Origin of the sequence: Phormidium tenue FACHB-1052 (genome assembly GCF_014696675.1) — a bacterium.
Classification (GTDB): domain Bacteria; phylum Cyanobacteriota; class Cyanobacteriia; order Phormidesmidales; family Phormidesmidaceae; genus Nodosilinea; species Nodosilinea tenuis_A.
The window spans coordinates 56720-113430 of the sequence record NZ_JACJQN010000008.1 but is presented as its reverse complement, the minus strand read 5'-3'; the positions used below and the strand labels follow the sequence as shown (position 1 = coordinate 113430).

Annotated in this window: 52 protein-coding genes, 1 tRNA gene and 1 pseudogene (1 of these 54 cut by a window edge); 29 read left to right on the top strand and 25 right to left on the bottom strand. The window is 57.5% G+C overall.

All coding sequences use genetic code 11. The features are described 5' to 3' along the window. The 3 genes from H6G07_RS12725 to petB form a co-directional block, all read right to left on the bottom strand. On the bottom strand, positions 1 to 201 hold the beginning of the coding sequence (locus tag H6G07_RS12725) for an ATP-binding protein (protein WP_073608530.1). It extends 258 nt beyond the left edge of the window; the window shows 201 of its 459 coding nt (coding positions 1–201); it begins with the start codon at positions 199 to 201; the stop codon falls past the left edge of the window. Between the two features lie 132 nt (positions 202 to 333). Further along, entirely contained in the window at positions 334 to 816 is a 483-nt protein-coding gene (petD, locus tag H6G07_RS12720; RefSeq protein WP_073608626.1) for a cytochrome b6-f complex subunit IV, read from the bottom strand. Positions 817 to 969: 153 nt separating this feature from the next. Continuing rightward, a complete protein-coding gene (gene petB, locus H6G07_RS12715) occupies positions 970 to 1638 on the bottom strand; it encodes a cytochrome b6 (RefSeq protein ID WP_073608531.1) in 669 nt (222 codons plus the stop codon). A 469-nt stretch (positions 1639 to 2107) separates the two neighbouring features. Here petB and ctpA point away from each other — a divergent pair, with 469 nt between their 5' ends. Together ctpA and H6G07_RS12705 are read left to right on the top strand one after the other, a co-directional pair. Continuing rightward, positions 2108 to 3349: a carboxyl-terminal processing protease CtpA gene (gene ctpA, locus H6G07_RS12710; protein ID WP_073608532.1), complete on the top strand. Its 1242-nt coding sequence runs from the start codon at positions 2108 to 2110 to the stop codon at positions 3347 to 3349. Further along, positions 3339 to 4649: an HD domain-containing protein gene (locus H6G07_RS12705; RefSeq protein ID WP_073608533.1), complete on the top strand. Its 1311-nt coding sequence runs from the start codon at positions 3339 to 3341 to the stop codon at positions 4647 to 4649. Before ctpA ends, H6G07_RS12705 begins: the two co-directional genes overlap by 11 nt. A gap of 8 nt (positions 4650 to 4657) precedes the next feature. Here the strand turns inward: H6G07_RS12705 and H6G07_RS12700 are convergent, their stop codons facing one another. Next, complete coding sequence (locus H6G07_RS12700; RefSeq protein WP_199312060.1) at positions 4658 to 5638, bottom strand: putative hexosyltransferase; 981 nt, start codon at positions 5636 to 5638, stop codon at positions 4658 to 4660. Between the two features lie 445 nt (positions 5639 to 6083). Here H6G07_RS12700 and H6G07_RS12695 point away from each other — a divergent pair, with 445 nt between their 5' ends. Beyond that, complete coding sequence (locus H6G07_RS12695) at positions 6084 to 9602, top strand: DNA polymerase III subunit alpha (RefSeq protein WP_073608535.1); 3519 nt, start codon at positions 6084 to 6086, stop codon at positions 9600 to 9602. A 93-nt stretch (positions 9603 to 9695) separates the two neighbouring features. Here the strand turns inward: H6G07_RS12695 and H6G07_RS12690 are convergent, their stop codons facing one another. Continuing rightward, positions 9696 to 10028, bottom strand: coding sequence for a TMEM14 family protein (locus tag H6G07_RS12690; protein ID WP_073608536.1), 333 nt, complete (start codon positions 10026 to 10028; stop codon positions 9696 to 9698). 39 nt (positions 10029 to 10067) lie between these two features. Further along, a complete protein-coding gene (locus H6G07_RS12685) occupies positions 10068 to 11420 on the bottom strand; it encodes an AmpG family muropeptide MFS transporter (protein WP_073608537.1) in 1353 nt (450 codons plus the stop codon). Between the two features lie 584 nt (positions 11421 to 12004). On the opposite strand from H6G07_RS12685, the gene H6G07_RS12680 reads away from it, so the two are divergent. From H6G07_RS12680 to H6G07_RS12665, 4 genes are all read left to right on the top strand, one after another. After that, positions 12005 to 12946 carry a hypothetical protein gene (locus H6G07_RS12680; RefSeq protein WP_073608538.1) on the top strand — a complete coding sequence of 314 codons (942 nt, stop codon included), beginning with the start codon at positions 12005 to 12007 and terminating at the stop codon, positions 12944 to 12946. A gap of 70 nt (positions 12947 to 13016) precedes the next feature. Further along, the gene (locus H6G07_RS12675; protein WP_073608539.1) at positions 13017 to 13583 is read left to right on the top strand and encodes an OsmC family protein; all 567 of its coding nucleotides are present in this window, start codon (positions 13017 to 13019) and stop codon (positions 13581 to 13583) included. Positions 13584 to 13679: 96 nt separating this feature from the next. Continuing rightward, the gene (locus tag H6G07_RS12670; RefSeq protein ID WP_139297033.1) at positions 13680 to 13952 is read left to right on the top strand and encodes a hypothetical protein; all 273 of its coding nucleotides are present in this window, start codon (positions 13680 to 13682) and stop codon (positions 13950 to 13952) included. Positions 13953 to 14089: 137 nt separating this feature from the next. Then, entirely contained in the window at positions 14090 to 14437 is a 348-nt protein-coding gene (locus H6G07_RS12665) for a hypothetical protein (RefSeq protein WP_139297034.1), read from the top strand. Here H6G07_RS12665 and H6G07_RS12660 read toward each other — a convergent pair. Next, positions 14427 to 15215, bottom strand: coding sequence for a pentapeptide repeat-containing protein (locus tag H6G07_RS12660; RefSeq protein ID WP_084173132.1), 789 nt, complete (start codon positions 15213 to 15215; stop codon positions 14427 to 14429). The two genes, H6G07_RS12665 and H6G07_RS12660, sit on opposite strands and share 11 nt — an antisense overlap. A gap of 173 nt (positions 15216 to 15388) precedes the next feature. On the opposite strand from H6G07_RS12660, the gene H6G07_RS12655 reads away from it, so the two are divergent. From H6G07_RS12655 to H6G07_RS12640, 4 genes are all read left to right on the top strand, one after another. Continuing rightward, positions 15389 to 17212, top strand: coding sequence for a hypothetical protein (locus tag H6G07_RS12655; protein ID WP_139297035.1), 1824 nt, complete (start codon positions 15389 to 15391; stop codon positions 17210 to 17212). After that, positions 17209 to 19182: a DUF3685 domain-containing protein gene (locus tag H6G07_RS12650; RefSeq protein ID WP_073608542.1), complete on the top strand. Its 1974-nt coding sequence runs from the start codon at positions 17209 to 17211 to the stop codon at positions 19180 to 19182. Before H6G07_RS12655 ends, H6G07_RS12650 begins: the two co-directional genes overlap by 4 nt. A gap of 262 nt (positions 19183 to 19444) precedes the next feature. Beyond that, complete coding sequence (locus H6G07_RS12645; RefSeq protein ID WP_073608543.1) at positions 19445 to 20965, top strand: glycosyltransferase family 2 protein; 1521 nt, start codon at positions 19445 to 19447, stop codon at positions 20963 to 20965. 363 nt (positions 20966 to 21328) lie between these two features. Then, positions 21329 to 22114, top strand: coding sequence for an alpha/beta fold hydrolase (locus H6G07_RS12640; protein ID WP_084173134.1), 786 nt, complete (start codon positions 21329 to 21331; stop codon positions 22112 to 22114). A 100-nt stretch (positions 22115 to 22214) separates the two neighbouring features. On the opposite strand, the gene H6G07_RS12635 is transcribed toward H6G07_RS12640, so the two are convergent. From H6G07_RS12635 to H6G07_RS12620, 5 genes and pseudogenes are all read right to left on the bottom strand, one after another. Next, positions 22215 to 22379, bottom strand: coding sequence for a DUF1328 domain-containing protein (locus tag H6G07_RS12635; protein ID WP_073608627.1), 165 nt, complete (start codon positions 22377 to 22379; stop codon positions 22215 to 22217). A gap of 365 nt (positions 22380 to 22744) precedes the next feature. After that, the gene (locus H6G07_RS12630) at positions 22745 to 23740 is read right to left on the bottom strand and encodes an aldo/keto reductase (protein WP_084173136.1); all 996 of its coding nucleotides are present in this window, start codon (positions 23738 to 23740) and stop codon (positions 22745 to 22747) included. Positions 23741 to 23801: 61 nt separating this feature from the next. Then, positions 23802 to 24083, bottom strand: a pseudogene (locus H6G07_RS26070) (methylated-DNA--[protein]-cysteine S-methyltransferase); the annotation flags it as partial. Between the two features lie 87 nt (positions 24084 to 24170). After that, complete coding sequence (locus tag H6G07_RS26065) at positions 24171 to 24449, bottom strand: hypothetical protein (protein ID WP_199312058.1); 279 nt, start codon at positions 24447 to 24449, stop codon at positions 24171 to 24173. A 209-nt stretch (positions 24450 to 24658) separates the two neighbouring features. After that, a tRNA-Ser gene (locus H6G07_RS12620) sits at positions 24659 to 24741 on the bottom strand. 275 nt (positions 24742 to 25016) lie between these two features. On the opposite strand from H6G07_RS12620, the gene H6G07_RS12615 reads away from it, so the two are divergent. Continuing rightward, positions 25017 to 25670 carry a sigma-70 family RNA polymerase sigma factor gene (locus H6G07_RS12615; RefSeq protein ID WP_073608545.1) on the top strand — a complete coding sequence of 218 codons (654 nt, stop codon included), beginning with the start codon at positions 25017 to 25019 and terminating at the stop codon, positions 25668 to 25670. 297 nt (positions 25671 to 25967) lie between these two features. Further along, positions 25968 to 26540: an anti-sigma factor family protein gene (locus H6G07_RS12610; protein ID WP_139297036.1), complete on the top strand. Its 573-nt coding sequence runs from the start codon at positions 25968 to 25970 to the stop codon at positions 26538 to 26540. Positions 26541 to 26666: 126 nt separating this feature from the next. Here the strand turns inward: H6G07_RS12610 and H6G07_RS12605 are convergent, their stop codons facing one another. The 3 genes from H6G07_RS12605 to H6G07_RS12595 all read right to left on the bottom strand — a co-directional run bounded on the left by H6G07_RS12605 (position 26667) and on the right by H6G07_RS12595 (position 28232). Beyond that, the gene (locus tag H6G07_RS12605) at positions 26667 to 26885 is read right to left on the bottom strand and encodes an NAD(P)H-quinone oxidoreductase subunit O (protein WP_073608547.1); all 219 of its coding nucleotides are present in this window, start codon (positions 26883 to 26885) and stop codon (positions 26667 to 26669) included. A 70-nt stretch (positions 26886 to 26955) separates the two neighbouring features. After that, entirely contained in the window at positions 26956 to 27807 is an 852-nt protein-coding gene (locus tag H6G07_RS12600) for a DNA-formamidopyrimidine glycosylase (protein WP_073608548.1), read from the bottom strand. 206 nt (positions 27808 to 28013) lie between these two features. Further along, positions 28014 to 28232, bottom strand: coding sequence for a photosystem I reaction center subunit IV (locus H6G07_RS12595; RefSeq protein WP_073608549.1), 219 nt, complete (start codon positions 28230 to 28232; stop codon positions 28014 to 28016). Positions 28233 to 28601: 369 nt separating this feature from the next. Between H6G07_RS12595 and H6G07_RS12590 the strand changes: the two genes are divergently transcribed. From H6G07_RS12590 to H6G07_RS12560, 7 genes are all read left to right on the top strand, one after another. After that, on the top strand, positions 28602 to 29078 hold the full coding sequence (locus H6G07_RS12590) for a bilin-binding protein (RefSeq protein ID WP_084173138.1): 477 nt from the start codon (positions 28602 to 28604) through the stop codon (positions 29076 to 29078). Between the two features lie 332 nt (positions 29079 to 29410). Next, positions 29411 to 30094 (top strand): V4R domain-containing protein, encoded by a 684-nt coding sequence (locus H6G07_RS12585; RefSeq protein WP_073608551.1) that lies wholly within the window; start codon positions 29411 to 29413, stop codon positions 30092 to 30094. Beyond that, complete coding sequence (locus H6G07_RS12580) at positions 30091 to 30390, top strand: hypothetical protein (protein ID WP_073608552.1); 300 nt, start codon at positions 30091 to 30093, stop codon at positions 30388 to 30390. The genes H6G07_RS12585 and H6G07_RS12580 overlap by 4 nt, the downstream gene beginning before the upstream one ends. Before the next feature lie 85 nt (positions 30391 to 30475). After that, complete coding sequence (locus tag H6G07_RS12575; RefSeq protein WP_073608553.1) at positions 30476 to 30964, top strand: bilin-binding protein; 489 nt, start codon at positions 30476 to 30478, stop codon at positions 30962 to 30964. 88 nt (positions 30965 to 31052) lie between these two features. Then, entirely contained in the window at positions 31053 to 31715 is a 663-nt protein-coding gene (locus H6G07_RS12570; protein WP_073608554.1) for a V4R domain-containing protein, read from the top strand. A gap of 7 nt (positions 31716 to 31722) precedes the next feature. Further along, the gene (locus tag H6G07_RS12565) at positions 31723 to 33549 is read left to right on the top strand and encodes a serine/threonine-protein kinase (protein WP_073608555.1); all 1827 of its coding nucleotides are present in this window, start codon (positions 31723 to 31725) and stop codon (positions 33547 to 33549) included. A gap of 914 nt (positions 33550 to 34463) precedes the next feature. Further along, positions 34464 to 34955 (top strand): hypothetical protein, encoded by a 492-nt coding sequence (locus tag H6G07_RS12560; protein ID WP_073608556.1) that lies wholly within the window; start codon positions 34464 to 34466, stop codon positions 34953 to 34955. Positions 34956 to 35257: 302 nt separating this feature from the next. Here the strand turns inward: H6G07_RS12560 and H6G07_RS12555 are convergent, their stop codons facing one another. Next, entirely contained in the window at positions 35258 to 36403 is a 1146-nt protein-coding gene (locus H6G07_RS12555) for a sensor histidine kinase (protein ID WP_073608557.1), read from the bottom strand. A 212-nt stretch (positions 36404 to 36615) separates the two neighbouring features. Beyond that, the gene (locus H6G07_RS12550; protein WP_073608558.1) at positions 36616 to 37317 is read right to left on the bottom strand and encodes a 2,3-bisphosphoglycerate-dependent phosphoglycerate mutase; all 702 of its coding nucleotides are present in this window, start codon (positions 37315 to 37317) and stop codon (positions 36616 to 36618) included. Positions 37318 to 37522: 205 nt separating this feature from the next. On the opposite strand from H6G07_RS12550, the gene H6G07_RS12545 reads away from it, so the two are divergent. From H6G07_RS12545 to H6G07_RS12530, 4 genes are all read left to right on the top strand, one after another. Continuing rightward, positions 37523 to 38971, top strand: a complete 1449-nt coding sequence (locus tag H6G07_RS12545) for a protein adenylyltransferase SelO (protein ID WP_073608559.1) — start codon at positions 37523 to 37525, stop codon at positions 38969 to 38971. 134 nt (positions 38972 to 39105) lie between these two features. Further along, on the top strand, positions 39106 to 39432 hold the full coding sequence (locus H6G07_RS12540) for a DUF3082 domain-containing protein (protein WP_073608560.1): 327 nt from the start codon (positions 39106 to 39108) through the stop codon (positions 39430 to 39432). A gap of 71 nt (positions 39433 to 39503) precedes the next feature. Next, entirely contained in the window at positions 39504 to 41003 is a 1500-nt protein-coding gene (locus H6G07_RS12535) for a cryptochrome/photolyase family protein (protein ID WP_073608561.1), read from the top strand. Positions 41004 to 41213: 210 nt separating this feature from the next. Then, complete coding sequence (locus H6G07_RS12530; RefSeq protein ID WP_073608562.1) at positions 41214 to 41669, top strand: hypothetical protein; 456 nt, start codon at positions 41214 to 41216, stop codon at positions 41667 to 41669. Positions 41670 to 41734: 65 nt separating this feature from the next. Here H6G07_RS12530 and H6G07_RS12525 read toward each other — a convergent pair whose 3' ends face one another. The 5 genes from H6G07_RS12525 to H6G07_RS12505 all read right to left on the bottom strand — a co-directional run bounded on the left by H6G07_RS12525 (position 41735) and on the right by H6G07_RS12505 (position 47134). Beyond that, positions 41735 to 42190, bottom strand: coding sequence for a Fur family transcriptional regulator (locus tag H6G07_RS12525; protein ID WP_073608563.1), 456 nt, complete (start codon positions 42188 to 42190; stop codon positions 41735 to 41737). Positions 42191 to 42304: 114 nt separating this feature from the next. Next, complete coding sequence (locus H6G07_RS12520) at positions 42305 to 43033, bottom strand: 16S rRNA (uracil(1498)-N(3))-methyltransferase (RefSeq protein WP_280522651.1); 729 nt, start codon at positions 43031 to 43033, stop codon at positions 42305 to 42307. Positions 43034 to 43305: 272 nt separating this feature from the next. Beyond that, complete coding sequence (locus H6G07_RS12515) at positions 43306 to 44733, bottom strand: dihydrolipoyl dehydrogenase family protein (RefSeq protein WP_073608565.1); 1428 nt, start codon at positions 44731 to 44733, stop codon at positions 43306 to 43308. Between the two features lie 170 nt (positions 44734 to 44903). Next, entirely contained in the window at positions 44904 to 45635 is a 732-nt protein-coding gene (locus tag H6G07_RS12510; RefSeq protein WP_073608566.1) for a 2-phosphosulfolactate phosphatase family protein, read from the bottom strand. 155 nt (positions 45636 to 45790) lie between these two features. Beyond that, complete coding sequence (locus H6G07_RS12505; RefSeq protein ID WP_073608567.1) at positions 45791 to 47134, bottom strand: DUF4912 domain-containing protein; 1344 nt, start codon at positions 47132 to 47134, stop codon at positions 45791 to 45793. A 487-nt stretch (positions 47135 to 47621) separates the two neighbouring features. Here H6G07_RS12505 and H6G07_RS12500 point away from each other — a divergent pair, with 487 nt between their 5' ends. Further along, positions 47622 to 48386 carry an LmeA family phospholipid-binding protein gene (locus H6G07_RS12500; protein ID WP_073608568.1) on the top strand — a complete coding sequence of 255 codons (765 nt, stop codon included), beginning with the start codon at positions 47622 to 47624 and terminating at the stop codon, positions 48384 to 48386. Between the two features lie 61 nt (positions 48387 to 48447). Here H6G07_RS12500 and H6G07_RS12495 read toward each other — a convergent pair whose 3' ends face one another. Beyond that, positions 48448 to 49887, bottom strand: a complete 1440-nt coding sequence (locus H6G07_RS12495; protein ID WP_073608569.1) for an aromatic ring-hydroxylating dioxygenase subunit alpha — start codon at positions 49885 to 49887, stop codon at positions 48448 to 48450. Positions 49888 to 50378: 491 nt separating this feature from the next. On the opposite strand from H6G07_RS12495, the gene H6G07_RS12490 reads away from it, so the two are divergent. Continuing rightward, a complete protein-coding gene (locus H6G07_RS12490) occupies positions 50379 to 52418 on the top strand; it encodes a diguanylate cyclase domain-containing protein (protein WP_073608570.1) in 2040 nt (679 codons plus the stop codon). Here H6G07_RS12490 and H6G07_RS12485 read toward each other — a convergent pair. Beyond that, on the bottom strand, positions 52415 to 52999 hold the full coding sequence (locus H6G07_RS12485) for a hypothetical protein (RefSeq protein ID WP_073608571.1): 585 nt from the start codon (positions 52997 to 52999) through the stop codon (positions 52415 to 52417). The genes H6G07_RS12490 and H6G07_RS12485 overlap by 4 nt on opposite strands. 7 nt (positions 53000 to 53006) lie before the next feature. Here H6G07_RS12485 and H6G07_RS12480 point away from each other — a divergent pair, with 7 nt between their 5' ends. The 3 genes from H6G07_RS12480 to H6G07_RS12470 all read left to right on the top strand — a co-directional run bounded on the left by H6G07_RS12480 (position 53007) and on the right by H6G07_RS12470 (position 56105). After that, positions 53007 to 54164: a cysteine desulfurase family protein gene (locus H6G07_RS12480; protein ID WP_073608572.1), complete on the top strand. Its 1158-nt coding sequence runs from the start codon at positions 53007 to 53009 to the stop codon at positions 54162 to 54164. Positions 54165 to 54285: 121 nt separating this feature from the next. Further along, positions 54286 to 55593, top strand: a complete 1308-nt coding sequence (locus H6G07_RS12475) for a tetratricopeptide repeat protein (RefSeq protein ID WP_073608573.1) — start codon at positions 54286 to 54288, stop codon at positions 55591 to 55593. 32 nt (positions 55594 to 55625) lie between these two features. Next, on the top strand, positions 55626 to 56105 hold the full coding sequence (locus H6G07_RS12470; protein WP_073608574.1) for a hypothetical protein: 480 nt from the start codon (positions 55626 to 55628) through the stop codon (positions 56103 to 56105). A gap of 50 nt (positions 56106 to 56155) precedes the next feature. Here H6G07_RS12470 and H6G07_RS26900 read toward each other — a convergent pair whose 3' ends face one another. After that, positions 56156 to 56449 (bottom strand): hypothetical protein, encoded by a 294-nt coding sequence (locus tag H6G07_RS26900; RefSeq protein ID WP_171973012.1) that lies wholly within the window; start codon positions 56447 to 56449, stop codon positions 56156 to 56158. Positions 56450 to 56711 lie beyond the last annotated feature (262 nt).

Here is a 56711-nt window from a genome sequence, read left to right as displayed (position 1 = left end):
GGCATGGCGCACCGCATTGGTAAAGCCTTCGGTGAGGGCTAGGGCGAGGCGATCGCAGTGGTTGCTCACCCAAGCTGACTCCCCCTCTAGCGATCGACAGGTATCGTGAAACCAACGCTGCACCTGGGCCACTACATCCAGCTTGCTAGCCACCTGCAAATGTTCTTGTCTGGGTTCTTGTCTGGTGCCCACCCGTGCCATAGCCACTCCTGTATCAACGCCTACCAGAGTTCCCTAAACGTAGCTTAGCGAAAGAGTACACCCCCAGCAAAAAGACCTGCGTAAAACGATACAGTTCTACGCAGGTCTTGCATGGTGGCTAGAGTTAGCCGTCTAGAACAGGCCTAAAGTCAGCGATTCCTGAATGGGGAAGGTGGCCCCAATGCCCAACCATAGGGTTACCGCTGTGCCAAGCATAAATAGCGTGGTAGCTAGCGGACGACGGAAGGGGTTTTGGAACTTGTTGACGCTCTCGATAAAGGGGATCAGCATCAGCCCCAGGGGAATGGCGGTCATCGCGCCAATACCCAGCAGCTTGCTAGGCACAATCCGCAGAATCTGGAAGGTGGGGTACAGATACCACTCAGGCAGAATTTCTAGGGGAGTAGCGAAGGGGTCAGCGGGCTCACCTACTAGGGCAGGGTCTAGCACAGCCAGCCCAACACAGCAGGCAATGGTGCCCAAAATCACCACGGGGAAAATGTACAGCAGGTCGTTGGGCCAGGCGGGTTCGCCATAGTAGTTGTGACCCATGCCCTGCTTGAGCAAGTCTCTTAACTTAGGATCGCTTAGATCCGGTTTTTTAATGGTCGCCATTGAAAAAACTTCTCCTGTTACAGCCAGTTGGGCCAGGCCCAAAGTCTAAACCATTCAGCCAGGGCAATCGGTATAGCCGAAACCAAACGTCATCCCCTCAAAACATTTGCCCAGGAGCCTGCCTTAGCAACGGCTCCACCCGTCTCTCAGACCCTAGAGAGGGCCAGAAATACCCTGCTTGCGAATCATCAGGAAGTGCAGCAGCATGAACACCGCGATCGCCCAGGGCAGAACGAAGGTGTGCAGGCTGTAGAAGCGGGTCAGCGTCGATTGACCAACGGCCTCGCCGCCGCGCATCAGCTCAACCACCGTAGAGCCCACCACAGGAATGGCACCGGGCACCCCAGACACAATCTTCACCGCCCAGTAGCCCACCTGATCCCAGGGCAGGGAATAGCCAGTAACGCCAAAGGTCACAGTGATGACGGCCAGCACCACGCCAGTTACCCAGGTCAGCTCACGGGGCTTCTTGAAGCCGCCGGTGAGGTACACCCGAAACACGTGGAGAATCATCATCAGCACCATCATGCTGGCGGACCAGCGGTGGATGGACCGAATCAGCCAACCGAAGTTGACGTCGGTCATCAGGTACTGCACAGAACTGAATGCTTCAGTGACCGTGGGTTTGTAGTAAAAGGTCATCGCAAACCCAGTGGCAAACTGGATCAGGAAGCAGGTCAGGGTAATGCCACCCAGGCAATAGAAAATATTGACGTGGGGCGGCACATACTTGCTAGAGATGTCATCGGCCAGGGCCTGAATCTCTAGCCGCTCGTTAAACCATTGGAAGGCCTTAGAGTCGGTAACTTGCTTAGTAAACATGAAGCGGGTAACTCTATATATTCAATAATTGCCGTCAATGAAAAATGTAACATAGCCGTAATGGCAACGCTAAATTCTCTGCCTTAAATTCTAAGGCCTAGGGCGCTTCCTGCCATCCCCGGAATAGGCAACTCGGGCGAAAGGCTCACCCCAGGCCCACGCCAGCTTTGGAAGATAAATTAGACCCCTGCCATAATTTCGCAACATTCCGTTACATTGCCTTGATAGTGACGTAGAGCCAACTGAGCAACTGGCCACTACGAGGCTCGACAACCCGGTAGGGAAACGCTATCTCTGCCAGTTGGGCGCAATTAGTTAAAAAAATGATCAGAATAAACTAATGTGAAGCGCTGACTGAATGGCTAGGGAGATCGTCGATCCTTAACCCAGGCTCTCTATGAACTAGAAACGCCGGTCAACACCACAGTTCGTTCATCTGCAATCTATTGCCTGCCTCTGCCCTGCGTTTATGATTAAACCCCTGTTGCGTCTCTCTATTCTTAGCCTTTGCCTGATGGGGCTAGTGGTCGGTGGGGTGTCAGCAGGCCCTGCCTTTGCCCTGACTGAGGAGCAAAATCTGGTGGCAGAGGTGTGGCGCATTGTGAACCGAGCCTACGTAGACGACACCTTCAACCATCAAAACTGGTGGTTTACTCGCCAGCGAGCCCTCGATCGCGCCCTAGCCAATCGAAACGACACCTACCAAGCCATTCAAGATATGCTGGCTGGGCTAGAAGACCCCTATACTCGGCTGCTGCCCCCTGAGCAGTACCGCAGTCTGCAAACCAGCACCGCTGGCGCGTTGACTGGAGTAGGGCTGCAAATTTCTAAGGATGAGCAACCTGGCTGGCTGCGAGTGATTGCCCCGATTGAAGGGTCTCCGGCGGAGCAGGCGGGCATTCAACCCCAGGATGTGGTGCTGGAGATTGATGGTGTGGCCACGACAGAGCTGACGCTGGATGAAGCTGCCGCCCGAATGCGGGGTCAGCGCGGTACTACCGTTACCCTGCAACTGCGTCGCCCCGATGAGACCCAGGTCCGTCAGGTTTCTCTGACCCGCGATGTGATTACCCTCAACCCTGTGGTAGCAGCGCTGAAGACAACGCCTGCAGGGCAGCAGGTGGGCTACCTGCGGCTGAGCCAGTTCAACGGCAATGCGTCTGAAAAGGTGGCCGCTGCCATTCGCACATTGGCCGACCAAGGGGCAGAGGGTTATCTACTCGATTTGCGCAACAACCCCGGCGGGTTATTGCAATCAGGCATTGAAATTGCAAGGCTGTGGCTGCCCCAGGGCACGATTGTCTACACGGTTAACCGTCAAGGCATCTTAGACAGCTTTGAGGCCTTTGGCCAAGCAATTACTGACGCGCCCCTGGTGGTGTTGGTCAACGAGGGCACCGCCAGCGCCAGCGAAATTTTGGCCGGGGCGTTGCAGGACAATGGCCGGGCGACTCTGGTGGGCAGCACCACCTTTGGCAAGGGGCTGATTCAGTCGCTGTTTGACCTGTCAGACGGGGCGGGGCTAGCAGTGACGGTGGCCAAGTACGAAACCCCAGACCACCACGACATCAACAAATTGGGTATTCAGCCCGATCGCATCGTCGCCAGCGTGCCCCTCAGCCGCGACACCGTAGCTACTGACGCCGATCCCCAGTACCAGGCCGCGCTAGAAATGCTAAGTCAAGCCACGGTCCTAGCCAGTGCGTCCTGAATCCTTACCCCAGGAAGGGCCACTTAAGGCTAGCCGCTCGTACCACGACCCGCTCCACGGCGCGATTACGCTGCATGCTAGCGACCTCGACGAGGCGCTGCTGACTCAGCTTATAGACACTCCCGCGTTTCAACGGCTGCGGCGAATTCGCCAGCTTGGCCCGGCCAGCCTCACCTTCCACGGGGCCGAAAGCTCGCGCTTTACCCATTCCTTGGGGGTGATGGCGATCGCCCGTCGCGCCTTTGACCAGATCCAGCGCCGCTACCCTGAGTTGGCTCCCTACCGGGCCACGGTGCTGGTGGCGGCCCTGCTCCACGACATTGGCCATGGCCCCTTCAGCCACACCGCCGAAGAGGTGTTTGGCCTTCAGCACGAGCACTGGACCCGGCGCATGATTGGCGAGCTGCCGGAGATTCACGATGCTTTAGAGGCGCATTCAGAGGGACTGGCAGCGGCAGTGGATCAGGTTTACACCCACGAGCACCCGATCGCGCTGGTATGGCAGCTAGTGTCGAGTCAGTTGGATTGCGATCGCCTCGACTACCTGCTGCGCGACAGCTACTTCACCGGAGCCAGCTACGGCCAGCTCGATCTCGATCGCATTCTCATGGCCCTGCGGTTTGAGCCCCAGAGCGGTCGTCTAGTGGTGGCCCACAAGGGCTTGTCTGCGATCGAGCACTACCTGGTGGTGCGCCACTTTATGTATGTGCAGGTATACAACCACCCCAAAAATATCTCCGTCACCTGGCTGCTAGAGCGGGCCTTTGAGCGGGCCAGAGCCGATTTGCTCGTTGGCAAGCTAGAGGCCGATCCGACGGTGACCGCCTGGCTACTCACTCCCGATCGCCCCCTTTCCCTAGACACCTACCTGGCTGGGGACGACATTGTCTTCACCTACCACCTCCAGCGGTGGCGGCACAGCCCTGACCCACTGCTAGCTGACTTGTGCCGCCGCTACCTCGATCGCGACCTGCTCAAGACATTAGAAGTCACTCGACTCTCGCTAGAGCAGCAGAATGACTTTCTCCAGGCCGTGCGTACCTATCTAGATCAGCAGGGCTATAGCGGCGAAAACTATAGCGGCCTGCGCCGCAGTTGGAGCCGAGGTTACACCACCTATAACGAAGGCATTTGCTTATATAGCGACAACGCCTTTACCGACATCAAAGATCTCTCGCCCCTGGTGCAAGCCCTTAGCCAACCCTATGAACGCACCTGGCTACTCTACCCACGAGAAATTCACCCCTGGTTGCGCCAAACCTGGGCTAGCTACAGCCCCGCCGCCTCAGAGGTGGAGTAGGCCCAAGGCTATGGCTGCAATGGGTCAATGGGCTGACGGTGCGGCATTGGCGGCACTGATTCAACCAGCGCTAAGAGTGTCAGGCTCAAAGGCCACAAAAAATACTGCAAAAACAGCACCGAGTTGAAATAGAGAAACACCATCATCACCAGGGCAGAGCAAGCCAAAATGCTGACCTTTTCCGTCAAAAAGCTCAGGTAGATCAGCCCCATCAGCATCAGCATAGGTAGCTTGGCTTTGAGTCCCACCAGCCAGGGCAAATTCTGCGAAAATATCACATCCAGGGAAGGGGCACCTTCGACATGGGAACTGCCTGCCCGAGTCGCTGAAAAAAGAATAGATTTGACAAAGCCTTCCGCATTCCAAGCCAAAAAAGGCAGCGACGTTACAACTGGAATGCTCAGAATAATTAAAAGGCCCAGACCGACCTCAATTATCCGCTTGGTTTTAGACGCTGTCTTCCAAAGATAGACGAGATAAAGCGGCAGCAAAAAGATGGCAATCTGCTTGATTCCCAGAGATAGGCTAAAGGCAAGCAATGCCCATCTGGTTCGGTCTTTTAGCAGCAGCAGGGAAAGCAAAAGGAAGAAAATGGCGGCAAACTCAAGGTGATGAACCCGCGTAATATAGATGCTCCAACGACCCAATAAAAGAATGGCAGCGACGGCAAAGCCAAAAAGCCACAGGCCTCGAACGTAGAAAAATCTCAGCACCAGGGCAACTATCCCCATGTGACATAAGAACGACAGGGGACGCCATAGGTAGAGCCAGTCTAGGAATTCTGGAAAGCCAAGTTTTTGAAGCAGAGCAGAGCAAAGATAGACTAGCGGAAAGTAAGTTGCATACTTATCGTTGGCCCGCATGTCACTGGCCAAAACCCTGGAGTAAGGGTTTTCTCCAACAATAATTCTTTTGCCTTCTAGCCAAATGTAGTAGATGTCTTGACCCATCAAATCACTGGCGGGTGTAAACCAAACGCTAATATGCATCAGCAAACCCGCGACCATCAACAGCAGGAACGCGAGCCAATATCGTTTATCCCATCCGCACAATCCTGGCATGGCAAATGATTTCTTTCTAACGATGGCAATTTGACAATCTTTCCTAACAGACAGCTAGCGTCTCGCCCCCAAGAAGATCGGGCTTTGAGCAGGACAAAAGAGCCCCTGAATCATGAGAGTGCCCCTGGAGAGTGCTTCTAGACTACGCAAACTACAGCGTTGCGCGGAAGCATACAATACCGTTGCCTTGGTTTTGAAGCAAAGTATGCTGCCCCCACATGTAGGGGTGTCGATTTCTATCTTTCTCCCAGATCGCTAGATGTAGGCCGGCAGATCCGCTAACCTAAGGAGCAGCTCAGGCGTTCTAGGGTGAAATCTACCCAGCGCGAAGGATGCTTAAGCAGTAAAATTGTACTAACTGAGCCATTGCGCCATGTCCTTTGTTGGTCTCCACATCCACAGTGCCTACAGCCTGCTCGACGGGGCCAGTCAGCTGCCCCAGCTGGTGGCGCGGGCCAAGGAACTGGACATGCCCGCGATCGCCCTCACCGACCACGGGGTGATGTACGGCGCGATCGAGCTGATCAAAGTCTGCAAAGCCGCCGGTATCAAGCCGATCATCGGCAACGAGATGTACCTGATCAATGGGGATATTTCTCAGCAGCAGCGCCGCCCCCGCTATCATCAAGTCGTTTTGGCCAAAAATACCCAGGGCTACAAAAACCTGGTTAAGCTCACCACCATCTCTCACCTCCAGGGTGTCCAGGGCAAGGGCATTTTTTCGCGCCCCTGCATCAACAAAGATTTACTAGAGCAGTACCACGAAGGGCTGATCGTCACCAGCGCCTGCCTCGGTGGCGAAGTGCCCCAGGCAATTTTGCAGAAGCGGCCCGATGTGGCCCGCAAGGTGGCCCAGTGGTACAAAGACCTGTTTGGCGAAGACTACTACCTCGAAATTCAGGATCACGGCTCTCCCGAGGACCGGGTGGTAAACGTGGAGCTGCTGAAGATCGCTCGCGAGATGGACATAAAAGTCATCTGCACCAACGACTCCCACTACATCTCCTGCAACGATGTGGAGGCCCACGACGCGCTGTTGTGCATTCAGACTGGCAAGCTGCTAACCGAAGACAAGCGCCTGCGCTACAGCGGCACAGAATACCTGAAGTCTGCCGACGAGATGCGCCTGCTGTTCCGCGATCACATTGAGCCGGAGGTGATCGAAGAATCAATCGCTAACACTTTGGAAGTCGCCGACAAAATCGAAGACTACACCGGCATCCTTGGCCAGTCGCGCATTCCCGATTTCCCCATCCCCCCTGAGTTCAATGAAGATGCTGGGGCCTACATGGGCCACGTGGCGCGGGAGGGGCTGGTCAAGCGTATGAAAGCGGCCAGCTATGGGGAGATTGAGCAGGAGTATTGCGATCGCCTCGAATACGAAATCGAGATGATGATCCAGATGGGCTTCCCCACCTACTTCCTCGTAGTGTGGGACTACATTCGCTTCGCCCGCGATAACAACATTCCGGTCGGCCCAGGGCGGGGCTCAGCGGCAGGCTCCTTGGTGGCCTACGCCATGGAAATCACCAACATCGACCCCATCCACCACGGCCTGCTGTTCGAGCGCTTCTTGAACCCCGAGCGCAAGTCGATGCCGGATATTGACACCGACTTCTGCATCGATCGCCGCGACGAGGTGATCAAATACGTCACCCGCCGCTACGGCGAAGAGCGAGTGGCGCAGATCATCACCTTCAACCGCATGACCTCCAAGGCGGTGCTCAAGGATGTGGCGCGAGTGCTGGATATTCCCTACGCCGAGTCGGATCGGATGGCGAAGCTAATTCCGGTGGCGCGGGGCAAGCCCACCAAGCTGAAGGTGATGATCTCCGACGACACCCCGGCCCCAGAGTTCAAGGAAAAGTACGACAACGACCCCCAAACCCGCCGCTGGATCGACATGGCCCTGCGCATCGAGGGCACCAACAAAACCTTCGGCATGCACGCCGCCGGGGTGGTGATTTCCAAAGATCCCCTCGACGAGATCGTGCCTCTACAGCGCAACAACGACGGCCAGGTGATCACCCAGTACTACATGGAAGATGTGGAAGCCCTGGGCCTCCTAAAAATGGACTTTTTGGGTCTGAGAAACCTGACTATGATCCAAAAAACCCTGGAGCTGATCGAGGCCACCCACGGCACCAAGATCGACCCCGACGATCTGCCCATGGATGACCCGGCTACCTACAAACTGCTGGAGCGCGGCGATCTGGGCGGCGTCTTTCAGCTTGAGTCTTCCGGCATGCGCCAGATCGTGAAGGATCTCAAGCCCTCCGGTTTGGAGGATATTTCTTCGGTCCTGGCCCTCTACCGACCGGGGCCGTTGGATGCGGGGCTGATTCCCAAATTCATCAACCGCAAGCACGGGCGGGAGAAAATCGACTTTGCCGACGAAATTCTCAAGCCGATTTTGAGCGAGACCTACGGCATCATGGTCTACCAGGAGCAGATCATGAAAATTGCCCAGGATATGGGCGGCTACTCCCTCGGCCAGGCTGACCTGCTGCGGCGGGCCATGGGTAAAAAGAAAATGTCGGAAATGCTCAAGCACCAGGAGAACTTCGTCAACGGCGCGATGCAGAAAGGCGTCGCCAAGAAGGTGGCGACAGAACTCTGGGACCAGATGGTGAAGTTTGCCGAATACTGCTTTAACAAGTCGCACTCTACGGCCTACGGGTTTGTCACCTTTCAGACCGCCTACCTGAAAGCCAACTACCCCGTGGAGTACATGGCGGCGCTGCTGACCTCCAACAGCGGCGACCAGGACAAGGTGCAGATGCACATCGGCAACTGCATCGCCATGGGCATTGAGGTGCTGCCGCCGGATATCAACCGATCGCTGGTTGACTTCACCCCCGAGGGCAAGAGCATTTTGTTTGGCCTCTCGGCGGTGCGCAACGTGGGGCTGGGGGCGATCGAGTGCATTCTCAAGCACCGTGAGGCAGACGGGCCGTTTGGGTCGCTGGCGGAACTGTGCGATCGCGTCGATCTGCACTCCGTCAACCGCCGCGCCCTAGAATCGCTGATTTTAGCGGGGGCGCTGGATAAGCTGGACGCCAACCGCAACCAGCTGATGCAGGATCTGGAACTGGTGATCGACTGGGCGCAAGGCCGCGCCAAGGATCGCGAGATTGGCCAGGGCAACCTGTTCGACATGATGATGGGCGGTGGTGATACCCAGGCCGCAGCCCCAACCAACGGCTACGAAACTGCCCCTAAAGCGCCCCTGGTGGCCGACTTTGAAGCGCAAGAAAAGCTGCGGCAGGAGAAAGAGCTGCTGGGCTTCTACATTTCTGACCACCCGCTCAAGTCGGTGCAGCGATCGGCGCGGGTGCTGGCCCCGATTAACCTGGCGGAGCTGCACGAGCAGCCGGATAACGTGACGTTGAGTGCGATCGTGATTCTCGCCAGCGTCAAGCCGGTGGTGACGAAGAAAGGAGACAGAATGGCGATCGTCCAGCTCGAAGATCTCACCGGGCAGTCGGAGGCCGTCGTCTTTCCCAAATCTTTTGAGCGCATTGGGCAGCACATTGTTGCCGACAAGCGGCTGATGATCTGGGGCAAGGTCGATCGCCGCGACGATCGCGTGCAGTTCATCATTGACGATGCCGAGTCGATCGAAGACGTGCGCATGGTGATGGTGGAGCTAGACCCACGCCTGGCGGGCGACATTGAGCAGCAGCACCGCCTGCGCAACGTGATTCGCAACAACCAGGGCGACGACCCCAAGTATGCGCGGGTGCCGGTGATTGCGGTGATTGGCGGCAATCAGCAGCGGCAGTTTGTGCGGCTGGGGGCACAGTTTCGTGTCAAAGACCCTGAGGCTGCAGTGAATGCGCTGGTGAAGGCTGACTTTAAGGCCAAAGCGACGCCGCTGATTAGCGCGTGATCTCGGTGAGAGACCAGGTTCCTTCTGTGCGATGCCAAGCTCATCGGCTATCCCCCAAGGAACTGGTCTCTTAAGCCAATCGCAAGTTCAGGGCTATACGGCCAGCGCAATGCCAAACAGAACCGCACAAAAAAGACTCACGATCGCCATCAGTCCAGCGGGCATGAATTTGTTGGTTTTGCGGAAGCGCAGGCCAAAGATGATGAGAAGCGCGATCGCCAGGCAGACGGCCAATCCTATCCCAGCGCTGTAGCTGTTGCTCAAGGCGATCCACCAGGCGATCAGCAAAGCCGCACCGCTGATCAGCCCCGAAATGAGGGAGGGTTTACTGCGGGCTTTTACATAGCCCATCACCCCGCCAGCTATCGCCAGCACGGCGTAGAGCAAGAGCACCCAGGGGGCGATCGCCACGATCAAAAAGAGCATATTCGCACTTCAGCAACGTCTTGCTTCAAGCGTACTGCCTTAGTCGGCTTCCTCGCGATCGTGCCAGGGGGCAAACACAGGCAGCAGCATTAACCCTGGCAGAGCGGCGAGCAGGGTAATGCCAAAGAATAGAGGCCAGCCCTGCTGAGTGGCCCCTGCCAAAGCGGGTATGGCAGCAATGTTGGGGTTGCTCTGCACAAACTGCTGTAAGCGCTGGGCAATTTCGCCACTGGCGGGGCCAGCGATCAGATCGCGCCCGACCGCCATCAGGCTAGAGAGCAGGGCAAACTGGGTGGCCGAAAACCGGGCGTTGCACAGGCTCATCAGAAAGCCCACAAAGCCCGCCGTCCCCAGACCGGCGCAAAAGTTTTCGACGTTGATGGCCAACACCATGACCAGGTAATTTTTGCCGACGATCGCCAGAATTAAATAGCCCAGATTGCTCAAGGCCTGAAGTCCGCCAAAAATCCACAGAGAGCGGTTGATGCCTAGCTGACTGAGGGCCGCCCCGCCTGCCAGGGTGCCGACAATGGTGGCCACCAGCCCCAGCCCCTGACGAATGGTGCCAATGTCAGTATCCGAAAAACCCAATCCCTGGTCGCCCAGAAAGGGAATGGCCATTTTCGCCGTCAGGTTGTCGCCCAGCTTGTAGAGCAGAATGAACAGCACCACGGCGATCGTCCGCTGTACCCCCAGACGGCTAAAAAACTCGCCAAAGGGCTGCACTACCGCCTGCTTTAGCGAGTCGGGCGGGTGCACGGTGCGTACTGGCTCCGGTGCCCACAGCGAGACCAGCACCCCCAGCCCCATCAGCCCGGCCATCACGCCGTAGACCCAGGGCCAGGTAATGCGATCGGCCAAAATAAAGGCCATCGCCCCAGTCAGCAAAATGGCAATCCGGTAGCCCAAAACATAGGTGGCAGCCCCGGCCCCCATTTCGCGCTCCTCTAGCACATCGGTGCGGTAGGCATCGATGGCGATATCTTGGGTGGCGCTGAGGAAGGTAATCCCCAGGGCGATTAGGGCGACAAGTTGCAGCACCGAGGCTGGGGTGGGCGAGGGGCCAGTGGCGATCGCGGCCATTTGCAGGGCGAGAATTGCAATCCCCACCACCAGTCCCAGTTGCCCGATCACCATCCAGCCCCGCCGTCGGCCCAGGCGGGGGGGGACGAAGCGATCGAGAAAGGGTGACCACAAAAATTTGAGCGAGTAGGGCAGGCTGATCAAGCTAAACCAGCCGATAATGCGCAGATCGAGCTGAGCCTTTGTCATCCAGCCCCGAAAGGCGTCGTCCATCAGGGCGTAGGGCAACCCCGAGGCAATGCCCAGCAGCAGAATGGCCGCCATCTTGCGGCTTTGAAAAACCCGAACTAGGGACTGAGTAGCTTTCACGATTTTGCAGACCGGATGTTGGCTGGGGATGACATCAGAGCAAGATACTAGCAGATTAGGTCGCTTAGCTCGGGATTGCCTTTGCCAGTCCAGCCGGTGGCTAGGTGTTGTGTAGCAGTCATGCCGTTTCCTCCTAGCTGGTTTGAGGTTTAAGCACTGGGAGCAAACCGCAACTCCATAGTTGCGGTAGTGGGCCAGCTAAGTGGGGTTTTGAGGCCTTCTCGTCCTTACAAAGCCGTTTTTAAATGCAGCGAGAGTGTCGGTTAGGAAGTCTGCGGTGAGGGGGCAACAGGGAAAGATGCTAGGCGATCGCCCACGCTCACATTCAACTTGCCTCACCCCATAGGGCACAAGAATCTTCAGCTATCACCACTAGCGCTTTGATTTCAGCGGCAATTAAACCCTAAGGGGGCCGGTTGTTCTTATCGGTGAGAGCTTGGCCTGTCTGCGTTTGACGCTGCCGGGACGATTTTGCGACGGTCTGGCGACGGCCCCTTTTCTAATCTGAGAACAAGTTAAACCAACGGCTCGAGGGCACCGACCCAACCAGCCATGGCAGCCCCCATTTATCTCAGGAGATCTGAATGACCGCAGCAACCGTTCCGAAATATAGCTACCAAGCAATTCTCAAAGATGCCGCGCGGGTAGCTTGGCAAGTGGAAGACCTAATTGGCCCCGATCGCCCCCTCGACTTTACCCGACCCTTTTTGCCCGAAGCGCTGGTGCAGGCCAAGGCAATTTCGGGCCTCGATGCCAAGGCGGCCCTAGCGCTCAACCACATTCGCAGCAACAGCTATCTGCACCTGTTTGGGCTGGTGGAAGAGTTCATTCTGCCCCTGGTGGTTGACCATGCCAAAGCTTTGGGCTGCTATGACATCGTGGCCACCCAGGCTTACCTGGGCTTTGCCGCCGAAGAAAGCAAGCACATTCGCCTATTTCGTCAGTTTGCGGCGGCCTTTGAGGCCGGATTTGGCCATCGCTGCGAGGTAATTGGGCCACCCCAGGCGATCGCCGATTTCGTGCTCAGCCACAGCCCCCTAGGTGTGGCTCTAGTGACCCTGCACATTGAGTGGATGAGCCAGCGGCACTTTTTAGAAAGCGTTCGTCACCAGCAGGATGCCCTCGACCCGCAGTTTTGCAGCCTGCTGAAGCACCACTGGCAGGAGGAGGCCCAGCATGCCCGACTAGATGCTCTGATGGTTGAGTCGATGGCCCAAACCATGGATGACAGCGGCATCGCTACCGCCATTGACGACTACATCGCCATCATTCGCTACCTCGATCAGGGCTTTAAAGCCCAGGTGCAGCTCGACATCGCCAGCCTGGTGCGGGTCACTGCGCGCACTTTTTCTGCCCCCGAACGGGATGAGATGCAGCGCATTCAAGAGCGGTCATACCAGAACGCATTTTTGATCGCGGGCATGACCCATCCCAACTTTGAGCAGAGCGTGCGGGCCTTGAGCGCGGCAGGATCTGCCCAAATTGCGGCCCTGGCCCACGAGTTTTTTTCGGACGACGACCCATAACACAACGAAATGGCTGCGGTCATTTCACGGCTTTGACTGTTTTTTATTTCCAAAATTAAGGAGTTTAATTATGACTACGACCGAGCAGGTTTACACCATCAATGGCTTTGCCCCCAGCGGCGTCACTGAGCTAGTTGCCGCCATTCAGCAGGATGCTGCCCAGGCGCAGATGGCCTTTCATGCCGCTACGACGTGGGTAGACGGCACGCGATCGCTCACCCGCATGACCTCCTTCGACTGGGCTGGGCAGCCCTACGCCCGCAACTTCTCGCTCACCATCGACGAACCCGAGGAACTGGGCGGCACCAATATGGGACCGAACCCTCAGGAAGTGCTGCTGGCGGGCGTAAACTCCTGCATTATGGCTACCTTTGTAGAATTTTGTTCTGTAGAAGGCATTCGGCTAGAGAAAGTGGAAATCCACAGCACCGGCACCCTCGATGTGCGCGGCATGCTCAAGCTGGATGAATCCATTCAGGCCGGGTACCAGGATATGCGCTGGACGCTGACCGTGAAAGGCGACGCTACCCCTGAGAAATTCCAGCAGATGTACGAGGCGACGATCGCCTCCTCACCCAACTTCTGGAACCTGGCCAACCCGGTCAAGATCGTGCCATCCCTCCAGGTCGAAGCTTAAACCTGGCTCAGGTCGGTCTGCCCGAAGTAGTCGTGCGGGCTGCGCGCTCGCACGATTGCGTCTCCTCCGTTATTGATTGCCGTTGAGGAAACTGCGATGAAAGCATCCACCTCCCTGCCCCAACCCCCGTATTCACCATTAAATCCAGTTAGCCAGCAAACACCCCAGCCCACCTGGGCAAGAGAGTGGTTATGGCAGCGCTTGAAAACCCTGTTTGCGGCCATAGCGGGCAGCACAGCCCCTCAAATTCGGCTGCTGCGGGATAAGCCTTTGAGCTGGCGAGCCTACGACCCGGTCTCTAGGCAGACGACCTACTTTACCGGCGAAGATGAGCTGCGACAGTGGTTAGAGCAGCGCTACTATCGTTAGATACCTTGTCCCTATGCCATCAATATTTAGATAACAGATACTTGGGATAAAGTGGCACGCTTCTGCCTGTTTTGAATGCTTTGCATTGAGCTATTTGGGACGTTCGCCTGGTTGACTTCCAAGCCGGGGAGCTTGCCTTGGGCGCAGAGCGATCTGGCCTACCTGCTACTCCACCACACCCCTCAGCTGCGCCAGCCCATTGCCGCTGCGCTCTGACCCGACTACCTGAAACCCAGGGCAAGACTAGACTACGGCGAGAGCTTCACCGCCTCAAGCACACCCTACCTGAGGCAGAGCAATATCTCAGCATTCAAACCAAAACGTTACAGTGGCTACCCACCAACCCCTACCAGCTCGACGTGGCCGAGTTCGAAGCCTCTCTGAAAGCGGCGGCTCTGGACCAAGCCAAGTTACCGCCGAACTGCATAGGCCTAGACTGCGGCAAGACTAACCTGACAGTGCCTCCGCTCCGCTCTAGGGAGTAGAGCGATCGGGGCTCAGCCCTAGCTCCGCGCAGTGCTCGTTGCTGATGTCGCCGTTGGCCATGCGAGTGTTGCAAAACCGAGCAGTGCTGAGATCGGTGCGATTGAGATTAGCGTCTCGCAGGTCGGCGTCGGTGAAGATGGCCCCCGCCATCTGGGCATCGCGCATCAAAGCCTGACGCAGGTCGGCCCCGGTGAAGTCGGCCCCCGCTAGCTGAGCACCAATAAAGTTGGCCCGAAAAAGCTGGCTGTGGGTAAAGGTCGCGTTGGTCAAATCGGTTGCCGACAGACTGGCGTGGTTGAACACGGCTCTATCTAGGCGGCTGTTGCTGAGGTCGCTGCCGTACCAGTTGCTGTTGCGAGCTTCGGCACGCTCTAAATTGACGTTAGCAGCGTTTACATCCTGGAGTTCACTGCCGGTGAGGGTAGCCTGGCTGAGATTGGCTCCGGCCAGGTTGGCTCCAGTCAGGTCAGCGGCGCTAAGCACCGCCTGTTGCAGGTTGGTCTGGCTCAGGTCAGCCTGGGTGAGCTGGGCGCGGGGCAAGCGGGCCTGGCGCAGGTTGGCCCCCGATAGGTTGGCGTTGGTCAAGTCGGCATCTTCGAGATTGGCGCGAGTCAGCACGACACCGCTGAGGTCGCAGGCAATGCAAATACGGCTAATCAGCAATTGCCGCAGGGGGTCATTGGCGACACCGGGTGCAGCCATCGCCAGGGCGAGGCCAACCGCTGCGGCTACCCCCGTGGGCCGGAGGATTCGGCATAGGTCTGTGCGGTGTGCCATGGCGTGCAATTCCAATAGGTTTGGCTTAAAAGATCTACGATCAAGTTTATAGATTGCCTCTACAATGTGTCAGCATCTTCTGGCTTCCCTGGTTCCCAAAGCCAGTGAGCATGCTAGTTATTAACGCCCAGGCAGTCGAGATGCTGCTGCTCGCTCTCGGTTAGTTTGACGTCATGGCATCGACACCGGCTTCATCGCCCCTGAGATCTCGTCACCGGCAGCGCCCTGGGCCTAGCCAGGTGAAACCTTGGGAATGGTTTTGGCTAACGACCTGGGTGCTCTTGCTCACCGGGTCGGGAATATTTTGCGGCTGGGCGCTACTCTGGCTGACGCGGATTCCGCCGCTGCCCGACTGTGAGCAGATTACGCCCTTTCACTCGGCTAGCGATCTGCTCTATTGCGCTAAGGCCCAGGCCCGCACGGGGGAACCCAACAATCTAGTGCAGTCGGTGTTGCTGACCGCCAACTGGCCCAAAACCCAGGCCAACTACGACGACTCCCAAGAAATTTTGAAGGATGCCTCGGAGCAGATTTTGGTGCTGGCCAACCGCTGGGTGCAGGCGGGCAAGCTCGATGATGCGGTGGCCCTGGCCGATCAAATTCCTCTAAATACACCGCTGCGTAAGCCAGCCCAGTCGGTGATCTTTGAGTGGCGGCAAGACTGGGAGCAGGGCCGAGCCATTGAGGCTAAGCTGAGGCCCGCCCTCGCTGCCAGCGATTGGGAGCTGGCCAAGACTCACCTGCAAGAGTTCAAAGCCCTCAAGACCGACTACTGGCTGACGACGCGGTATGTGTTCTGGCAGCGGCAGTTTCAGGTGGAGCAGCAGGGGTGGAATCAGCTTTTGCAGGCTCGCGAGCTGGCGAAAACCAACCAGATTGAGAATCTGCGCCAGGCGGTAGTGCTGGCCCGCGCCATCGATCTGCGCGCCCAGGTGTGGCAGGCGGCAGAAAGCGATGTCGATCGCTGGAGTAAGACCGTGCTAGATGTGGCGCTCCAGCGCTGGGACGTGGGCAATCGCGCCGGTGCCCTAGAGCTGGCCAGCGTGGTACCCCCCACCCCTGATCTGGCCCCCGACGCCCAGGCACTGCTATCCCTCAGCCATGCCCAAACGCTCGCTAGCCAGGCTGAGCCCGTGGGTCAAGGCCTAACCCCACGCTACAGCCACTTATTTGGGCTGTTGGAAGCTATCAGTGCCGTCAATCAGCTCCCAGCAGACAGTTCCTACTCAGAGGCTGCCCTATCCTCAGAGGAGCAGTGGGGCGAACAGCTCACCGACCTGAGACAGCTAAAATTTAGCGATATGGTAGCCAGGCTAGGGCAGCGCACCACCTACGAATGGGCCATCCGCCAAGCCCAGCGGGTAGAGACGGGGCGACCCCGACGCATTCAAGGGCAGACGCTGATTGCTCAATGGCAGTTTAATCTACAGCGCATTGAAGACCGCCCCATCTTGCTCGAGGCCCGCAGCCTGGCCCGACCGGGAACCATTGGGGCGCTGCAAACCGCCATTGCCAAGGCCAGTGAGATTGAGCTAGGGCGAGCCCTGCGGGTGGAGGCTCAATCTCTGGTCGCCGAGTGGCAGCAAGAAATTCAGGTGATCGAAGACCGGCCCCTGCTCGATGCGGCGGTAGCCCTAGCCAATCAGGACAAGCTGCCCGAGGCGATCGCCGAGGCGAATAAAATTAAGCCCGACCGCGCCCTTTACAGCCGTGCCCAGGGGCTGATCCAGGAGTGGACGTCCACCATTCAAATTGCTGAGGACAAGCCGATTTTGGATGAAGCCAAGGATCTGGCCTACGGCGGCAGCCTGTCGGCAGCGATCAACCTGGCTAGTCAGATTGGGCCAGGGCGAGCGCTCTACGATGAGGCCAGGGCGGCGATCGCCCTCTGGACAGCCGAGCGGGCATACATCTGGTCGATCTGGGAAGCTGAGGGTCGCCCTGTGCCCGGCGGCGGTAGCGACTCAGACGACAGTCCTTCCACCGAGCCCCAATGACGACGGCCCCCCTGCGACTCATGCTGGTAGACGAAGACCCGGTGTTTCGCCTGGGCCTACGTATCTGGCTGGAGCAAACCGCTGGCTACGCCGTGGTGGCCGAAGCCGCTCAGGCCGACGATGCCCTGGCGATCTTGGCCAGTCGAGCTAGCCTGGAGACGCGATCGGACGTCTCCCCCGACTGGGCTCCGCAACCTGCCCCTGACTGGGCCGACGATTGGGCCACCCAAGACCCTAGCCGTCACCCCGACATCGACTTGGTGATTCTCGATCTGGGTTTGGGGGCGGGGCGTCCCGACCAGCTACCGGGGCTGCGCCTCTGTGCCGACATCAAAGCGCGCTACCCGACTCTGCCAGTGCTGGTGCTCAGCGCCCAGACCGAACCGGTGCTGGCCGCCGCTGCCCGGCAGATGGGGGCCGATGGGTTTGGTGCCCGCAGTATGGCCGTGGCCGATCTGGGTCGGCTAATTGAGCAACTGGTCGCGCCTGGGCCGCAGCCAGCTAGGGGCCTGCGCCCGATCGCAGGCGGTCAGCGCCCTCCCCCGGTTATCTTGCGGGAGGACAGACCGGGTTCACCTGCACCGCGCCCCAATGCCCTGGCCGCGCTGCGCATCCGTATGCGGCTGTCGTCGGTGCAGCAGATTGAAGCAGTGATGGCCCAGATCGAGGCCGAACAGCGGCGCGGGCGCGGGTCACTGCTATCGGAGGCGGTGCTGGCCGGGCGCTACCGTGAACTGCGAGCGGCCCGCTGGCTCGTGCGTCGGCTGCTGGCTACTCCTAACTTTTCTGACCAGTGGCAACCGATCGATCGCTCCGTTGTTCGCTCTCGATCGGGGTCGGGAGAGCTGACTCCTCCCCGCCGGAGCGAGAGGCCGCCGTTGTCACCGTCTACTAGGGTTAGACCCGTGCAGCAGCCGGGGGATGGATTGGCCATTCCGGAACGGATCACCTCGCGAATCGCTAGCAGCGATCGCCTAGCCCTGAACCAGGGCGACCTGGCCACCCTGGTGTTTGAGCGCGTGTTTCGCAAGCTGCAGGGGCTGCTAGACAACACCAGCGATGTGCCGCTGGAGTCTGATATTCTGCGCGACGACAAAAAGCGAGAGCTGCTCTATCTGGTGCTACGCAAGGTTGAAGATGCCCTCGCCGATCTCCGTGAGGCGCAGGTACTGCCGGGGCAGCTAACCGAAAAAAGCTCCCTCGTGCTGCACGACCTGTGGCAGGCCACTGTCACCGATTTCTTTGGTCGCTACTACACCCTCCAGGTCGATACCCTGGAGCAGCCCGTGGTGCCGACCCTGCTCACCGAGGCCCCGGTGGTGCAGGCGGCAATTTTAGACCGGCTGCCCCTGGTGCCGATGCTGCTGGGGCATCTGCTGTTTAACGAGTCGATGGCGGTGGACAGCAGCCTCTACCAGGCCGCAGCCCCCGAGGCGATGGCCCGCAGCCAGGAGCTGCTAGAGCACCTGGTGATTCAGCTGGCCAACGCCGTGGTGCAGCCGCTGCTCAACCATTTCGCCGACGTGGAACTGATGAAGAAAAACCTCTACCACCGCCGCCTGATCACCAGCCGCGACATCGAGCGCTTTCGCAACGATCTGTCCTGGCGCTACCGTTGGGACGGACTGATCAATGAACCCCGAGCGATTTTTGAGAGCCAGCATCGGCTGTTTGGCTTTACTGAGCGGGGCATTCAGCACCAGACGATCTATGCGCCCCGCCGGGAGGAGCTAGAGCAGCTTTCGGGCCTACAGCGGGCAGTGACCCTGGCGGTGGAGGCTCGCGATGCGATCGCCCCTCGATTTCGCTCCGCAGTTTCGCTGGTAGGCAGCGGTATCGTATATGTGCTGACCGACGTGATTGGCCGGGGCATTGGGCTGATTGGGCGGGGCATTTTGCGCGGGGTCGGCGGTGCCTGGCGCGACCCTCGCTACCGCCGCGATGCCCAAGAAAGCAACCTGCGAGACTAAGCTGTGACTCCTAGTACCTCAACTTTGTTCCAGCCACCGAGGGTGCCAGTGCTAGCAATCGCTCCAACGGGTCATCCAAAATTTACTTTTTTTTGGGACAATCAGCAGGTGCAAGCTGCTTACGAGGGATTTACAGGTATCTATGGCACCTATATCAGCTCACCCTGGCTGGGCTGGTACAGTGTTTCATGGTTGTTAGCGGCAAAGATATGTCGTCGGTTTGCTGGCTTTTCCACCTAATCAAAGGAGTTAATCCCCGCCTATGAAGTCGAGCTTGGCGCTGTTTGCTGAGCCTGTTCTGGCTAACGCCAGACGGCTGCTGTGGTTAAGCCTCTGGCTGCTGTGCATACCGATGGCGGTATACATTGCTGCTCTTGACTACGGTCATAGCCTGGGGATATTGCAATGGGCTCTACTGGCCGTTTCACTGATTGGTCTGGTGATCATCAACGCCGAAACCGCCGTTGTGATCTACAGCAGCCGTCGGTCTAACCCCTGGTTTGATCGAGGATTGCTGCAGCGCTGGTGCCGGGTGCGGCAGCAACGGCTGTCGTCTGTGGTGCCGGAGTCGCTACCGCCCCAGGGCGCCCTGCCCGTGGTTTCGGTGCCCCTGGTTTCAACGCCCTTTGTCTCGGTGCCCTTTGTCTCGGTGATTGTGGCGGCCTACCTGCCCAACGAGCAAGACATCATTGAAGACACCCTGCTGCACTGGTTGACTCAAGTGACGCCGCCGGCCCAGGGATGGGAAATTATTTTGGCCTACAACACCCCGACGCGGCTGCCGGTAGAAGACCGCTTGCAGGTGCTAGCGCGGCGCTACCCGGCCCTGGTGCTGCTGCCCGTCCCCCACAGCCACTCCAAGGCCGAAAACCTCAACGCCGCCCTCCAGGTGGCGGCGGGGGAGATGACGGGCATCTTTGACGCCGACCACCATCCGGCGGCCGACTGTCTCAGCCGGGCCTGGGCCTGGCTGTACCAGGGCCGTTACGACGTGGTGCAGGGACGCAACATTATTCGCAACGCCCAAGATAGCTGGCTGACCCAGCTGATTGCGGTGGAGTTTGAGTGCATCTACGGCATCAGCCACTACGGGCGATCGCTGCTGGCTGACACAGCCCTATTTGGCGGCTCTAACGGCTACTGGCGCACCTCGGCCCTGCGCCACCTGGGCTTTCACCACACCCGCCTGACCGAGGACATCGACGTGACGGTGCGGGGCCTGTTGGGGGGCTGTCGCCTGGTGCATGACCCGGCGATCGTCACTACCGAGCTGGCCCCCGACAACCTGCGGGGACTGTGGTTTCAGCGCCAGCGGTGGAGCCAGGGCTGGCTGGAAGTGGCGGGGCTGCACCTGGGTCGGGTGGCGCGATCGCCCCGGTTAGACGCCGTGCAAAAGCCCTACTGGGTGCTGATGCTGCTCTTTAGTCAGTTTTTTTACCCGCTGGTGTGGCAGGTGGTGCCGATGCTGCTCAGCATTCACCTTAGCGGCCGCGATCGCGACCTCGATTTTGAAAACCTCAATCTGGTGCTGATGGGGTTGCTGACTTTGAGCGTGGTGCTGCAAGTGGCGGTCGCGATGCTGCTGCGCCCCAAGGAGTCGGCCTATACCCGTCGCCACGGTGTGCTCTACTGCCTGCTGTCGCCGGTTTACTTTTGGCTTAAGGCGCTGATTGGCATGGTGGCGGTGGTTAACCACCTCAGCGGTAGCCGGGTTTGGCGGGTCACTGCCCGCACCAAGAGCAAGCCCAACCGGTGGATGGTGGCCCTGCGAGGGGCGAAGTAGTGAAGCTGCCACAAGGGGCTTAAGCCCCTTGCGAGGCCGCGAACGATGGCAGTTGTAGAAGACCCAATAACTAGATCTTTACAGTGGAGCAATGCTGGCATCGAGGCTGCCTAAACTGGGAGAAAGCCGAGCTGTAAACAGATATGGAAAGCAAATGGATTAGCCGCAACGGAGTTCGCCTTTTCTCCGAGTCTTTCGGTACTCCAGACGATCCACCCATCCTATTGATCATGGGAGCGATGGCCTCAGCCGTGTGGTGGCCAGAGGATTTTTGGGCGTTGCTGATCAGCAGTATGATTTGCCCCCCTAGCCCCCCAATTCTGGGGGGAACCGGACGACTTCAAAGTCCCCCAAACTTGGGGGTTGGGGGGCCGACGCAGCAACTGTTGCTTTTGCAGATTCATACCTCAATTCAGCAACGCCGATTTTTGCTCTCAGTTGGCTGCTTTAGGACGCTATGTGATTCGCTACGATCATCGAGACACTGGGCGCTCGACCAGTTACGAGCCAGGGCACATTCACTATGCTGTAGAAGATCTAGCAGACGATGCTTTTTGTGTTCTCGATGGCTATGGACTTCAGAGCGCTCATTTAGTAGGGATGTCGTTGGGAGGCTTCTTGGCTCAACTCATGGCGCTCAAGCATCCCCAACGCGTCAAAAGTTTGACGTTAGTTGCCTCGGAACGCTTGGCTGACACCGATCCAACAATGCCAGGAATTGCTCCATCTGTCCTTGAATACCATACAAAAGCCAGTGAACTGGATTGGGCAGACCGCGAGGCCGTGATTGACTATCAAATTGGTGCGTGGCGACTGCTTTCTGGTTCAGCCCATCCCTTTGATGAGTCAGCCATCCGTGAGTTAGCTGTGGCTGACTTCGATCGCACCCCCAATCTCATGACAACCTTTAACCATGCCTTGCTTCAAGGTGGAGAACAATGGTTTAACCGCCTTCACGAAATCGCTGTACCGACTCTGATTATTCATGGCACAGAAGATTGTGTTTTACCCTATGCCCACGGCTTGGCGTTGCAAGCAGAGATCCAGGGGGCTGTATTACTACCGTTAGTTGGAACAGGGCATGAACTGCATCGCGATGACTGGTCTGTTGTTCTTGACGCGATAGGAAAGCAGACTGAATCGCAGTGAGATAGGGCTATACAAAAAAATCCCCTTTTCTCAACTGAAGAAAAGGGGATTTTCCAATGCAAGACTAAGGTTGTTTCTGGGTAGGCGTGGACTCAGGAGCCTATGCACGCTTGAGGAGATTCATAATCAAAGAAATGACAAAAACCGCCAGGAAAATGTAGAACAAAATTTGGGCTATGCCTGCGGCGGTGCCCGCTACGCCACTAAACCCAAAGAACGCGGCAATCAAGGCTACGACCAGGAAAATCAACGCGTAACGCAGCATGGGTGTTCTCCAAAACTGGGACAGGAACTCAATTGTCTCGACTGATGCGACTATTATCGAGATCGCTGAAATGCTGCGCATCTCCCTTACGGTTACTCTTGATCTCTAGTTAGTGGCGTAGGTAAGAAAGACCGATATCTATCCCGATGGAGAGACAGAGCTGCTGGGTGTAGATATAGCACCAAATCCTTCTGGCTGACCTCCGATTGAACAGGGCGATCGCCGTTTGCCTCTACAGTTTGGCCTGTGCATCAGGGTTATGTGATTCAGATTTGGTCTAAATCCAAAACTTAACGTCCCTGGTAGGGTCAAACAGCCATTTGCCCTTAGCTAAATTCTTGCCGCCGTTCAGCAATGCCGAAAGGCTAGCGAGATTGAAAATTGTTTTGCACCATGCGACCCTCGCTACGGCTGGCCGCTCGATCTAGCGCCTCAATTTCTCCACTGTCTAGTCGCCAGCCCAGGGCATCGGTGTTTTGCTGCGCTTGAGCCAGGGTTTTGGCCCCTGGAATCGGCATGGTGCCTTTGCAAATGCACCAGTTGAGGGCCACCTGGGCGGAAGTTTTTTGGCGGTGAGTGGCGATCGCCCCCAGCACATCCAGCAGCGGCTGAATTTTGGGCAGCAGACGGCGAAACAACAGGCCCCGTAGGCCGGAGGGAAACGGCCCCTGAGCTGAATATTTGCCCGTCAACAATCCCAACGCCAGGGGGCTGTAGGCGATCAGGCGAATGCCTAGCTCGTCGCAGAGATCTTTCAGGCCCAGCTCGGTGACTGGGTAGGTAGACAGCAGCGAATACTGTACTTGCAGCGTGGCGATCGCCAGCCCCCGCTCCTGAAATCGCTGGTGGGCCAGCTTGAGCCGCTTGGGACCAAAGTTCGATAGGCCAATTGCCTGCGCCTTTCCCTGAGCGCACAGCTCCATCAGCCCGTTGAGAAACGGCCCTTCCTGCCAGGGGGCGTAGTTGGCGGTAGACCAGTGCATCTGGGCCAGGTCAATGGGGCGACCCAGCCGCTCGACGGAGGCGGCTCCGGCTTTCACCACCGACCCAGCGGTAAGTCGCCAGGGGTAGGCGGCCAGCTTCGTCGCCAGGCACAGGGAATCTCGGTTTGGCCCTGTGTAGCTCTGGGCAAACTGCCCTAGCAACACTTCGCTGCGACCGTTGAGCCGCCCGGTGCCGTAGGAGTCGCCGCTGTCGAACAGGGTAACGCCGTGGCTGAGGCAGTGGTCAAACACCTGTTGCAGCTCGCCATCCATGGCGGGGTCGTAGCCCCACAGCAGCCGGTTGCCCCAGGCCCAGGTGCCGCAGCCCATCTCGGGCAGGGTGAGGGGCGATCGCAGATCCGGTGCAGACATAGTCATGGGGTATGCCAAAGGAAACGGCCATCTCCCATTATTCCAGGCTGGGTCGCCCCGATATGAGCTAAAGCCCCAGCGCTAGTTCCTGCTGAATCGCGCCTCGGGTGGCTAAATCCACGCCTTCGTGGTGCAGCAGCCATTGTTTGCGCTCTAGGCCGCCCGCGTAGCCGGTGAGCTGGCCGTTGGTGCCGACGACGCGGTGGCAGGGCAGGGCGATCGCCACGGGGTTGAGGGAGTTGGCCATGCCCACTGCGCGGTAGGCTGTGGGTTTGCCCAGTTTTGCCGCCAGTTCGCCGTAGGTGGCCACGGTGCCAGCGGGAATCTGGCGCAGCGCTAGCCACACCTGCTGCTGAAACGGGCGTTGCTGATTCTAGGTATGAACCGATCTCTGTAGGTACTGGAATCTCGTCCATTTTTTTGCAGAATCATACAGCTATTCAGCAACGCCCTGAAACGCTGTGCCCCCTGGGTTGACGGGGACTGAGTCAAAACTGTGCAGATCGCCCGCGAGGTAGTCTCTGAGGCGATCGCTAAAGCCTTGGGGGTTGGCGCAGGGAGTAAGGGTGACTGCAGCAAACCGCTTGTTGAGCAAGGTCAGCAGGCGATTTTCATAGTTGGCAAAGTCAAGGGCGCAGAGCGACGCACCATCGGACACCAGCAAAATGTCGCCGATCGCAGCAGGCAGGGTATCAATCCAAAGTTCAGTAGTCACAGGTGTTTCGGCAAGAGCACTGCTAATAAATTGAGGAATGAACCCTTGGCCAACCGCTCAATCGCCTGATCGATGCGATCCACGCCAAAAACCCGCTCGAATTCTGAACTAATTTCCTAGTCAATCACGGCAGTTTTGCTGTAAGAAACTGCCGTGATTGACATTGAGCCAATGACCACACGGTGAGCTGAAGGCTTAAAGCCACAGTACGGAGAGGGAGGGATTCGAACCCTCGGTCCTTGCGGACACCCGATTTCAAGTCGGGCGCATTCGACCACTCTGCCACCTCTCCAAGGGGGGATGACTACCAAGCAGGCAGCCCTAACATCTGTTATATCACTCCAATGACAGACTTAAAGACCAATCTAGGTGCGTACGGGGGAGGACAATTCCTGCCCGCTCAGGGTGTGACAGACAATTCACAGGCACAAGGGAAGTCATAGAACGTTACTGCCTTCGCCAAAATATCTCACATTGATAACATCATCTTTGGAGCCACAGGCTACCCCAATGCAAACTATTACGGTTTGCCGGTAGCCATGCAATGTCGGCCTACTACTAAACGCTATGAGTCAATCCATGTTCTCGACCTGGCCTGCTTCCATCAGCGCCCCCAAAGCCGCTGTTAAGCCCGAACAGCTGACTAGCACGGAACTGGTAGCCTTTTGCCAGCAACGGCTACGGCCCGAGCGAATGATGTTCGCCGAACTTCTGCGCCGCTACCAAGGCCATGTGGATAAGTTGCTCTACCATCTAGCACCCGATTGGCCCGATCGCGCCGATCTCGCCCAGGAAGTCTGGATTCGGGTCTACCGCAACATGCGCCGCCTGAATGACCCCGCCAAGTTCAAAGGCTGGCTGGGCCGCATCACCACCAACTTGTTTTACGACGAGCTGCGGCGGCGTAAGCGCAACCGCGCCACTCTCTCCCTCGACGCTCCCCTGGCCCTTGAGGACGGCAGCATCGACTGGGATGTACCCGCCAATGCTCCTGGCCCAGTCGACACCATGATGACCCAGGAATTCTATGACCAGCTGCATCGCGCCATTGCCGATCTACCTGAGGTCTTTCGCACTACGATTGTGCTGCGTGAGATTCAGGGGCTGTCCTATGAAGAAATTGCCGAGATGACTGAGGTCTCGCTGGGTACTGTTAAGTCTCGCATTGCCCGTGCTCGGCAGCGGTTGCAGACGGATCTACAGCCCTATCTAGGCAATTAGAGACAGTACATCTAGGGTGCTCTGCCAACCAACTTTACATTTTGTGCAATTAACGAAGCCTTGGGAACCGATCTGAAACAGGGACGCGTCCCTATAACCATGCCGAGTAAAAGCTAAAGTCTCTATCTAGAGACATATGTTTTGCTTGTTAGAATTACTTCTCGGAGGTTACCGAATTTAAGGGGTTGGCATTATGATCAGTAGCGGCAGTAATAACTCGAATGTAGCGAATCGCTAGATTGGACCGTTGCCTGCCAGGTCGTTGTTTAGTTGCTTATTCCAGGTGTTGTTTTTGGTATGGCTACTTTTCCCTATATGCCTAGCCAGGTTCAGCGTTCGTCTTCCAGCGGTGCTACTCCAGATGAGTCTTTGATGCCTACATTGTCCTGCTGTCACGATTTAGATGCTACTAAGCGCGATCGCTTCGAGCTACTAAGCGCCTACCTCGATGGCGAGGTTACGCCCGATGAACGTCAGCAGGTTCTGTGTTGGCTTCAGCAAGACGACGGTGCCCGTACGCTATACAATCGCCTACTTGCCCTCCGGCAGGGTCTACGCACCAAAAGCGTATCTTCCTCCTGTGACCCAGAGGAAACGATCGCAGGCGTTTTTCAGGGTCTCAACCACCGGCTTAGGTTAGTTACAATGGCAAGCCTTGGAGTGGCTGCCATTGGCGTCATCAATCTTCTATCGGGTGGGGCTGGGGCTGGTAATTCGTCCTGGCGCATGGCGACAAATGCTCAACCTGAGTCCCTAAAAATTGCCCTTGATAGACCAGCTTTCCCCATCCCTGAGACATCGCCAGCTATGTCTACCGAGTTAAGTAGCCCGATGGAAGCTGGCGGTCTTCCCATCGATTCTGAACTGTAGCGGCTTGAGCTAGTGTTTAGTTCGCCTTGTTAAACAGTGAAACGGGTGGAACTCCCTTGTGAGGTTCCACCCGTTTCCTGTTTTGAACTGGGTTTATTTGGCTGCCCCTAAAAGGTCAGGGTAGGCCTAAAACTTTTCTAGCTGGTCAAGGCGTAGCCAGATGTTAGGGGTTGGCACCTCGCCAAACTTAACCAGGGCATAGTCATTGCTGGTTTCTAAGATTTCTCCTCGGGTTTCAAACAGGTAGGGTGGAAACCGCGTATCGCTGGCGGTAGCCTCTAGACTACTTTCTAGTTTGTCGCGCAGGGCACGCACCAGATCGCCACGCTTTAAAGTTGCTGCCATAGATCCATTTGCTATCAACCTCAGCCTTACTGTACACGAAATCCATTGGGCACAGCGTCCTAGGATGCTCCTAGCACTGACACTGGGGGCAGTAGTGGGCCGATCGCCCGGCTAGCTTGAGTCGGCAGATGGGGGTAGCGCAGCGACGACAGGGTTGCCCTTCGCGATCGTAGACCCAGGCGACGCCACCGTAGTTGCCGTTGATGCCGTAGATGTCGCGGTAGTCGCTAAAGGTGGTGCCCCCTGACTCAATACTGGTGGTGAGCACCTCACGAATGGCGCTGTGCAGCCGCTGAAGCTGCTTAGGGCCAACGCGATCGCTGAGGGTGAGCGGCCTGAGCCCGCTTAAAAATAGCGCCTCATCGGCGTAGATATTGCCAAGGCCTGCGACCAGCCGCTGGTCGAGCAGAGCGTTTTTAATCGGGCGACGACTGCGGCTGAGGCGCTGGCCCAGGTAAGCCGGTGAGAACCCTTCATCGAAGGGTTCAGGCCCGAGGGTCTGGAGGCCGGTCATAATACTTTCGGGGGCAGCCCCAGGGGGCACCCACCAGAGGCGGCCAAAGGTGCGCTGATCGACGTAGCGCAGCTCGTGGTGGTCGCTGAGCCAGAGGCGCACCCGGCAATGGGTCTGCACGGGGGTTTTGGGGTCGAGCCACAGCAGCTGCCCCGTCATGCGCAGGTGTACCCCCAGGTAGCCGCCTGCGCTACCGTCGGCTCGGGTGAGCTGCCCCAGTAAGTATTTACCCCGGCGGTGCCAGGCCGATAGGCTAGAGCCAGTAATGCCCGATAAAAACACGGCTTCATTGTGGGCGGGATGAGCGATCGCACGGGCTAGCAATACCTGCCCCCCTTCTAGTCGATGCCCTGGCGTTACCCGCGCTAGACCGCGCCGCACGGTTTCAACTTCAGGTAATTCTGGCAAAGTTTAACCTTGGGCTGCTGCCCCCTCACGGTGTGTTTCTGAACTATAGCAATCGTTCTAAGGGATGAGCAGCCAAATACGCTCCAATAACTAAGGCCCCTGCCGAAGCACGGGCCTTAGTTACTGTCTGAAGAACTAGCCAAATTTCTCTAGCCTCTGCCAGAGCACTGACGGCAGCTTTCGGCAGGGGCTAGAGGGCTGGTTATCTAGCTTGCAGCTTTTTTAGCAGCCTTGGGGGCCTCAACCTCTTGCAGCTCAGCCAGCGCGAAGTTGTTGGTGTTGATGCCGGCGTAGTTAACTTTCTCAAAACGTACTACCGCGGGGTATTTGATGCCGCTTTGGTCGATGGTGGCAACGGTGCCGACTTCCCGGAACCAGTAGGACTCTTTGCGGAGAATGCGAACTTTAGAACCACGTTGAACCATGAACAATGCCCTCTTGAAAATCAATATTAATGGCAGCTTGCCCAGGCCAAACCCCAGCCCAGACTCATTGCAAAAAGCCGTGGCTAAGCTTGGATAGGGGGTTATTCCATGTCCACCAGATTACTACGAGTTTTTAGCCTCATGGCACCAAGGGGTTTAAGTTTTATTGCAGCCATAAAAATAGGATCCACAAAAAACCAAGAGAGATTGTGAAACAATCGGTTCGTAGTCAGGCTAGGCAATCTTTAGACTGCCGAAAGGACAAAAAGGTGCTGAAGCGATCGCCCTAATCTTCCAGCCACAATTTAGTTTACATTTCGCAATATAAGGGCATAGTAGTGATATCACCCTGCGGGAGATTTGCTCAGCATGCTCACTAACGTCCAGGCTTTGGTACAAGCCACCGATGGTCGCTACGCCTCCGACCAAGAGCTAATGTTTTTTCAGCAATACCTGGGCTCCGTTAGCACCCGGCTGCGAGCCTACCAAAAAATTCAGGGGGCCGAGCAGCAGATTATTAACCAAGTCCTGACGCGGCTCAAGGTTAGAAAGCCCGACATCTTTCTAGTAGGTGGTCAAGATTTAGCCGCCAAGTGGCAGCGAGACACCGTGCGAGTGCTGCGCTACAGCGCCACGGCCCTGCTGCTTGACGATTCAGAACGGTTTAAAGACACCCTGCTGCTGTGGTTTCAAACGATCATGCGAGCCTTTGGTGCCCAGGAAAGCTGCGACCTCACCTACACCGTCATGCAAGAGGTGATGACCCAGCATCTCAATGCTGAAGAGCTGAGACTGTTTTTGCCCCTTCTGGAGCTGAGTCGGACAATTTTGGGCGGATCTATTTAGACCAGCCGAAACTGATGAGACCAGCCGAAACTGGGACTAGCCGACAGCATTCTAGAGCACCGGCCTCAACCGATGGCCTCATTGCCCCATACAGTAGCGCCCAGGTCGCCATTCGCAGCGGTCTGGGCGTTTCCGTGCTTGGGGAATAATTACTACGTTTTGTGTCGTGACAGGAGAGCGTAGGTAAGCGACAATGCTTTATCCCCAACAGTTTTAGCCTTAGGTCGCCAGAGTAGCAACGGCGCGATCGCGCCCCATCACTGTTAATCCTGCGTTGGCTTGGGCACATTACAGCTATCACTGAAAACAGTCTTACAAGGCCTGTTCGATCTATGGTTATGTCCACAGAGACCGCCCACCGTCTGCACCAAAAATTCCCCAAAAAGCATAACCACTATGCCCTGCGGGATTTCTTTCAATTTAATGGCGACTACGGCACCATTACCGACTGGAACGACACCCGCAATGTGCTCACCAGCGAAGACTTCATTATTGGCCTGCTTGAAGGACTGCAAGAAGAAGTTGGCGATGCCTCAGCCGCCATTATGTACACCGTGGGACTGGAGTGGGGCAAACACGACTCACTGATATTTGAAGCCTGGTTTGAGCGCGAGTTTGCCATGAGCCCCCGCCGCGCCAACCTGATGTTCTTGCTCGAAACCTGGTGGTGGCCCTTCATTTCCCAGGGCTGGGGTCGGTGGGAGGTCGATATGAGCGATCGCAAACAGGGCTTTATGTTCATCAACGTGTTTGACTCCGCTGTGGCCCGCACCCTGGGCGACGTGGGCAAGCCCGTCTGCCACCTCTATGCCGGTCTGTTTGCTGGATTCTTTACCGAAATGGTGCGCAAGCAACTGAGCTGCATTGAAATTCAGTGCTATTCCATGGGTGAGACCTACTGCAAATTTTTGCTGGGGGGGCGCGAGCGCATCGATGCCGCTTCCTTCTGGATGAATGAAGGGGCCAATGCCCGCGACATTGAGAAGCGCCTGCGGGCTGGGGAAGGTGGCCAATGAACATGATTCCCGAAGCGTCTCAGACCTCGCAACCCTGGCTGAGGGAAACAGTGCAGGCTTTCTTTGAAGCCGTGGCCTGGGATGGGCGATCGGTTCTCGCCGTGCCAGGACTGGGAGCCACCGCCCGGGCAGAGTCCACCATGACCATGACCGTCAGCGATTTCTTCCAAAACATTGCCTGGGATGGTCAGCCCGCCATTGGTTTGCCTATTGCGCCCCTAGAGGCGACGGCCACGCCTGCCGCTGACCCCAATCTCGATTTGACCCTAGACGGGTTTTCTGACCTATTTGGCTAGCCTCTGCCATTGCTAGACCGGCTCACTGACGGTAAGCGCTATCCCCCTCGACCACCTGCGCCCCAGTTCTTCGGAGAATTTTGCCATGACCTTTAAGCTCGACACTCTGTTTGACTCGCCTGACAAGCAATACCTCGATGCCAACGACCTCAGTACCCTGAGCCAGTACGTCAGCTCAATTCCGGAGCGGATGGCGGTCTACCGCACCCTACGAGATCAGGAAATTGCCCTTATGCAGCCCATTGCCGATGCCTTGCAGCAGCAGGCCGGGCACCCCGAGCCTTTGGTCGAGCGCAGCGTGCGCAACGGACTCATGGTGCTGCGCTACGCCGCCATGGCCATGCTGCTCGACGATGATGGCTTTGTGGAAGAGCGCTTGCAGGGTTGGCTACCCGAGATGGTTAAAGCCTACGAAACCCAAGCGGTCGATCAGCAGCTGTTTCAGCTGCTGATGCAGCAGTTGGCCAAGGTCTTTTCGCCAGCTCAGCTCAATCTGCTCAAGCCCAGCATTGAAAAGGCTAAAAGTCTGATGCTAAACACTCGCGAAACCGTCACCCTAGCCGGGTTGCTCTAGGCATAACTAGCCGCTGGGGGTTGCCCCTGCCCGCCCGTATTCGGTGGGTCTGACCACCATCATCACTACCCTGGGAAGGACGTTAACTATGGTTTCTGTTGCCGATTTGCTCACCGATGGCCGGTTACCCGGCAACTACTTTGCCCAAGATCTCTATGTGCGAGGGTCTACCGAGCTGGGGCTGCTAGAAAATCGTCGCGGCGATCGCCTATTGGCCATCCCTGAATCGCTGCTTCAGGCAATTTATTCTGGGCTAGAAAAAGAAACGGGTCAGGCGTCGGGGCTGGTGCTCTACAACTGTGGCCGCTGGTGGGGCAAAAATTTCTACGCCCGCTTCTGCGAAGAGCTGGCCGACTACTACAAGCAGCCCCTCTCTAGCCTCTCGATGGCTGAATTTCTCCAGTCGCTGCAGCAGTGTTGGAAAACCCACGGCTGGGGCCAGATTCATTTAGATATTACCTACCGCGATCGGGGCTTTTTAGGGGTAGAAATTTGGCATTCTCCCTTCACCGCCGCCGCCCCCCAGGGCCAAAAACCGGCGGGCGACCTAGAGCGCGGCATTCTTGAGATCTTTTTTAGCCAGCTCACCGGGCGCGAGCTGCGCTGTGCCCAGACCAGCTGCACAGCTAAGGGCGACGACTGCAACCGCTTTGTTCTAGGGCTTCAAAAGCGGCTACAGCCCGTAGAAGCGCTGGTGGCCAATGGTCAGGCGCACCAGGCCATTATGCAAACCCTTATGCAGCAGGGGTAAACACACGGTGGCCCTCACCCGGCAAATTCGGCGATCGCAGTATTACACCCTGGGACTGGTGGGGCATGGGCAGTTTGGCCGAGTCTACTGCGCCATCCACCGCAAAACAGGGGAGCTGGTGGCGATTAAAGACCTCCACAAAGACCGCTTCCCCACCCACAAGTTTTTGCGGGAGCTGCGGTTTTTAATCAGCCTAGAGCACCCCAGCATTGTCACCTGTCATGCGCTGGAGCATTCTACTAGCGGTCGCCAGCTGGTGCTGGATTATTGTGAGGGGGGAACGCTGCGATCGCTGCTCGAAAGCGATACGGTTCTCACCGTCCAGGAGGTACTCGGGTTTACCCTAGACATTCTCGCCGCCCTAGAGTGCGCCCATCGCCAGGGCATTGTGCACTGCGACATCAAACCTGAAAACATTCTTATGGAGCTGACGCCGGGGGGCTGGGTGGCGCGGGTCTCTGACCTGGGCATTGCCCGCCTCAGCCAGGAAGCTAACCAAGCCGATATGGGCCATACTGGCTCCCCCGCCTACATGGCCCCAGAGCGGTTTTATAACCAACACCCTCCGGCTGCCGACCTCTACGCCGTGGGCATCATTTTGTATGAGCTACTGCTGGGTCAACGGCCTTTTTCAGGCACACCTATGGAGCTGATGGTGGCTCACCTCAACCGTCCGCCCATCTTGCCGACCCAGGTGGCTGAGCCCTTTAGCCAAGTGCTGCGCAAAGCACTACAAAAGCTGTTGCCCAAGCGCTACTTCAGCGCTCAAGCCATGCGCGCTGACCTGATGGCGGTCTATCAGACTTACCAAACTCAGGGACTGTTGGGTCAGCCCGCCTGCGTCAAAGGGCTGCCAGAGCTAGATTTAGCCACAGATTTGCCCTTTGTGGCGCTGCCACACCCCACGGCAGTGATGGGCTTGGTGCCCTTGCCCCAACAAGGCCATCTGCTGGTGACCTGTAGCCAGCAGCGGGTATGGTTTTATCACTGGCCCCACACAGAAATGACCGCCCCTCAGGTCAGCCAGGGTTTTACCCTACCCGCCCCAGTGCGACGGTTTTTGCCAACTCCCCAGGGGGGCTTGTTAGTCACCACAGAATCTCTGCACCTGCTATCGATGACCCACGGGCTAGGCTGCGTTGCCCAAGGCATTTGCCCCGATGGGGTAGCGGTTGCTCCCAATGGGCGCTGGTTTGCTACCACTACCCAGGCCGACCAAGATTCATTTCGCGTAGCCGTGCGTCAGTTGACCATGCCGCCGGAGCAAGGGGTCAAAATATCGGCACCCCTAACGGTGGCGATCGCCGCTGCTGATGGGGATAAACAAGTTGGCCTTCTCGCTCCAGATAACCGTCACGCAGCGCTGGTAGTGCGTCGGGGCAGCCGTACCCTGTTTCATGGGGTAACCCGCCGGGGTACTTATCTTGGGGCAGTTTCGGCCTCGGTACCCATTTACAATTTAGTGCCCACCCGCATTCCCTACCGTTACTTAGCCCTAGAAGAAAACTGCCCCCATGCCCTGCTGATTGTCGACCTAAAGCCCTTTAGAATGCTGCGCTATCGGGTTGATATTTCACCGCACTGGCTATTTGAGACCGCTGTAGGCTACGGGGTGCTCAGCCAAGAAGGAGAATTTTTGCTGATCAACGATGAGGGCCGCATCATCAACCGTACGGCTGGGCTGCCTCGACCGCAGGCCATGGTGCCCCGATACTCCAAAACTGGCGCTGATTCGTCAGGCCCGATTCAATATCTGTGGAGCGTCAGCGAAGCTGCGGGCAGCCGTATTTACCCCGTCGATCTAGCCGACTTAGCTCCAGACATTCTGTTTTAATCTGGTTTGGCACTAGGTTTGGGAAGCTTTGGCAGTGGATCTATCGCCCTCCTAATTTAAGTAATAACCAAAGCCAGTCAAGAGTGTGGATAACGATTTATCATCCACTTTTGCGAAAATAGCAAAGCCTTTTTTGAACCAACAGCTAACAAAAACATTGGAGCCACCGAGCAAGGGCCAGTTGAGCGCTGTCTGGGCAAAGTTGACCCAAGCGCAATATATTTTCGCCTTGGAAAATTGTAGGGGCACCAAATGTTGCAACTAGAGAAATGGTCGATCTGAGAATTTCATCATTCTCGGCTTTAATGATAGGTGAATAAACTGTCCGATTTTTGGCAGTAGCAGTAGCTAATGTCTTGAGCGCAGTGGCCACGCTATATTTGGTTGAATCCCATCGCGAAATTGAGCTATGTACAACTAAAGCTTGAAGAATCCAACCGTTAACGTGTATTAACTCAATAATTGAGGTTTAAATCGCACCTTGAATGGAAATGTCTCTGCAAATGAATCAAAGTATTTAAATTAAAACATTTGCGACAGCAAGAAATGAGAAATATATAAGAATTAATTGAAATTGCCAAAATATAAAAAGTTGCAAAATGTCATAATTGTCTTTAGTAATTTGACGGAAATTACGGAAGCACATTCTCTCCGTCACGGCAATAATAAAGAAGATCGATACCTGGGAAAGGCTAGGAAAGAGATTCTCAAGTTAATCTACCACGAGTTTAAATTAGTCTGAGAAGGTTGTTGAAGATTTTTGAACCTTAGGGAAACCTTTCGTTCATTTTGGTCATTTCAATGCTGTCTGAAAAAGATGCATTCATCTGCATAAAAACTAGGCAATCAAATTTGTTGAGGCAGCAAAAATGCTGCTTTCTTAATCTGTTTATCCATACTTTAAGGCACCCATTATGTCCACTGCTGTCATGTCACCCGTAGCTCAGTTGCGCCCTGAACTTGGCGATTTTAGTAGCATCGTTTGTTTTAGAGCATTAGTTGTTGGCACCGAAGAAGTCTTAGGGGAAAAGGCAGCGGCGATCGCACTCATTGGCGCTGGCCGCCAGCGGGGTCGGCAAGTAGCAGAGCAACTAGGGCTTGCAGGGCAAGGTAAGTCACTTGAATCTGTGGCTGAAGTCCTTCAAGCCGCCCTCGGCAAGGATGGCACTCGACTCTGTATTGTTGAGAAGATTGTTGAAACCAAAGGCAAGATTTTAGTTTACTGTCGAGAAACGATTTGTTCGGCTGGTGAACCTGAAGGGTCTTCTCGTAAGCTCACGTTTACCCTAGGAGCCGTTCAGGGTGTGGTTGAGAGCGTCACAGGAAAGCGTTTGCGAGGCAAGCAAACGGAGTCTGTTCTGCGGGGCGGTGCCTTTGATACGATCGAATTTGAAGTGATTGGCTAAACTAAATTCTGCTTAAAGTCTGTAGTTCTTCTTGTGGAGGAGCTACAGACTTTGTCGTAACCAAAGTGAATGCATATTCATAACAGACTCACAAACTTTTAGGCGTTAATTGGATGGAATTAAGCGTAGCCGAATCCTAGACTGGGTCTCATTGGGTTCTGCTAATGCGCCACCCAACCTGCTCATAATTGCTACTGCCCAACAATTATGAGCAACGTTTTACGGGTAAGACGGTGTGCTGTGGTCAGAGAGGGGGAATGAGAATAGTTAAAACTGCAGCCTAAGCTTACTGACGATCGCCTTCAACCGGGCGCGACTGACGGCAGGCGGACGGTGAATGTTGTACCTTCTTGCGTTGTCGAAGCAACCTCTACCGTGCCTCCGTGGGCGACGACGATTTCGTGCACAATGTACAACCCCAGCCCGATGCTGCCCGGAACTCGCCGCGCTGTCGCTTCTGGCATGGTGTGGCGCATGAGCGGATCAAAGATTGTGTCCAGCATCTCTGGCGGGATCGGCGGCCCTTCGTTGTGCACGCTCAAGACCACGGTTAATCCTTCTGAAGCGATCGATAGTTCCACTGGTTCCTCGGTTGACCCGTGCTGAATCGCGTTGCCCATCAGGTTGGAGACGACCTGGCGGAGTCGGGCTCCATCCCAGTTGCCGGTGAGGTCACCAGCTAGGTGAAAGCGCAGCGTGCGCTGCGGGTAGGCAAGGCAGAAGCCCTCGAAGACGTTGCGACAAATTTTTCCCAAATCGACCGCATCGCGCGTTAGCGGCATCGCGCTACCTATCCCTGTGGCGGCGAAGTCAATCAGGTCGCTAATCAACCGCGTAACCACCTCTGTGTTCTTCTCGATTATTGACAGCGCTTTGGCAGAACCTGGGTCTTGATTTGCGGTGCGCGCGACAAGTTGTGTAGCCATGCTGATGCAGTTCAGCGGGTTGCGCAGATCGTGGCCGAGGATCGCCAGAAACATGCGCCGTGACTGCTCGACGCGACTGGTGTAACTGCCAATAGCCTCGGTGAGCGATTGATCAAGCGACTCGTTGAAGCGGGTGATGTCGTCGAGGTCGTTGATGTCGATCTGCGGGCGGCTCATGCGCCACAGGCGGAGCACACTGGCGCGTAGGGCGCGGTATTCAGAGACAACTTCCATGATGTCAAAACCCGAACCCACGCGGGCCGCGCCGTGCAGTGCCGAGGCGTGGTCGAGCGGGTCGCTCTCCTCGTCACCAGCCCCGCCGTGGCCTTTAGACTTGCTCGTCTGCTGGGCAAGGCTTTGGCCGGTCTGCATGTCCAGCGCAGTCCCCCGCAACATCCCCTCAGCGTCGTCACGCAGGGCGAGCTTTGTCATCTTCATCCCAGGCGCGAGGCTGCGCGCAAATGCTTCCCATTCCGCGAGAATAGGCTCGATGTTCCCGAGAATGAAGTCTGCCAGGCGCATCAATTTTTCCGTTGAGAACGTCTTAAGAATAGGGGCATGATACCGCTGGGGATGGGTAAAAGGATATTAGCCCGATGCCTCTCTGGGGGAGCTTTGGGTGATGATCAAGTGGAAATACCTTAGCCCAATTGCATCTAGAGGGTAGTTAGGTGAAAAATCCACAATGACTATTTGTTGGGTTTCGCTGGCGCGCCATCTAACCTCCGTGACGACTATATCAGCACAGCTTTGTTGGTAAACGCGCCCTCGGTGTCTACGTCGTAGATAATCGGTACACCCGTAGCCAGTTCTAGGCTGGCCACGGCCTCTTCGCTAAGGCGATCGAGCACCATCAAAATCGATCGCAGCGAATTACCGTGGGCGGCCACTAGCACATTTTTCCCGGCCTTTAGCTCTGGCAAAATTGCCGCTTCAAAAAACGGCACCGTGCGCTTCACCGTATCCTCCAAGCTCTCACCTCCCGGCGGTCGCACATTGAAGGATCGCCGCCAGAGATGAACCTGTTGCGCCCCAAATTTCAGCGACATTTCGGCTTTATTCAATCCTTGAAGATCGCCGTAGTAGCGCTCGTCTAGCGCGGGGGAGCGAATAATTTTGAGTTCTTTGTCGGGTTCGCCAAAGTGGCGATCCCAGCCGTGCCAGTCGGGTTCTGCTGGATCGTGCCAGATGTAGGGTAGGCGGCCACCGCACACCTCATCGCACTCGGTCAGGCAAACGATCGCTGTTTCGATCGCCCGAATCAGCATGCTGGTGAAGCAGATATCGACGGTGTAGCCAGCATCGCGTAGTTTGCACGATGCGATCGTCGCCTCCGCTCGCCCCCGCTCGCTCATGGGGATATCGACCCAGCCGGTGAACTTGTTGACCGCATTCCACAGGCTTTGCCCGTGGCGTATCAAAATCAGTTTTGCCATAGGGTAAGCCTGGGGGAGAGAACCTGCCATAGGGGTCAGTATCCTTCCTTTTTAACCCCTAGTGTTTGTCAATGGGTCAAGTCAACGTTGCCGACGTGAATCAGCACAACTCCCTGACAAGCTCCGCAGAACATCAACCACCAGATTTTTGCAATACTTTAGTAATATCTTTGTTGCTAAAGTCCCTCGCTCAAATCCAGGATTTATGACTGCCGCCAATCCCCTGCTCGCCCTCGACTATCTGCCTGCCCTAGAGTCTCTGGGGGATGACTACTACGACCTTGTCGCCGCCGCCGAATTTCCTAAGCACATCCTGCGGTTTCGCAACGACGATGTGGTGCGGCAGCTTGGCCTTGAGCCAGCCACCGTCAGCGACGATGACTTTATCGAAGCCTTCGGCAAGTTTCAGGGGCGCGAACCCTTTTTGGCGCTGCGCTACCACGGCTACCAGTTTGGCGAATACAACCCCTTTTTGGGCGATGGTCGCGGCTTTCTCTACGGCCAGGTGCGCGGCACTGATGGCAATCTCTACGATTTTGGCACCAAGGGCTCTGGCACGACTCCCTATTCGCGCGGCGGTGACGGCATGCTCACCCTCAAAGGCGGTGTGCGCGAGGTACTGGCGGCAGAGGCGCTCTATGCACTGGGGGTAAACACGTCTCGAGCCTTTAGCCTGGTCGAAACGGGGCAAGCCCTGTGGCGCGGCGATGAGCCTTCCCCCACGCGATCGTCGGTGCTGGTGCGCTTTAGTCAGTCGCACATTCGCTTTGGCACCTTTGAGCGACTGGAATATCACAACCGCCCCGACCTGATTGCCAAGCTGCTAGAGCATGTGATCGATGTTTATTACCCTGAGGCGCGGCTGTTTACCGATGCCCAGGAGCGGTATCGGCATTTTTATGGGGAATTGTGCGATCGCGTTGCCCGCCTCGCCGCCCAGTGGATGTCGGTGGGCTTTTGCCATGCGGTGCTCAACACCGACAACATGTCGATCACGGGCGAAAGCTTCGACTATGGCCCCTACGCCTTTATGGATGGCTACGACCCGCGCTTCACCGCCGCCTACTTCGACTACGCCGGGCGCTACAGCTATGGCAACCAGCCCATCATCTGCCACATGAACCTCAAGGCGCTGCAAAAGCCTCTCAAGCTGATCATGCCCGAGGCCGATCTCGAAGCGGCTTTAGAACCCTTCAAAGATCGCTACGAAGCCTACTACCAGCAGCGCATGCTCCGCAAACTGGGCTTTCAATCCCTAGCGGATGACCTGGCTGCCAAGTTAGTTAGTCAAACTATTGAATTGCTGAGCGCTGTAGAGGTGGGCTATCACGATTTCTTCCTGGGCCTGACCCAGCAGTTTTCGGCTGCCTGGCACGACGATGCCAGCCAAATTTTTAGCACTACCCTGCAAGCCTCTGACTCGGCAGCAGTGGCCCCGCTCAAAGCCTGGCGGCAGACCTACCATCGCTGTTTGCAAAGCCTTGAGACAGAGACAATGGCAGGCGTTGCCTCATTGCTGCAACGCACCAACCCCCAAACCGTGCTGCTGCGCCCCGAGATTGAGGCGATCTGGGAACCCATCACAACTGACGACAACTGGCAACCCTTCTACGACCTGCTGAATAGGATTCAGCATCCATTCGTCCAGGGCTAAGCGTTCTACTGGGTTGGTCTCAAGAATAGTGGGCATTACCTGCCCTACGGATCTTCAGCATCTCTTTTGGCAGGGGTAGGGCACGGCCACCCCTAGGTAAACTGAGATACAAACCTTTTGAGTAACTTACTCCCATGGCCGACGACTCTACCTCTAGCCCCCTGGATCCTCCTGCAACCGGTAAAATTCTCCAGTGCTTCAGCGGTTCTTTTGTGGCAGGCACCATCGCTATGCTGGCCTACCGCATGATGCTTGCGATCGCCGCTAACTTTGCCGCCCGTCCCGTGCTGACTGACAACCCGGCAGTGGCGAATATTTCATCCGCCGTGCGCACCCTAGTCGTCGGCATGGCTGCCCTGGGGGCCGGAATCTTCGGCCTAGCCGCCCTGGGGATATTTTTGCTGGGCATTCAGCTCCTCTTTCAGCGCCTGACCGGGCGACCCTCTACCCTGCAAGACTAGCTGCATCCCCTACCCCATCACCCCCCACTCCTGCGTAACAATAGAGCAGGCACTTTTGAGGATGCGTCGCGATGACCATTGGGGTTTGGGTACTGGGCAATCAGCTCTGGCACAATCAAGCTGCACTAGTCAGTTGCGAGGGTAAAGCCGCTTCGGTTCTGTTTATAGAAGCTCAAACTTTTGCTGCGGAACGCCCCTATCACAAGCAGAAGCTGGTGCTGGTGTGGTCAGCCATGCGCCACTTTGCCGACGAATTGAAGACTGCGGGGTGGGCGGTTACCTATGCGATCGCCCCCGACACCGAAACCGCCCTACGCGATTGGGTCAAGGCAGAGGGCATTACCGAACTGCGGCTGATGGAGGCCACCGACCACTCGTTTACCGCCTGGTTGCAGGGGCTAGATCTGCCCTGCAAGCTGACGATTCTCGACAACAACCTCTTTCTCTGGCTGGCTAAGGACTTCAACGCCTGGGCCGACAAGCGCAAGAGCCTGCTGATGGAGAGCTTTTACCGCGAGGGCCGCCAGCGCTTTGACCTGCTAATGACAGGCGACCAGCCTCTGGGCGGTCAGTGGAACTTTGACAAAGACAACCGCAAGCCCCCCAAGGGCAAGCTCAACACTCCAACCCCTCACTGGTTTGAGCCTGACGCCACCACTCAGGCTGTGATCGACAGGGTGGAAAAGCTAGAGATTTCGACCTTTGGCGAGGCTACCCCCTTTCGCTGGGCCGTCACCCGCGAGCAGGCCTTACAAGTGCTAGATGGGTTCATTGCCGAGCGGCTCAAGACCTTTGGCCCCTATCAAGATGCGATGGTGACTGGCGAGGATACCATGTGGCACGCCCTGCTCTCGCCTTACCTCAACCTGGGCCTGCTGCACCCGCTAGAAGTGGTAGAGCGGGCCGAGGCGGCGTTGGCGGAGCACGATCTGCCGCTCAACAGCGTGGAGGGCTTCATTCGCCAGGTGATGGGCTGGCGAGAGTACATGCGCGGTCTATACCTGCACTTTGATGCCGACTACGGCGATCGCAACTGGTTTGACCACCGCCAGCCGCTACCCAAGTTTTTTGGGACTGGCGAGACTGAGATGAACTGCCTGCACCAGGCGATCGACCAGATCAAGCGCACCGGCTACGCCCACCACATTCAACGGCTGATGATTCTCAGCAACTTTTCGCTGATTGCTGGGTTTGTGCCCCAGGAGGTCAAAGACTGGTTTCACGCAGTGTTTATCGATGCCTACGACTGGGTGATGCAGACCAACGTGATTGGCATGGGCCTGTTTGCCGACGGCGGGCTGCTGGCCTCCAAGCCCTACGCCTCATCGGCCAACTACGTGAATAAGATGAGCGACTATTGCAAAGGCTGCCGCTACAACCCCAAACAGCGTACGGGGGAAGACGCCTGCCCGTTTAACTACTTTTACTGGGATTTTCTGCATCGCCACCGCGACAAGCTAAAAGCCCAGGGCCGCATGAGCTTTATTCTCAAGAACCTAGACCGGATGGATAGCGAGGAGCTAGAGGCAATCCACCAGCAGGCACAGGATTGGCACAAGGCTCACCCGTAGCCAGAAGTTGTGTTTTGTGACGGTTTGAGAGGGCGATCGCGGGCAGCCCAATCTAGAAAGTTAGAATTCAAGGGCGAAATTCCTTAGAGATCCCCCCTGCCCCCTTAAAAGGGGGAGCGGATTAACCTCCTACAGCGAGAATCTGGGGAATCGACTCTGACCAAAGCTCGTCTCAACGCAACGAGCCACGCCGTAATCTTGATAAAAACTATGGTTCAAACTGCGCCTCAGCCATCCACCGACACCCTCCCCGCCGACAGCTACTTGGTAGTGGGCCTGGCCACCTGCTATCTGCGCCAAGAGGGCGAGACTATCGAGATTCAGGTGCTTGAGCCGATTCCATCGTCCTATTTAGAATCGGTGATTCAAGGGGTGCCGACCTCCTACAGCGCCATCTGTGGCACCACCATGGCCCAGGCCCTAGCGATGGATTTGCCTGAAATTGCCGCCGCTCCGGCTCAACCCTGTGCCGATTACGAAGAGCGAATTACCGCCGCCGCCCGCACCTACCAATCTCGACCCGCAGCAGCAGAGCTAGTACCCGTGGGCACCCTGCGCCGCGATCTCAACTACTCCACCGAGAGAAAGCGCGTGCTCAACAGCCAGCGCAAAATTTCAAAGAACGACAACGTCAAGCAGCACAAGTACACCCACGAAGTGCTGTAGAGATTGATAAAGAAACAACGCTGCTGAGCTTCCTCAGCAGCGTTGTTTCTTTGAAGTTGTTGCTCTTAAATCGGCAAAATCGATCGCTGGCAGGTCGGACAGATGCCGTGAATCAACAGCTGGCAATCTAGAATGTGGTAGCCAGAGCGATCGGCGGTTTTGGCTCCCACCTTGAGCACCGAATCGTTCTTAAACTCGATAGTTTTGTTGCACCGCACGCAAATCAGGTGGTGGTGGTGGTGGGGGGCGGGCTGGTTGATTTCGTAGCGCTTTTGGCCCTCGGCCAGCTCTAGCTCGCGCAAGATGCCCATGCGCGCCATCAGCTTGAGGTTGCGGTAAATGGTAGAGAGGCTGATGGGTTCGCCTTCTTTTTCTAGCAGGTCGCACAAGTCCTCGGCACTGAGATGAGTGCTCTCGGGCAAGTTTTGAAAGGTTTTGAGCATGGTCTCTCGCTGGGGAGTCATGCGCCAGCCGCGCTCGTTGAGTTCGGCTTTAAGGGCTGATGGAGTGTAAGCAGCCATGGCCTGGTTTCTCCCCGTTAGATTTCAATAACTAATCCTTAATGAGAATACTAGCGGACTTTTTGAGGTATTTGCAATAATTTTTCGTTATTGAGAATGACTCCGAAGACTGCTTTAGATGTCTTTAAATTCGCCCAGAGTGCGAGCGGCGGTGACAAGAGTGAGCGCCGCTAACGGAGCCGTGACAGCCCGCAGAATGTGAGGCCCTAGAGAAACCGGCTGAAAGCCCATGGCGATCGCCCCCTCTACCTCAGCCTCTGTCCAGCCCCCCTCTGGCCCGGTGGCAATCACAGTGGGGCGGGCGAGATCGCTAGCCTGAGCCGCCGCCAGCAGGTGAGGAGCATCGCCCCGTGCCACGCAGATCCAGCGGTTTCCCTCGCTCACCTGTTTGAGATAGTCTCGCCAGGGCATAGGAGGCAGAATGTGGGGCAGCAGCAGCCGTTCTGACTGTTCAGTGGCTTCGGCAGCGATGCGCTGCCAGCGATCGAGCTTTTTGGGGTTGGGTTGGTGCAGGGTGCGATCGCTAATCACCGGCTGGAGCGTGCTCACCCCCAGCTCGGTAGTCTGGCGCACCACGTCGTCGAAGCCGCTGCCCTTGGGTAGGGCGATCGCCAGGGTAATCGGAGCCTGGGTAGCCGAGGATGGAAGAGGTAGGGGCGCGATCGCGGCCACATCTGACTGTGCTGTCAGAGTAGCGATCCACTGCTGCCCCTGGCCGTCGAGGGCCACAAACTGCTGCCCAGCCCCCAACCGCAGCACTCGATACAAATAGTGCTGCTGGCTGCTGCTCAGACAAAGCTGGTCAGCAACCACCTGATCAGGCTCAACCATTAATCGCTGCACCGCTTCTCCTGTTGCTTGTCACCGCCTTAACCCTTATACCTTGAACCCCAAAAACTAAGGCCCCCAGCTCGAAAGCTGGAGGCCCTGGTTCTTATTAGATGTTTCAGTATAGTACGTACCCTATAGAAGCCTTAGCGGCCTATGACTAATGTAGGCGAATGTACGTAAAGAAGAAATAAGCCCCATGTGAAGTTCTGCCAATTTTCTGCGGTATTTACCTAGGCGTCGGTGCTATCCCTTGAGCTGTGGGCGTTTCATCCTTCTGCTTCAACCTAGCCCCAGGAGCGCAGCACCCCAAACACCTTAGACAATATCCCCTGAAGGCGTTCATTTTCAGCATACTTCTGCTTCGTTAGCTGAAGGGCAGCCTTGCTATTCACCTCTGCCAGAGTGGGGTAGATGTGAATCATACCGGTCAGCGCGCCGACCTTGAGATTGTTGCTCATCGCCAACACAACTTCGTGAATCAGCTCCCCAGCGTGGGGGCCAACTAGGTGCGCCCCGAGAATTTTGCCGTTGCGGCGAGTGATAATCTTCGCAAACCCTTGGCCAGAAGCCTCGGCTAGGGCGCGATCGACCCCGGCAAAATCCTGCTTGAGAATATAGACATCGTCGTAACGCTGGCGAGCCTCGACTTCGGTCAGGCCCACCCGCGCCAGCTCAGGGTCAGTGAATGTTGCCCAAGGTATGACCCGGTAGTCAGCGGTCTTGGTGGGAAACAGCAGGGCGTTTTGCATGGCCACAGCTGCTTCGTAGCCCGCCACGTGGGTAAACCGATAGCCGCCAACCACATCCCCAGCGGCATAGATGCGGGAATTGGTGGTTTGCAGCTTAGAGTTCACCGTAATGCCCTCCTTACCCACGGCTACCCCAGCGGTCTCTAGGTTGAGAGACTCGACGTTGGGTGCCCGGCCCGCCGCCAGCAAAATATCGTCAACTATCACGGTGCCGTTGGTGGTGTGGACGTGCTTTTTGCCGTCGATGACCTCGACTCGCTGGGCGCGGGTGCCGTTGAGAATGCGCACGCCATCCTTCTCCATTTGCGCCTGCACCACGGCAGCGGCTTCGGAGTCTTCCTTCGGCAGAATGTGGTCTTGGCCACCGATCAGGGTAACCTCAGTACTCAGCCGGGCGAAGGCCTGGCCCAGCTCGCAGCCAATGGGGCCGGAGCCAATCACTGCTAGAGATTGCGGCTGGTGTTTCAGGGAAAACACCGTCAGATTGGTGATGTAGCCCGCTTCTTCTAGCCCCTCAATATTGGGGTTGGCTGGGCGAGAGCCAGTAGCAATAATGTAGCTGCGGGCCTTGAGGGCGCGACCGTTGACGGTGAAGGTGCGGGAGTCGGTGAATTCGCCTTTGCCGTAGATCACCTCGACCCCCAGCGACTCAAAGCGTTCGGTGGAGTCGTGGACCTGAATGGTGTCGATTACCCGGTGCACGTGGCCCAGGGCGGCCTGAAAGTCAATTTTTTCGAGCTGGGCGTGAACACCAAACTCGGGGCCGCGCACAACTTCATGGGCCACTCGCGAGGCGTGGATGAGGGATTTGCTGGGTACGCAGCCGTGGTGTAGGCAGTCGCCGCCGAGGCTGCCTGCTCGCTCGACTAGGGCGACTTTGGCTTTGAGCTGGGCGGCGGCACTGGCGGCGACTAGCCCGGCAGAACCGCCGCCAATAATCACCAAATCGTAGTCAACGGCCATGGTAGTCTCCTTGCCCTGAGGTACTAGCTGGGAATTCGTTTAATCCTTTCCCTAGAGCATAGGCAAAATTTCTGAGGGCTGCTTAGACCGCACGAAATGGAAATTTAGGTTGGGTATCAGGTTTCGGGTTTTGAGCTACTAACCTGACACCTGACACCTCATACCCCCGCTCAAAGCCCCAGCACGCCTAGCTCATGCTGGCGGGGCACGATGTTGAGCACGTCGAGCTGGGCGCAGTATTGCAGGTCGGCTTCGTTGTTGAGGCGCAGCAGACGCTGGCCGTGACTGGCGTAGTGCATTAGGTCGAGCAGCTGGTCTTGCCACTGTAGGTAAAGGCTGACGGCGGCGATCGCCGCGTCATTCCCGGCCAAATCCTTAAAGGTCTGCCCCGTCGCGGCGATCACCCCATGAATGATGGCTCCAGCACAGACCGTGTCTTCCAAGGAATAGGTGCCCTCCCAGCCCGAGCCGACGATCCACACCGTTTCTGGCTGCTGACTGAGCACAAAATTGACCACGGCCTGGCGCGTAGTTAGGGCGGCGGTGATCACCGTGGGGGCATGCTCAATGCGCTTGAGGCAGCGGGTGCCGTTGGTGGTGCTCATAAACAGGCGCTTGCCGCCTGACCTTTCGGGAGAGTGGTCAAGCGGTGAGTTGCCCAGGTCGCAGCCCTCAACCTGGCCGCCGCCCCGTTCGCCCGCCCGTAGCCGTTTTTCGGCGGGCCAGGTTTCGCTGGTGGTGAGCAGGGTGTCAATGTCGCTAAAGACTTGAATGGCCTCGGCCCCCGCCGCCAGAGCTGCCGCCATGGTGGTGGTGGCCCGCAGCACATCGATGGCGATCGCACAGTCGGGCACGCCCTGCTCAGGCACTTCTTCAGGAGTATGGAATAGGAATAGTTTCACAGCTTAGGAGTTTACTTAGGGGTTAATGCTCGCGATCGGGGTCGCCAGGCGGGGGTAACAACTCATTCTATGCGGGGAGTTGTCTCATTTCGCAAAAAAAGGAGCACCCCTGGGGGCGCTCCTTAACTTGTGATTCTGCCGTTAAGCGAGGCAGGCTAGGGCAGCCACTCCAACACCGCTTCATCTTTGGTGTTGGTGCGGCGCGAGGGGGTAGCGCGATCGAAGGTCATGTGGATGGCGCGAGTTTGCTCGCCATCCGCCGCTACCGCCATGATTGGATAGTCAATGTTGCCGTCCTGGAACGACATCTGGAACCGGAAGGTGCCGTCGGAGTTGAGCTTGATCGGCTGCCCGCCAATGGTAACAGTGGCATCGGGTTCGGTGGCCCCATAGACGATCAGCTCGGCGTCGGCCACCAGCCAGAACTTGCGAGGGCGAATGGGCGGCGCGGAAGCCGAGAAGCCTGCCCCAGACATGGTCAGCCCTGCTCCCGACATAGTAAACCCAGCCCCGGTGAACCCGGCTCCCGACATGGTGAGTTCGTTAAAAGCACCAATGCCCGACATGGTAGGCACTCCAGCCGCAGCGGCACCGGGGACGGCCCACAACCCAGCTCCAGAGGGGAACACGTAGGAGCTGACGGCCTTTTCGGGGGCCATGGAACCCGGCACGTGCTGCATGGATCCGAAGAGTGACCCGGCGACCCGCTGGGCCTCGGTGGCTTGGGTCATGGCATAGACTTCGTCGTAGATGGCGTTGGTGCTTTCGGCGGCACGCTGGCTGGGGTGCTTGAGCGCCGCGACCGTCTTGCCGCGCAGGTCGGCCTGCCAATCGACAGTGACAAAGTGGTCTTCGACCCAGTCGGAGGGGTAAACGGGGGGAATGTGGACGGGTAGGGAGCGGGCCAGCACCAGCCAGCGACCATCGTTGCAGAGGTAGCCGATCTCAGCCACGTAGTCGCGATCGCTCACCGGAATGGGCAGATACCACTCCCGCGCCATTTCGTCACACTCGTACTGCTGCAGGCTGTGGGGAGTCTGCGTCATAAAGTTGATGTCGGTGACATCGTAGAAGCGCAGAGCCAGTCGTGAGCCCCCCTGCCGCCGCAGCTCGTCCTTGTGGGTATGGGGAATATCCCAGTAGCAGTAGGCCCATTGAGGGTCGCGGGGCATGAGCACAATGCGGCTTTCGCCATAGCCGCTGGGCAAATCGGCCAGGCCTTCATCCACAGTGGCCAAGACCTCCACCGGGGGCGGAGCTGGAGCTGTGTAGGCGGGAGTCGCCCCAGCGGTAGCGCCGGCCATAGCGGGTACCACCGCTGGCACCTTTGGGGCAGAAACTGGCGCTGCTCCCAAACCGCGCTTGGCATCAATTGATTGAATGGCCTCAATCAGCTCGGTTTTGCGCATGCGGCTGTAGCGGGACACCTCATACTCACTGGCCACTTTGCGGAGCTGCCGCAGGGTCATTTCTTCTAAGGGTGGGCGGGGGGAAGACATAGAGCACTCTCCTCATAGAGACCAGGACGACAGACGATCAATCACGACAGGCCGAAGGGGATAGCTGCCAGCGGAGGAGCGCTACCGATCCCGCGATCGGGATGGGGCCACTCCAACTAGAACCTTTATGCCTAGTTGCCGAGCCTCAGGTTCAGGTGGGGATCAACCGTTGCCCTGTAGCATGCCAAAAACTACCGCTGGGATCAAGCCTCTGGCAAGGCTTTTCTGGCTCTACTAGCGAGGGAGTAGGGGTTCGGGGATCAATTTGTCATAATTTCATGACAAATTGATCCCCATGCGTATTATTGCGTCAGGAAACCATGACTTTAGTGATAACTGGGGAAGGGGAATGGAGGAGCGATCGCCCAGTTCTTTGCCTTGCGTTCCGATTTCACATCCCCTGCTAGAGTTTGGAGATGCGAAGGTGATTGACGCCTCCCCTAAAGAACTGGCGACAACCACGCCCATTTATTTCTGTAGCCCGCCTATGACTTCTGACCCTGCTAATTCTGCCGACGCTGCCAAGGGCAGCCGCATCATCAGTCGGCTGCTGCCTCCGGCCATTCGCCTATGGCTGCACACCCAGCTCGACCACCTAGAAGGGCTAGAGTTTGCCATCGACGGCAAAGACCGCCAGATTTTAGGCGGCTACCTGCCGGGGGTAACTCTGGCGGCTCGCCAGGCGGTGTACCAGGGGCTGCACGTCAGTCAAGCCGAGGTCAAGGCAACGGATATTCGCGTCAATCTGCCCCAGGTGCTGCGGGGCAAACCGCTGCGGCTGTTGCAGCCCTTTCCAGTAGATGGCCAGGTGACGGTGCTAGCCGAGGATCTGCGCGCTTCTCTGGGTTCCCCACTGCTGGGCCAGGGATTGCGTGACGTGCTGAGGCAGCTGCTGGCCGGAGCCGTGTCCGAAAAGCAGGTACCTCTGGCGCGCTGGCTGGACGATGGGGATAAGTCTTCAGAGGTCGATATTGCGCTGGCGAGCGATCGCATGACGCTGCGCTGGCCAGGAACATCTCTTAGCAACGACGCCCTAGAGCTAACTCTGGGGTTGGCAATGCGGGATGGGCGGTGGCTGTGTTTAGAGCAGCCGGTGGCCACGGTGGTGACCACGACCGGAGAATCGCAGTCGCCGATTGTGTTAGACGAGATTGCCTTTGACCTAGGATCAGAGGTCGATATTCGCCAGCTAGCCGTCACCCCTGAAGGCATTGACCTGGTGGGTATGGTGCAGGTAATTCCAACTGACTAGCGGCGAGGCAGCCCATTTGTGGGCTGCCTCGCATCCACTGCCAAACTATTCTGTATTCTTGTCAGCCCTTGGCCTTGGCTTTTTTCTCAGGCAGGTTGCGGGGTGGAATCGCTCGGCCTTCGTAAAATCGACGTTCTAGAATGCCCAAGCCCGCCCATGCCGCAGCGGTGGCTAGAGGCAAAAGGCCTAGCAGGATGGCGGTAAGACTGGTGAGGCTACCCGTGGCGATCGCGATCGGCAGCAGCGACCAGACTACCGCGCTCACCCCCAACAGCACCCAGCGTAGAGTTTGGATGCGGTTTAGGGCTGTGCGGCAGCTTTTGCAGTGCTGGGTGTGGGAATGGTAGCGATCGAGCAGCGCGGCTTGGCTCAGCGCCGGTGCAAGGGATTGGCCAGGGAAGGGATCGGCCTGGAAGTCGCTGACCCAGTTGCGAAAGGCCAGCACGTAGCGATCGGCCTGGGTGGGCAGGTAGCAGGCCTGGGCGTAGGTGCGATTCTCCTTTGGAGAGGCTTTGCCAATGGCTTTCTCCAGTTCGCGCTCTTGCAGGTGCAGAAAGATTTGGTCATCTTCGAGGACGCCATTGTTGCCGATGTGGCTATACCAGCGAGGCGTGAGGCCAATCACCGTAGCGGGCAGTTTTGACGAAAACTTAAAGGGAAAGCGGGCAAACAACCGGCACTGGCCCTTGCTCGTCGGGGTAGCGTAAACGACGGTCAAGGTGCGGCCAAACTGCTTTGAAGTGAGGTCGTGGTACATCAGCGCTGGGGCGATGAAAGTGGTGTGCTGAGTCCCCAGCGTGCCCTTGCGGGGGCCTTCGGGCCAGAGGCCCTGAAATCCCTGTTTCCCGGCATTTAGCACCTCCATTTCCATGGGGGCCGCGTTTTCTCGCTTGCCCACGGTTTTGTGATGGGTGTAGGGAATGTGGCTGGCATCCAGCACGTTTTCAAGCAGGGTGAGGGCGTCGTAGGGTAGGTCACGAAAGGTGTTGAGCACCACCCAGCCGTCGGGTTCTTCCTCAAGTGGGCCAATGATCGGTAGTTTCACCTGGGGAGCATTTTTGGCCTGACCAGGATAAACAAATAGGAGCCCTTGGGCGATCGCCGTCGGCAGAGCCAGGGCGCAGGCCCGACCCGACTGGTTGCCTTGGCCGTCAGCAGCCTGTTGGGGAATGTGGGTGCAGGCACCGTCGCCAGAGAATGTCCAACCGTGGTAGGGGCACTCCAGCTCGCCAGATTCATTCACCCGGCCCTCAGATAGGGGCGCAAGGCGGTGGGGGCATTTGTCTTCGAACACGCGCCAGGCTTGGCCTTTAGTGTCCCACCAGATGACAATGCCCCGGTCGAGCAGCGTGAAGCGGGTGGGCTGCACCGGGTCTAGGTCTTCTACATAGGCAACGGGATACCAGGCTTCGGCCCAATCAAACCGGGCAGGATCAGGGCCACCGGCGGGTAGAGAGGCGGTGAGACCCGCAGACTGGGGAGCGATCGCAAGGGATGTCATGGGCTAGTCCCGGTGGTAAACCATTTCTCTTTACATTCTGCAATATTTTTTTGAAAGAATGGCTGGACTGCGTCGGTGATACTCCCCTAGGGCGATTGAGCTGGGATGCCCAAAACCTCAAGAAAGGGTAGAATGCGCTAGACATGCGCCATTTTTGAGATCTCGGTAGACTTACCCTGGCTGTTTTAGCCACTGTGCCTTAATTTGAAGTCAGATTATCTCGATTAAGCGCTTTTTTAGTGGTGACATGTTTCAGCTGTTGGCCCAGTGCAAAGCAAGCCTGGTATCCAGTCAGAGCCTGACTCCTAGGCTAGGGTAGAAAAAATTGTTTTTCCGGCTCAATCTGGGCTTTCCCAATGAGCGGCAGTCGGGAATAGAGGTGGGGACTTTTGTATAGCTAATGGGTGAGCCCCACCGTGCAGCGGCTAAGGTTAATGGTGGGTAATGGCTTGCCAAATACAGTTGCTTTGCTCTTGGACTATGTCTGACGCATGACGCGCCACTCTCCCCCCCAGCCCGATATTAGTCAAGCGCAGATTCTAGACACAGTGACTGCAATCTGCGACGCGGCGGCAGCGGGCAGTGAGCTAGAGGTGGTGCTTCAGCAAGGGGTAGAACGGCTGCGGCTGCTGCTTGACACCGATCGGGTTGTGGTCTATCAGGTGCTATCTCCCCACGATGGCTTCGTCATTGCCGAGTCGGTGGATGGTGCTTGGCGGCCTCTGCGGGGCGAGCGAATCAGCGAATCCTGCTTTGCCCGCGGCTGGGAGGAGCGCGATCGTCGCCAATTAAGCCTAGTGGTTGACGCGCGGCACAGCACGCTTGATCCCTGCTACGCCGACTTGCTGAGTCGCCTACAGGTGCGGGCCAGCTTAGCGGTGCCAATATTCGCAGGGCCTCACTTGTGGGGCCTGCTCATTGCTCACCACTGCCGCAGCCCCCGCCCGTGGAACCTATCGAGTCGTGATCTGTTGGTGCATGTGGCTCGCCACCTGGGCCAGAGCGTTTACCAACACGGACTGCGACAGCAGCTCCAAGCCTTTTCTGTCCGTAGCCAAACTGAGCAGCTATTTGAGCTCTTTACCCATCACGTTGAGCAGGTTTTGTTTATTCGCGATGCGGTGTCTGGCCAGTTTTTATACGTCAGCGCGGCCTACGAACGCATTTGGGGCCATTCTCCAGCGTTGCTCTACAGCGATCCCGGCCTGTGGCTCCGGCAGGTGCATCCCGATGATCTGCCTCGGGTGCAGGCGTCTGTCGGGCGGCAGTTTAACGGCAATTCGGTGCGGCGGGAGTACCGCATTGTGCGCCCCAACGGCGACGTGCGCTGGGTGCAGGCCCACGTGCAAGTGGTCAACGATGACCAAAATCAACCCCGCTATATGGTGGGCTGGGCCGAAGACTGCACAGAGCGCCGACAGTTGCAGGCTAGTCTGAGGGCTACCGAGGCGGCCCTCAGCCGCCGCGTGGCGCAAGAGCAACTGCTGCGCATGCTGACGGCGCGCATGCGCGAAAGCCTCGACCTAGAGACGATCTTGGGGGCTACGGTAGCCGGCATTAAAACGGTGTTTGATGCTGACCGAGCGGTGATTTTTCAGATTTTGGCCAATGGCGATCGCCGCATTGCCCAACAGACAAGCAACCCCGACTACGGCACCATCGCCGACAGCATGATTCCGACTGGGCCGCTGCCTGCGGCTTACCTAGAGAAGTTGTATACGTGGCAGCCCTACATCATCAACGACGTTGCGGCAGAGTTCTGGTCTTCAGACCTGACCACGTTTCTCTCAGCAATTGGGGTCAAGTCGGCGATGATTGCGCCCATTGCCCATCCCTTTGGGGGCGATTGCCAGCCCCTGTGGGGCATTTTGGTGGTTCATGCCTGCGGCGAACACCGCCAGTGGCAACCCTTTGAGGCCAATATGCTGCAACACTTCGCCGATCAGCTCAATACGGCGCTGCACCAGGCCGAGCTATACCGCCAGCTCCAAGCGGCTAACCAAGAGCTCGATCGCATCGCCAAGGTAGACAGCCTGACGCAGCTAGCCAACCGCCGCTGGCTCGACGAATACCTCAGCCAGCAGTGGCAGCGACTGGCCCGAGAGCGCAAACCGCTGAGCGTGGTGCTGGCCGATGTCGATTATTTCAAACCCTACAACGACACCTACGGCCACGCTGCGGGAGATCAGTGTTTGGTAGAAATTGCCAGCGCCATTCGCTTTGGCGTTCGTCGGCCCGCTGACCTAGCCGCCCGCTACGGCGGTGAAGAATTTGCCCTGGTGCTGCCCGATACCGATACCGCCGGAGCCATTCGTGTAGTGCAGCTAGTGCGCCATCACCTGCAAACCCTCGATCTGCCCCACGGGGCCAGCCCCAGCGGCGACACCATCACCCTCAGCTTTGGCATTGCCACCGTAATCCCTACCCCCGACAGCCCAGCCGAGGCCATTCTAGAACTTGCCGACCAAGCTCTCTACGCTGCCAAAGACGCCGGTCGCAACCAGTACCAGGTGTTTGAACCTCGGTACTAGGTTGGGGGCACGAGCACCAGTGCCGCATAGGCCACAACAGTCAGCGCTGCCGTCACCCCTAGCAGTCCTTGGCTAAACCTAGAGCTGAGCCGGGGTAGCAGGTAGGCGCTGGCTGTCAGCACCAGCACCAGTTCTATCGTGGCCCCCAGCCGACCCAAGTGGTCTACATCCCAATAAGAAACCGGGCTAATGAAGCGCACCGAGCTGAGGGGCCAAAAGTGCTGGTGGGCATCGTCGTGGTGCAGGGGCAGATCGGCCAGGTGGTGCAGCACCATGCTAGCTCCCAAAAACCCGATCGAGGGGCCAAACCAGGAGTGTCGGAGACTATAGCCTAGCGCCACCCCCAGCAGGCCTAGAGGGATAGAATTACCTAGGGCAAAAATGGCCTGCCAGGGCTGACTGTAGTAGGCCTCGCTCCAGATGGTTTGCTCGGGTAGACCTTGCCAGCGAGCCCAGCCGTAGAATACAAACATGGCCGCATCGGGAATCAGCCCGCCAATCAAGATCGGCCAGGTCATGACCGGGGCCACCGGGCGACGCAGCAGGGCCAGGTTGAGAATCAGGTGACTGGGAGTATGCATAGGGCCTATGGTACATCGACCGATTTATCTCGACTGCCACGCGACGACCCCGGTAGATCCGCGAGTGGTGGAGGCGATGCTGCCGTTTTTTACTGAGCACTTTGGCAACCCCGCTAGCCTCACCCACGCTTACGGCTGGGAGGCCGAGGCGGCGGTGACAAAGGCCAGGGAAACCATTGCCGCTGCTATCCACGCTAGCCCGGAGGAAATTGTTTTTACTAGCGGGGCCACCGAGGCCAACAACCTGGCGATCAAGGGCATTGCCGAGGCCTGCTTTAACCGGGGGCGGCACATCATCACGGTGCAGACCGAGCACAGCGCCGTGCTCGACCCCTGCCGCTATCTCGAATCGTTAGGCTTTGAGGTCACCTACCTGCCGGTGCAGCCCGACGGCCTGGTGGATCTCGATGCCCTGGAGAAAGCTTTTCGCGACGATACGGTGCTGGTGTCGGTGATGGCGGCCAACAACGAGATCGGGGTGCTGCAACCCCTGGCGGAAATTGGAGCGCGGTGCCGCGATCGCAACGTCTTCTTCCACAGCGACGGGGCCCAGGCGATCGCCAAAGTTTCCCTCGACGTAGAGGCCATGCACCTAGATCTGCTATCGCTAACGGCCCACAAGGTCTACGGCCCCAAGGGCATCGGTGCCCTCTACGTGCGGCGGCGGCCAAGGCTGCCCCTGGCCCCTCAGCTCCACGGCGGCGGCCACGAGCGGGGGCTGAGGTCGGGCACCCTGTACCCGCCTCAGATCGTGGGGTTTGCCAGGGCGGTGGAACTGGGATTAGCTGAACTGGAGACAGAGGCGGCTCGGCTGATGGCGCTGCGCCAGCGGCTATGGAGTAGCCTGCAACCCCTGAGCGGATTGCACCTCAACGGCCACCCAACCCGGCGGTTGCCCGGTAACCTCAACGTCAGTTTTGCGGGAGTTGATGGTCAAGCGCTGCTGCTGGGGCTGCGGGGGATCGTAGCGCTGTCGTCGGGGGCGGCCTGTAGCACCGCCAGCACCGCCCCTTCTCCTGTGCTCAAGGCCCTGGGGCGAGAGGACGGGCTGGCCTACGCCTCGCTGCGGTTTGGCCTGGGGCGGTTTACCACCGCCGCTGAGATCGACCAGGTGGCGGCTGGGGTGGTGACCACGGTGCAGGCGCTGCGTCAGGCGACGGTTTGAGTACCCCCACGGTTGACGCCATGGGGCATAATGGAAATTAGCTTTGGGGCTCAGGGGCATCGGCAAGCGCATTGCCCAGATTCGATTTACACGGTGTAGTGTTGAATTCCCCGGCAGGCCTATGACAACCAAAGCGCGTCAGCTAAGCGACCTTCTCAACGCCGGTATTGAGCAAGCCCGCTTGGGCTATTTTGAGGCGGCGATCGCCCAGTTCTCTCAAGCTGTTGCCCTAGAACAAACCTGTGTCAAGGGCTTTTACAATCGGGGCTGTGCCCACCGCGATCTGGGCCGTCACGGGGCCGCGATTGATGACTTTTCGGCTGCCCTGCGCTTAGAGCCGACCTTCACCAATGCCTATATCAACCGGGGCAGCGCCTATCGGCTGCTGGGTCAGCTAGGCGAGGCTCTGGGCGATCTAGATCGGGCCATAGAGCTTCAACCCGCGTCGGTGAAAGCTTACGCTAACCGAGGCCGCATCAAGCTTGATCTAGAAGATTACGGCGGGGCGATCGCAGACCTTTCGGTGGTGTTGGCAGAACAGCCTAAGTTCGCTAAAGTTCTGCTGTGGCGAGGATTGGCCTACCTTAAGCAGGGGGCGATCGCCGCCCTGGCCGAACACCGCCGCGAAGCCTATCAGTTTGCTGTTGTTGACTTTTCTCGGTTGTTGCAGAGCCAGCCCCACCACGCCGAAGCCTACAACTACCGAGCGGTAGCCCATTTTCAGTTGCGCAACACCTACCAGGCGACCCTCGACATCAACCGCGCCCTCGACTGCCAGGTTGACTACGCCGAGGCCTACATCAACCGGGGCATGCTGCGCCACGAGCTGGGCGATTTTCAGGGGGCGATCGACGACTACACCACGGTGCTAGAGCTCAACCCTGAGCTGCAAGACCGTTCCTACAACCAAACTCTGGTGGGCCTGGCCCTCGACAGCCCCGATGCCACCCTGAGCGAAGACACCCCGCTGAACCTGCGCTTTCGCCTGGCCGACCTCTACGACAGTCGGGGGCTGCTGCGAGCCCAGGTGGGCGACATGGAGGGGGCGATCGCCGACTACACCCTGGCTCTGCGCTTTAACCCCGACAGCGGTCGCATCTTGGCCAACCGGGGCCGCGTGTTTAGCCGCCAAGAAGACTACCCGGCGGCGATCGCTGACTTCGACTGCGCCTTAGAGCTAAACGAGAGCGACGCCATGGCCTACTGCGATCGCGGCTACGCCCTCTACTTTCTCGACGAGTGGGAGCTAGCCCTCGACGACTTCAACTGCGCCATTGAGATCAGCCCTTCCCTAGCCGAAGCCTACATCGGGCGCGGTCACACCAATATTCGTCTGGGCCATGGGGCCGCCCTGGCCATGGATGACTTTCGCAAAGCCCTGGAGCTGTCGTGGGATAGCCGCAAGTCAGAGCGATCGCGCCCCCTCTAGCCAGCAATACTTACTTAGTTAAGCCAACCGTTATGGGCAAACAGGTTTCAGCAGGCCGCAAACGCCCCTGGCTGGGCAGCGTGGTCGGGGCTTTAGTAGGTGGCATTGGCCAATATCTAATCGCGGTGCTCTTTTTTTACTACGTGTTCAACTGGGGCGGGCCGTTTTTTCGAAATCACGTGGGTGTCAGTTTGCTTGCCCTAGTGTCGTCTTACCCGGCCTGGATATTTTTTGGGCTATCCGCCGGGCTGGGAGCGCTGGGAGGTGCCCTAGGCGGCATGACGCGACGTTTAGGCAGGGGCGCGGCGCTGGGGGGCGGCACGGTGGGGTTGATCTATCTGGCGCTGGTCGTGGTGCCGCTCAACCGCATGATTGGGCTAAGCGGCGGCGACGTTACCGACTACTCAACTGACAAGCAGGCTGTTGCCATTAGCCTGGTGGCGACCGTGGTTTGGGGGGCGATCGCAGGTACCAGTGCCGCTGCCATTAGAAAAATCTCGTCTCGGCCTTAACTCCTCTACGTCGAGAACGCCCTGGCCTAACGGCAGAGAAGATCTTTCCCTCAGACGTTATCGCCGTCTGCCGGATCTACGGCTTGGAGCCGAGCGGCGTGAACTGCCAAAACTACCGTTTGAAGGGCGAGCACGCTCATTTCGTCGGTTATTCCGGCGCAGATTACTGTTGCCGACACCATTGCCTGAAGGTCTATTGGTATTAACCCGTGGGGCAGTGGTACCGGGTGAGCGTAGCCTGCCACTCGCCCGATATTGACGGTTCCGATATTCAGCCGGAGGTGCTTGGTGGCGTGACTGATAGTGTGAGACCGCTTCGCTGTAGCTTCGTCCATAACCACCATGGCCAACCAGGGCTACACCCGGTTGATAAATTGGCGGCATATAATACTGCGGACGGAAGAGTAAGCTGCCGACCGCCTGCCCCGCTAGCGCTCCTGCAAATGGCGTCCAAAAGCTTGGCTCTCGACGAACAATGACGACTTGTTCCTGCCCAGTCTGCGGATCGGTTTGAGTTTCAGTCACGTTGTGAACATATTCAATGCGAAAATCGGGTGCCAAATACAGCGCCGGTTGCCCGTTTTCAACGCGCAGTTCACTCATTTT

Coding starts and splice junctions, on each gene's coding strand:
- H6G07_RS12555 (WP_073608557.1), bottom strand. CDS start 36,403: ATGCGCCTGGCAGACTTCATTCTCGGGAACATCGAGCCTATTCTCGCG.
- H6G07_RS12540 (WP_073608560.1), top strand. CDS start 39,106: ATGGCCGACGACTCTACCTCTAGCCCCCTGGATCCTCCTGCAACCGGT.
- H6G07_RS12615 (WP_073608545.1), top strand. CDS start 25,017: ATGAGTCAATCCATGTTCTCGACCTGGCCTGCTTCCATCAGCGCCCCC.
- H6G07_RS12650 (WP_073608542.1), top strand. CDS start 17,209: ATGACGACGGCCCCCCTGCGACTCATGCTGGTAGACGAAGACCCGGTG.
- H6G07_RS12695 (WP_073608535.1), top strand. CDS start 6,084: ATGTCCTTTGTTGGTCTCCACATCCACAGTGCCTACAGCCTGCTCGAC.
- H6G07_RS12645 (WP_073608543.1), top strand. CDS start 19,445: ATGAAGTCGAGCTTGGCGCTGTTTGCTGAGCCTGTTCTGGCTAACGCC.
- H6G07_RS12550 (WP_073608558.1), bottom strand. CDS start 37,317: ATGGCAAAACTGATTTTGATACGCCACGGGCAAAGCCTGTGGAATGCG.
- H6G07_RS12575 (WP_073608553.1), top strand. CDS start 30,476: ATGACCTTTAAGCTCGACACTCTGTTTGACTCGCCTGACAAGCAATAC.
- H6G07_RS12490 (WP_073608570.1), top strand. CDS start 50,379: ATGACGCGCCACTCTCCCCCCCAGCCCGATATTAGTCAAGCGCAGATT.
- H6G07_RS26900 (WP_171973012.1), bottom strand. CDS start 56,449: ATGGTGGTTATGGACGAAGCTACAGCGAAGCGGTCTCACACTATCAGT.
- H6G07_RS12580 (WP_073608552.1), top strand. CDS start 30,091: ATGAACATGATTCCCGAAGCGTCTCAGACCTCGCAACCCTGGCTGAGG.
- H6G07_RS12610 (WP_139297036.1), top strand. CDS start 25,968: ATGGCTACTTTTCCCTATATGCCTAGCCAGGTTCAGCGTTCGTCTTCC.
- H6G07_RS12700 (WP_199312060.1), bottom strand. CDS start 5,638: ATGCATATTAGCGTTTGGTTTACACCCGCCAGTGATTTGATGGGTCAA.
- H6G07_RS12680 (WP_073608538.1), top strand. CDS start 12,005: ATGACCGCAGCAACCGTTCCGAAATATAGCTACCAAGCAATTCTCAAA.
- H6G07_RS12470 (WP_073608574.1), top strand. CDS start 55,626: ATGGGCAAACAGGTTTCAGCAGGCCGCAAACGCCCCTGGCTGGGCAGC.
- H6G07_RS12480 (WP_073608572.1), top strand. CDS start 53,007: ATGGTACATCGACCGATTTATCTCGACTGCCACGCGACGACCCCGGTA.
- H6G07_RS12530 (WP_073608562.1), top strand. CDS start 41,214: ATGGTTCAAACTGCGCCTCAGCCATCCACCGACACCCTCCCCGCCGAC.
- H6G07_RS12570 (WP_073608554.1), top strand. CDS start 31,053: ATGGTTTCTGTTGCCGATTTGCTCACCGATGGCCGGTTACCCGGCAAC.
- H6G07_RS12525 (WP_073608563.1), bottom strand. CDS start 42,190: ATGGCTGCTTACACTCCATCAGCCCTTAAAGCCGAACTCAACGAGCGC.
- ctpA (WP_073608532.1), top strand. CDS start 2,108: ATGATTAAACCCCTGTTGCGTCTCTCTATTCTTAGCCTTTGCCTGATG.
- H6G07_RS12590 (WP_084173138.1), top strand. CDS start 28,602: ATGCTCACTAACGTCCAGGCTTTGGTACAAGCCACCGATGGTCGCTAC.
- H6G07_RS12655 (WP_139297035.1), top strand. CDS start 15,389: ATGGCATCGACACCGGCTTCATCGCCCCTGAGATCTCGTCACCGGCAG.
- H6G07_RS12690 (WP_073608536.1), bottom strand. CDS start 10,028: ATGCTCTTTTTGATCGTGGCGATCGCCCCCTGGGTGCTCTTGCTCTAC.
- H6G07_RS12535 (WP_073608561.1), top strand. CDS start 39,504: ATGACCATTGGGGTTTGGGTACTGGGCAATCAGCTCTGGCACAATCAA.
- H6G07_RS12605 (WP_073608547.1), bottom strand. CDS start 26,885: ATGGCAGCAACTTTAAAGCGTGGCGATCTGGTGCGTGCCCTGCGCGAC.
- H6G07_RS12630 (WP_084173136.1), bottom strand. CDS start 23,740: ATGACTATGTCTGCACCGGATCTGCGATCGCCCCTCACCCTGCCCGAG.
- H6G07_RS12595 (WP_073608549.1), bottom strand. CDS start 28,232: ATGGTTCAACGTGGTTCTAAAGTTCGCATTCTCCGCAAAGAGTCCTAC.
- H6G07_RS12475 (WP_073608573.1), top strand. CDS start 54,286: ATGACAACCAAAGCGCGTCAGCTAAGCGACCTTCTCAACGCCGGTATT.
- H6G07_RS12560 (WP_073608556.1), top strand. CDS start 34,464: ATGTCCACTGCTGTCATGTCACCCGTAGCTCAGTTGCGCCCTGAACTT.
- H6G07_RS12660 (WP_084173132.1), bottom strand. CDS start 15,215: ATGGCACACCGCACAGACCTATGCCGAATCCTCCGGCCCACGGGGGTA.
- H6G07_RS12500 (WP_073608568.1), top strand. CDS start 47,622: ATGACTTCTGACCCTGCTAATTCTGCCGACGCTGCCAAGGGCAGCCGC.
- H6G07_RS12515 (WP_073608565.1), bottom strand. CDS start 44,733: ATGGCCGTTGACTACGATTTGGTGATTATTGGCGGCGGTTCTGCCGGG.
- H6G07_RS12505 (WP_073608567.1), bottom strand. CDS start 47,134: ATGTCTTCCCCCCGCCCACCCTTAGAAGAAATGACCCTGCGGCAGCTC.
- H6G07_RS12485 (WP_073608571.1), bottom strand. CDS start 52,999: ATGCATACTCCCAGTCACCTGATTCTCAACCTGGCCCTGCTGCGTCGC.
- petB (WP_073608531.1), bottom strand. CDS start 1,638: ATGTTTACTAAGCAAGTTACCGACTCTAAGGCCTTCCAATGGTTTAAC.
- petD (WP_073608626.1), bottom strand. CDS start 816: ATGGCGACCATTAAAAAACCGGATCTAAGCGATCCTAAGTTAAGAGAC.
- H6G07_RS12545 (WP_073608559.1), top strand. CDS start 37,523: ATGACTGCCGCCAATCCCCTGCTCGCCCTCGACTATCTGCCTGCCCTA.
- H6G07_RS12675 (WP_073608539.1), top strand. CDS start 13,017: ATGACTACGACCGAGCAGGTTTACACCATCAATGGCTTTGCCCCCAGC.
- H6G07_RS12670 (WP_139297033.1), top strand. CDS start 13,680: ATGAAAGCATCCACCTCCCTGCCCCAACCCCCGTATTCACCATTAAAT.
- H6G07_RS12585 (WP_073608551.1), top strand. CDS start 29,411: ATGGTTATGTCCACAGAGACCGCCCACCGTCTGCACCAAAAATTCCCC.
- H6G07_RS12495 (WP_073608569.1), bottom strand. CDS start 49,887: ATGACATCCCTTGCGATCGCTCCCCAGTCTGCGGGTCTCACCGCCTCT.
- H6G07_RS12635 (WP_073608627.1), bottom strand. CDS start 22,379: ATGCTGCGTTACGCGTTGATTTTCCTGGTCGTAGCCTTGATTGCCGCG.